The organism is Cytobacillus spartinae (genome assembly GCF_042865285.1).
Taxonomy (GTDB): Bacteria; Bacillota; Bacilli; order Bacillales; family Cytobacillaceae; genus Robertmurraya_A; species Robertmurraya_A spartinae.
Map to the genome: position 1 here is coordinate 57,672 of NZ_JBIACK010000004.1, position 56,573 is coordinate 114,244.

The following is a 56,573-nucleotide window of genomic DNA, read 5'->3' on the forward strand; positions in this document are numbered from 1 at the left end:
TTGTTCCTTTGGATTGCGTTTCACTCGTGCCATCACTCTCAGACCAGTTGGATCCTAACGAATGAGAAGCACTCTTCCCTAATGTATGCGTTTCGGATTGACTCTCTGAAACTCCCTGCGAATGGCTCATGCTGACCCCGTCGGTCACAGAAATCCCTTGAGAGGTTCCTTGGGAGTGGCTTAAACCGAGCGATTCCCCAACGGTTAACGAGGTTCCTGCCGTATTCGTGACCCCTTGAGAATGAGTCGTTCCATGAGAAACCCCTTGCGTCTCGGTTAAGGAAGTCGAATCACTGTGGGACTCAGAGATACCTTGGTTATGCCCTTGGCTCCACCCCTCATTGCTTCCAAGGTTGGCCATGTACATCATCGGCATGGATAGACCAAAGTTCATCCCTTTGGAGCCTGACAGCAATCCTTCCCATTTCGTTTGATCTTTGGAGCTGATGTTTAACCACTGCATGAGGACATCTTGTTCAATCGGGCTTGCCATGAGCACCGCTACGTATTCATAGTCGGTCATCCCGGCAATGAATTCTTCGGTTTGCTCTTCCATTTCAGCATTTCCGGCTCCACCCATCCCGCTTGAGTTGTTCATGTCTCCTGCGGCTTTACGAGGTTTCGGAAGACCACGAACAACTTGTAAGTGTTTCATGCTGTGCATTTTGCTGCGAAGCCATTCCATTTCCTCATACGTAGGAAGTTTCATTTCCATCGTACGGAAGGTTCCGCCAAATACACGAGAAAGAGCGGCAAAGTCTTCATCGGCATGTCGTTTCGCTGATTCCATGCTTTCGGTCGATACGGCTTGTACTCCGTAGAGGAACATGAGACCAATCGGCTTTGGTTTGATGACGTTGGCGATGATTTGCACAAAGTTCATTTGAGAGTTGTACATCCCGGAAATGACTTCCGCTTGCATGTCCATGAACGATTTTAATGCTTTGGCATTTTTCGGAACACGAATCAAGCGATGGAATTTTAAGGCTTTATAGAGAAATACGGGTTCGCCGTCTCCATTTTTCGTTTCCATTTCAAAGAGAAGGTAATTGAGGCTCCCTTTGGATTCGTGGTACTCCACGTACGAACGTTTGACTTCTAAATCCCCAAAATCTTGGTACGTGTCTTTTTGCAAGAGTTCGAGTACACTCACAGGCATTCCCTCCTTTTTCTCAAATTCGGCGATCAAATTCGCCATAAATCTTGCACCATAATCGATGCAAGATGAAAGATGTCGTCTTGCCCAGACGAGGGCAAGAGACTTAGCGCAAGTTCTTGTATTTGACAAAGGCTTCGTCTTTTTTCTTTCCGCCTTGATGAACCTTGAACTTCTGAGCCACCCAAATACAGAACCCTACAGGAGTTAAAATGGAAATGATCATGAGCATGTTTTGGATGAATCCCAAAGCGGATGTGGCACTGGACACCGGCACATTCACGCCTAGTGCTACCCCGACTTCATCGGGAGAAAACTGAGAAAACTTCACGATGACCACTCGGTAGATGAGCAAGAACAACAAGTATCCAGCCACCGCCCATTTCGTTTCCTTAATGGTCTGCTCTCGGTCTTCTGGAACGCCCCATACCGCTACCGCTCCGGCAATCCACATGATGCCAACGGCAAACTTAATCCACCCTTGCCCAAAGGCCGCATACATATGAACCAACCATAGCCACAAGACGATGAGCGCGACATAGGTGAGAAGAATCTTCCCGACGAGATACAGTTTGGCTTTCGAGTGGGAATGCACCAAATAGCCTTGATCCATGACAATCCCTCCTTTCTCGTCGCCGGATGGGTTACATCAAGCGACGCTTATCTTGTACAAAGTGCTGCTCGTTCACGCTGACTTCTTTGGTAATCAAGTACCCAATGACTCCTAAGACGAGAAACATCGTCACGTTGTTCATCAAAAAGGAACCGATGGTAATGAATCCGTTGGCATGAACCGAGACAATGGAATTCCAGGCGTTTGAGAAAAATTCCATGTTGGATTCCTCCTTTTCTAGGATGGGTAGTGATTGCCCCAATCCTTATCGGCCAGTTTTTTGGTGGTGGTAATGAACACATCAAAGTTTTTCACTGGCGTTCCTGACTTGATTTTTTCTAACTTCCACTGACTGAATTGCTGGATGATGATTTCCATTTGCTTTTTGCCTGTGGTAACAAATCGAATGTCTTTTGTGACTTGTCTCGCTTTATCCATTTTCGTGTTGAATTCTTCTTGGGTATGGTGAGCGAGTTCCACTTCCACATACAATTTCTTCTTTGCAAGCGAGTCATACGCCGTAATGTCTGGAATCCAGACTTTTCCGTTGGATAGAGTGATCTCGTTGTCTTTTCGCTTGTACGTGATGTTCATGAGACCCATCTGTTCCATGAGAGTCGCCGTATCTTTAATCGCATAGCCATGATCCCATGTCGCATTTTCTTTCTTCAACACATGCTTCTCACACAAAATCGCAGGCTTTTTAAACTTCCGTTGGTACAATTGAAGCCCAAGGTCGCTTAAGTTGTAAGCAAAGAACCAGCGATACCCCGTGTTCACCTTGTCCATGTCTAAAATCGTAGAGGTTTTTAGAGAGTTAATCGCATTCGTGAATTGCGTATTGTTCACGTCGCTAATGAGTTCACCAATACGGGTTTCAATTTCTTTGGCTTCACTCAAGCCTTCTGTTCCAATGACTTCGACAATCTTCCACTGAACCTCGGTCAGTTCCTTTTCAAACTTCTCGAGCATCACGAGATGTGTTTTTGGGGGTTCTACTTTTGAAGAAGAAGGAGTGGCTTGAGGTTGAGGCTTTGGTTTTGCAGGGGGTGGTGTTTGCGTTTGAGATTGAACCACGGAGAGAATATCGTCTTCTTGAGAAGGTTGTGAAGGAGAAGGAGCGGGAGTGGAAGGAAGGATTTCACCGGTTTCTGGGTCGACCTTTCGACCGTCATCGGTTTGGAATACCGGGATGTTGGAATGGTGCTCATAGGCATCTTCTTGTTGTTTTAAGAGAACCCGACTTAACTGGTCTTCTAAGTCTTTCACCGCTCCGTCCCGTTTTTTCAATTCTTTTTGAAGGTTCGTGACGAGCGTAATGGCTTCTTGTTGTTGCTTTTTCCAGTTATCAATGATGAAGTTGGCGAGTTCAAAGGCGGAAAGAGCGAGAATCCGGTTCTTTCCTCCTAATTGTTCTTTGGCATACTCGTTATCACAAATGGTTTGAGCGACTCGTTGCAGCTCTCCCATGTTTTTTCTAGCATCGCCTCGGTAGCCTTCCACGAGACGTTCGAGTTGAAGATTTTGTTCCTCTAGTTTCATGAGGCTAAGTTCCATTGTTTTGACCTGACCTTCTAAGAACAAGTGACTTGCTTGTTCTGGTGAGGGAGTATGTCTTTTGGGGAAAAATCCGACCATTACCAGGTCACCTCCTGCTTCTGTTGATTGCGTTTTAATCGCTCTCGAATGTCATCCATTTGGACTTGGGCGTTTTGAATCGTTTGCACAATTCCTACTTGCAGTTCTTGTAGTCGAGGAATTCGTTCTTGGTTTTGATCTTGATAGTACGCAGTTAATTCGGTGAGATAGGCCATCTCCAAATCGGCGAGCTGAACCAAGTACCCTTGATAGGCTCGGTAGGCATCCGGCACATCTTTTCGCCCTTTTTCTTTTTGCGTCATAGTGCGAATCGTATCACTGAGTTGGGTGAGTTGGTACTGCACTTCAATCTTGTTCTCTACACTCCCTTCTAAGTGAACAATCGCATCTGGTGTGCGAAGCAAGACTTCATAGTAAGAGTTGAGGGATTCGATATAGGCTCGCTCCTGCCTTAGTTCAGAGGAAACAATGTAGCCTCGACCGTTATGAAAGTCCGTGGTAAAAATCCCGAGCAACAAGACAAATCCATAGAGAAGAGCAGCACTCATGAGAATGAGAGCGCGAAGGGTAAACGGAGAAGTCGGTTCTACTTGGAATCCTTCTTCGATTTCTTCCCAGGAGTACGCTTGCTGGGTGTTCCACGTGTCCCAGTTTTCGTAGTCTTCATATTCTTCTTTGGAACGGGTTTTAAAATACCGCAACATGGTACCTCTCCTTTCTTATCGAACAATTCAAGTTGAGCATAGAACTTTTGTGCATAGGCAATGCCTATGGCGATCGAATCGGTCAAATGATCCATTCCCTTCTCCACGAGCTCAGGAGCCGGAAGTGGGAGGTGAATCCCCATTTCCTCAAGGGCTTCTGCGATATGCAGTTTCGAAGTCATTTGTTTTCCCGTTACGGCATACTTCACATCAAAGGGACTAACTAACTCAATCGTCTCAATCTCTTGGGTGACAGCTGCGACTTTTAGGACTCCAAGGGCCTCTCGAACCGCAATGGCACTATAGCCTCGATTGCCACTCGCAAAAGTTTGCTCGCTTACGACAACATCCACCTCTTCTTTTTTGAACAGATGGAGAAAATAGCCGTATAACGCATGCAATCGTTTTTCAATGGGATGATGAGCCTTTGCTTGAAAAATGTCGGTTTGGAGAATGGTGAACCGCCCTCTACGTTCGGTGACAGGTTCTAGGAGGAATGTGGTGATTCCAAGAGAGGTTGTGCCTGGGTCAATGGCAATCCCCCGAACTGGAAGTTGAGCGGGAGTCGTTCTTTTCTTTGGGCTGGGTTTCGGTGCTTTCTTTTGGGTCATGATGGATCACCTCTTTTCTATTCTATCACGATATTCATATTAAATTCCATTGTTTCATAGAGAAATAGGAAAAAAACATAAGGAATCCCCCTCACGGAGAGGGGGATGAGACGGATATTCGTTCAGATGGTTGAGAGGGGTTAGGCTGAGGCAGTTTCGGAGTCTTTTTCAGGGAAGTGGCAGTTGTTCAAGTATTCCACATTGTCTGCAACGACCTCGGTTGCGACACTTGGTTTTTCCCATTCATGGGAGCAACTTGGACACGTGAGTGGTTGCATGAATTCACGCGTTTGAATGCGACCTCGCACCAAACATTGGCTCGATTTGCGAAGGTGCGCCACATCGGATTCGGCTTGTTTGCCAAATGAACACACCCATGGGTAATCTGTCCCTTTGTTTTTGTCACGATTGATCGCCATTTGATACTTGGCGTAACTTACGCCTGATTTTGGCAGGATGCGAAAATCCACATCGCTACACAAACTTCCTAACAAGAATACATGATTGGCTTTTGCCATGTACAATTCCTCCTTTGTTTTCGAAACGATTTTTATTGTTCAAACAGGACATCCACACGGTACACTTTCCACTTGCCATCCACTTCATACAAATCAAGCATGAGTTGACGGTCATCTGTGACACTTCCGAATTCTTGAATGCTCATGTCACGAACGACGTGAACAATCGCATGGGCCTTTTTTCCATCTACTTCTGTTTCAATGACTTCGTTTAAGCGAAGGTCAGCCGTAAATTTCGTTTGAGCCAGTTGTTCGCTTAAGAGCAACATCACACCCAATTGTTCTCCAGCCGACTCTCCGGCTGCCGTTTCCCAATCTCCTGTCATGATGGCTTCTGTATAGCGTAATGCGGTCTTCTCGACTCCACTTTTGTCTTCTGAGCAACCTGATAGCAGCCCCACAACAAAAAGCGCAGACAAAAGAACCAAAAAGGGTTTCTTCCATCGTGCGCTTTCCTGGAAAATGATTCCCTTCACGTTCAACACCTCTCCTTATCATCTTAAAAATCGTGAAGTCTCCCAACAAAATGAACACCTCACATAATAAGAAAAAGAAAAACATAAAGGGAATTCGTATAAGAGATTCTTTTTTTCTAAAGGAAAAAAAGATTTTAACCTTGGTATTTCAATCGTTGTGGCTTACGACCTGTACTTGCTTTCGTTTGAGCCTCGTAATTGCGTTGGATGCAAGCATGGAAATCTTCTTTTGACATCTTGTAGGTTGCCCCTAGTTTGTAATAATCATAGAATCCTGCATTGCAATTGCGAATAAAGGTGCGGTGGTCCACGCCAATTTCTTTGGCGAATACTTCCGCAGCATAAAGAGTTGGAATCTCTGTAATCGGTTCTAACTCGACCGCTTCATAAACCGGTTTCATGACGCCTCTTTCATCCGGTGCTTCCATCACGGCGACTTCTTTCGTGTCAGGATCCGTAATCGTCTTATAGAGTGGCTTTCCTTTTTCATCTAATTTTGAACCGGCTACACGAGAACGGTTTAGGTAATCCAGAAATGAGTGTTTCTCTACCACGAGTTTGTTGTACATGTTGAGCATTTCAAACTCACCCGCATCGGCCAAGTTGTACATAAAACGCAGCGTGATGTCTAATTTCGCTGCAACATAATGGGCATTCATGAAATTCGTTTCCCCAATTAAGGCATCCTCGTCACGTAAACTGCGGAGTTCTTCGAGTTCTCGTTTCTTGGCTTGTACTTCTTCTGCTTTCTTAATTGCGCGGCGAATCGTTTCTTTTGCGCCAAACTGTTTCTTCTCTTTGCCTTCTTCGTCTGTTACGATAACCTCATCTTCTTCGTCTGGCACGAGCTCCGTCAACTTCGTAAGCAAGTGATGAAGTTTTTTCGGCTCTACCTCCGAGAACGAAATTGGCTTTAGCATCTTAACTTGTTCTGGATGCAAAGCGAATAATAACTCATCTGGAAATTCTGCTACGTCTTTTGCACGAATGTATTGAAAGTGTTTTGGATCCACTTGATGTAATTCACCTGGGGTCATTTTGAGCATTTTGTTAAAGGATACTCCCCAACTTCTTGCCATCATGAATCTCCTCCCTACTATTGATTTTCTCTTAGTTTCATCTCTTTCTGAATATCAGAAACCTCCTAAACGGATGGTCTCTACATCTTACCCGTTTTAGGTATTATTTTATTCACTTATTCACATTATAGTGCTTTTATTCTTTGATTTCAACTGTTTTACGTTGTTAAATTCCGTTTTGCGTCCAAAACACCTTCAAAACATCAAAAAATATTCCTAAAGGAATGTTTTTAAGAAAGAGGAACGCTTCAAAACTCCGGCATAAGAACCTCAAAGAAACCTTTGAGGTTACAAGACTTCAAACAAAATGTGAGGACATTCGTTCATGAGGGTTTCTCTCTCATGTTCGTTTAAGGAGAAATACTTCAGTTCATCTGGGGTGATATACCCTCTTTCAAGCAGCGTGTCCAAAAAGACGGCACGACCGATTTCTTCAACAGAAATGCCGAGATTTCCACTGTATTCAACCACATCTACTTCGTCGCAAGTAAGTTTTAGCATACGATTGTGAAGGGAGCCGACACATACTTCTCGGATGAGAAGTTCGCTTGGCTTCATGCTGTAAAGAGCGGTTCCACAAGTGGGGCTAGAGAGAATTTGTAACACGGTTCTCCCTTTTGACTCTTCTTTCATGACATGTTTTAAAAACAACACCTCTCCATCGACGGATGCTGACACCCATCCTAATTCAATGAGTGTTTTTACGGTAGGAGTTGCCTTTCGTCGCTTACGTGTTTTCACTTGGGGGTTCGTTGTTTTAGTAGAATGAAGGGGAAGAGCTACTGCTGCATTCATTGAAACGCCTCCTATTATCGTATATGTAAAGATGTGTCTATTCTTATTTTATACCGATATTCTCAAAATATGCAATCATAAACTTTCTCCTTTTAGGCAAAAGGAGAAAGGACATTTTGTGACGAATCTACGAGATGGGGTTAAGAAGCGTGTTACGGTTTCGAATAGTGAGCAGCCGTTAGTTCAGCAAGAGCCGCAATGTATTGCTTTTCTTCTTCCGCATACGACTCCCCTGATTTGAATTTCTCTCGCAAGAACATGAGAGCCGATTTGTAGTTCACTAGCGCATTGAACGTTTGAAGCGTTTCGTCTTGTAACGAATCAGGTTGACGGTAGTTCTCGAGTTTCAGGATGGCTTCTTGGGTTCGGTCCATCTCGGAGGTTAAGAGCCCATCGAGTTTGGTCCGGTTAAACGTATTGGCATCTGAGGTAAAGAGCAAGGCTTGAATGGCGTTTCCGTTTTTCACAATGTCTGCTACAATGGCGTCATTTTGACGAGACGCATCTAAGACATTTTGCGAGTTGATCTGCTCCCCGTACCGGAGAGCATCTTCACATCCCCCTAAGAGAAGGGAGGCAGCAAAGAGTCCTGCTGCCGTTCCTAACATTCTTGTTTTCATGCGTTTCCTCCTTTCTATCATTTCCTTAAAGCATCTTCACCACATCTTTCACCAATGGCGATCGCTCGATGTTTTGAATATGCAAATGAGCAGTCTGTTGACTCATTTTCATTCGGTCTACCACGTATACCAAGCCATTCGTCGTTGGAGTGAGGTACTTGTTGTCAATTTGGTTGTTGGTTGGGTCTCCCGCTAGAATCATCTTGCTTCCCGTTCCCACGCGAGACGTTAAGGCTTTTGCTTGATGAGGCGTTAAGTTTTGGGCTTCATCGACAATGATGAGCGTATCTTCCCACGTACGACCACGTACGTAACAGAGGGCTTCCATCTCCACTGAAATCTCAGACATGAACCGTTCTAGCAAATCATCGGGAGAGGCAAATTGACCCGGTTCTAAGTAGATAGGTCGTAGGTTATCGACAAATGGAGCCATCCACGGTCGAAGTTTTTCATTCTTTTCACCAGGTAAAGCACCAAGCCCCTCTCCAACAATCGGGCGAAGAAGAATCATATGCTTGTAAATCCCTGCTTGAACCGCCCATTTTCCAATCGACATGGCGAGCAACGTTTTCCCTGTTCCCGGATCTCCGGTGATGGTCACAAGTGGAATCGAGTTATCAGCGAACATGCTCATCGCCATTTGCTGTTCACGGCTTCGAGGTTTAATTTTCATCGGAGGGATCTCATGAAGCGGGAGGAAAACCCCATTTTGGAGGGTCGCAAGAGCCGTATGCTTCTCGTTGCATTCATTCGTGAATTGGATGAATTGGTGAGGATACAGTTCTTTTGGGGCAAAATCACCTAAACACTCCAGAGGAAGGGATTTTTGTTTGTAGAAGATGTTGATGAGGTCTTGGGAAACCAAGATTTCTTGATAGCCTTTATAGAGATTCAACACGCGGTCTTTCTTGTAATCTTCTACATGATCTTGAAGACCAATTCGCATCAAGTTGACACGTAAGGATTTGTCTTTAGAAACGAGAATGCCTTTGGATTGTTTGATTTCATGTAAGAGGTACTCATCAGCGTAAGCCAGTCGTTCTTGGGGATGGTAGTGAAGAAGAAGACGTCCATGTTCCGGTAGCGTGATGATGGTCCATATATGCCCCCCTTCTCGCTCTTCAATGGAAACAGGCTGGGTTTGTAAGAGATGTTCTAAGAGGGTGAACACTTCTTGACAGGCATAGGCAACCGGTCCTTTATCACTCTTTTTTCGTTCTAATTCTTCATAGACTGGTGCGACAATGACCACATCATGTTCTTCAAACGCTAGGGGGCTTTCAGGGTCGTGGATGAGTACATTCGTATCGAGGTAATACGTTTTCGTCTGTTTGACCAAAACCATCATCCCTTTCGGAGGTTTCCGCTTGGCGGTTATCTCTATTATATTCCTTTATTCATTTATATTCAATCTATTCAGACTGAAACATAACCCCCTTTTCATACCAACAAAGGGGTTTCATCCGAAATCTGTTCAGAATTCGGATACCTTACACAGGAATTACGAATTGATGAGTTGACCGACGGTGGCAGGAGATAGGGCAGACAATGGCACTTCAATGACAATCGTTCCAAAGACAAAACGTACCCAAGTCGTTCCATCTGGACCTGTAAAACAGCGAGAACATGTATTTTCGGGAATGGGCGTGAAATTCGAGTCGTCACTTAGGATTTGTTTCACTTGTTTCAGTGGGCTTACACGAATCTCCCCGGTATCTTGGTTCACGATGAAGGGAGTGTGTGCAAAACTTCCTGACGCTTGAAGGCGACGTTCTTCATCTTTAATGTGGAAGGTTCCGTCTGCGGTTTTACCCTCAAGTGTTCCTTTCACCTCCACCACGTACTCTCTTCCTTTAAAGGTGAGAGTTTCTTTCCCGGTAAACGAGTTTCCATTGATGTGATAGGTGGCTTCTTTTTTCTCTTTTTCTGCTACATACGTTTCACCGGATTCTGGCTGGTTCGGGTGGTTGGATGGGGCAGCAAAGACGTGAGTAGTGCCAAAGAGAAGGGCCACACATAGCAATGGGGCAAGGGTTTTCAAGGCAATCACCTCCTTTCCCTCAGTATAGGAGGTCAAAACCATTTTATCAAGATATTCATTCAAGGAGTTGATATTCATATTCAGTTTGAAGTATGATAGAAAGCAAATGTGAAAAAAAAGAGAGTCTAAAGGACTCTCTTACAGGTTAAAAGGCATTCGGATGTCCAATAGGGAAACCCGCTCGAAACCCTAAGATGGAATCTTTCATCATGGGGCGAAACTGCGTCATAAACTCGACGATCTCATAAAGAACATAATCAGGATTGAGATGATGAAAAACACCAATCGCTGTTTCGAGTTTCGAGTCTTGTTGAATCCGAATGTTTCTTGGCGTTTCAAATATCACTCCCTCAAACTCATTCAAAAGAGTGATCTTCTGTTTCTTTTTCTTCTGGTAATCACTCTCTTCTAGCATCTTCTTCAGATACAAGATGTCCTCTTCCGAAAACAATAATTCTTCATTCTTGGTAAAACCAAGCGGGTCTTTTAAACTTTTTCCTTCTGGATCCACTTCTATTCGATTATGAATCTGATACGTCCCTATTCCCCATTTCTCATAAATCTCTTTTAATACCAAACTCTCTCGTTCGGTAAAATACACCGAGTTTAATCGAGATTCGGGGTAGTGGTCGTAAAATGGAATCACTTTGATGCTCATGGTTGGCTCTCCTCTTCTTTATTAAACTTTCTCTTTCACAACTTCATACGAAGAAGGTTGGGAATCCCTTCTTCTTTGTGCCTTGGTTAACTCTTTTTGCTTTTTATAAAAGACGTTAACCCGGTTAACAAGGTTTTTCCTAGTGGTTCTGGAGAACACTTTAAAAACAGTCTCGACGGAGGATGCTGCCCACCGAACATGGCGATGGTAGGTATGCTCCCCATACGAATAGGTGACTATTCAAAGGCCGATGGAGTCGAGGTGGTCGCTCGTTATAGGAGCATGTGGACCTTTCAGAGGCAAATGGAAATTAGCCCCTTCCTTTTGCTACATGCCCGTCCCTGTCGGTTTCTGAATTTCGTTCGAATTTCAGATATACCGAGGCAGACGGGATGGCGGTGAGAAACCGGTTGGCAACGCAGGTTCCTGAACAATTCTTTTGTTTTTTCTTCTTAAACAAAAGACCATCCCGAAGCGAGACGACGTGACCTCCCATCCAGCGAGGAAAGTTGTGCCGTGTCTTGTCCTATTACTCTTGAAATCTCTGTTTTCAAGCATGCAGGGCAGGGCTCACTCTGTTCTCAGCCCTCCGCTCGGAAAGGTGGCCAGAGGCGGATAGGGCGAAACGCTTCAAAGAGCCCGAGAGAGTGAACCAAGAACGAAAGGTTTCCTTTCTCGTGTAAACCGTCGATACCCGTAAAACCAAAACGTCAAAACCCGAATACCCACTTCTTCGACAACCCCTTCGCAAGAGAAAATAAAAACGAAGGTTCTTTCTTCTCTCCTCCTTGAAGGAGGCAATCCGCTTGTTTTTCGACTCGATTTCCGGTAAACAAGAGAAGCCCTGCTTCCCCTTTTTTTTCGATATGCGTTCTTCTCTCATTGCTCCACCTTACTCCCTCTCCATCTCGAAGGAAAAAGTAAAAGGTATCGCAGTACGGGAGATAGCCTTCCCATTTCTGATCACGGTCAAAGTCGACTTTCGTGTGTTTGACTTCAATAAAGACAATTTCTCCTTCTTCATTAATCCCAGCCACATCCACTCGCCTTCCATTTGGGAGAGTGACTTCCTCCATCACCACATATCCTTCATGCAGCAAATACCTCATCGCTTGTTGCTGTAAAAAGGCATGAGAGGCTTGGTCTTTTTGGCTAAACGTGTTTCGCACCGTGACTTGCTCTAAGTACGTAAGAGCGGGTGTATTCTTTAAAGCGTTTAATTCACTTTCAAGAGAGGTCATCTCCACTTGAATCCTCCGTTTTTCTTCTTGTAACTCTCGTTCTTTCTCTTTTATATCACTCGCAAGTGGTGTGATGCGGGGGTTGTCATACGTCGGGTCTTCTGGGACATACACCTCGACATACGGATTATCCTCCCGTTTTTGTTCTTTTTCGTAATTCCATGCGGTATCCCAGCCTCGCTTCCAACGACGAGGAAGGTCTTCAGCAAGAGAGTTTAGGTCGTTCACGCGAAACACATAACTGTTTTCTTTTTCTTCAGGAGAGGCTTGATGCTCCCACTCCCACTTTCCACTAAATATCTTTTTTCCTGTAGGGAAATAAGACTCAAACCCATCTTTCGGGGGACCGATCCACTCCAGTACCCTTTTTTCAATTAATCGTTTCTGCCACCGATAGTCGAGACGTTTCGCTAAACAAAGCGTTCCATTTGGAGTTGTGCCGAGATGCTGAAGAAGAAAATCCTGTACCTCTGGTTCGTATCCTTTTAAGGCTTTCACTTGTTTTCTCATGTCTTTTCGTTGTTCTTTGAGGAGATGCTCCGTTTTTTGCACCATTTCTTCGTTTTTCTTCAAGTTTTCGAAACGAGTATGTACCTTTTCTTGAAACACCAGGATACGATTCCTTTTTTCCTCCACGGCTTCAAGGAGCAAAGCGACATCCCTTCGTTTGATCTCTGGGGGAAGATTCGTGAGGATGTCTTCTAAGGCAAATCCATCTCGCCGTTCAAATAATGGATGCAGCACGAGTGCGTGCATCCCAAGTTCCTGTAATCCGCATAAGGCTCTAGGGGATAGAAACCCTTTTCCCTCTTCTAGCAATCTCGCATAACGAGAAAGTCGCTTGGCTTGATCAAGGGAAAGATCGTATCGCTCCGGCAATTCTTTCACCCGAAGTCCATTCTTTAAATCTTCCATGGCTTGTAGACTAACTTCATCCGTTCCTGTAATCCGAGGCATGTTCTCCCTCCTACGCCTATGGTGTGCGGCACACCATTTATTTCTCTAATTCTAGCACGGTGCCTCGATGAATGGAAAGAATAAGCATCCCTAGAATCGTATCTTCCTTACAGTCAATCTACTCAAGAACAAAAGAAAATCCGAGGAAAATCCCTGAAACCAGCAGGAAACTCTATGAAATTCGCCCCTCATTCCCGCTCTTCCCTTCTCTTTCCCTCTTATCCAGATTTCTTTAGAACCGTTTAGCGCGATTGTCCCTTGATGGGAGCCCGTAGCGAGGGATTGTCCCTTGTTTTCTCCCCTTTTCTTCCCCTTTTGGTCCGTTTTTCTCTTGATTTTGTAGGTTAGGTCTAAGAGGAACAGACGATTTTGACTTCATGTTACATTCCTTTATTCAGTTATAATCCTTGTATTCCTCCTATAATTCTTGTAAAATGAGGGTAGAGGTTCTTTTTTTATCGCTCTTCGTCTACGAAACGTATACGTGTTCCGCTAAAACGTACACCTCATGTAGACGTAGGGTACTTTTTTCATTCATAAGGAGGATGAACATGTCTCATCAAAACATTCGATTGTTTTCGGCTGACATTGGAAACGACGCCATGAAAGGGTATGCAGGAGAACATCACTACTACATCCCGAATGTCGTGGCAGAAATCGGGGATACCCGTGACTACGTGGAGCTGGAGCGAAACTTGCTTGATGGTCTTCATGTCGAGATTGAATCTCGTGCTTTGTCTAAAGGATCAACGACGTGTGCCGTTGGAAACTTAGCCATGCAGTATCAAAACAACCACGAATTAACCCAAGATAGCGACAAATCTTCTCACGACCAACCTCTCGTGCTTTTACTCACCACTTTAGCGGTCGATGCGTTAAAACATTTCCCCAATCAAAACGGAGAAGTGAAAGCCAAATACTACCTATCAACCGGTCTTCCTCTCCAAGAAGCGACTCAAAAAGGAAAGAAAAAGGCCTTTAAAGAGAAAATCGCAGGATTTACCCATGTGGTGACGTTTAAAGATACACCAGAAGCAAGCGGAGTTCGAGTCATCCTCTCATTTGAAGATGTGTTGGTCAATACAGAAGGTCATGCTGCCGTCTTTGAACTCACACTCGATGACCACGGAAAGGTCAAAAACGAGAATTTAACGGGTGTGACCCTGTTGATTGATGACATTGGAGGGCTTTCTACGGATGCCGCCATCATTCATGCCAATGGCTCGGTTGATAACGTGAACTCAGAAGGCATGCGAGAAGGCGTTTCCCCATCACTCGATGAGATCATGAAGCGAGTGGAAAAAGAATATCGCTACATGTTCAAGAGCCGCCGAGAAGTGGTGGAGGTCTTAACGAATCCGCTTGCGTCTGAAAAGGGCTACATCTACGTAAAGGGCAAGAAAACGAGCATTCAGCACATTGCCGATGAAATCTTGATGCGTTTAGCGAAGCGAGAGTATCACTTGCTGCAACAAATCTGGGCAAAAGAAGGTCGCATTCGCTTTGCGTTCTTGATTGGCGGAGGAAGTGCGATTTTACGCCCGTACTTAGAGCAGTTGAACCGTGAGGGAGACGACTTCCCGCTTCGCTTTGTCGAGGCTGAAGATAGCATCTGGATGGTATCAAAAGCCTACTTCAAGATTCTTCGTCTCTACTTGAATCAGAAAAAACGAGGATAGAGAGGGATTCCCATGAAAAAGGACTTGCAATCGGGAGGACTCGTTTCATTCCGTCTTCCCGTCTCTCTCTCCCCCACAATTCTTTCGTGGCTGAATGACAAACATCATGAAGGGTTGCTTTCGGTCGTGTTAGTCAAAGGGCTACAAGCCTTACACAGGGAAGAATGTGAACAAACCGTGATCACCATCCCTCTTCCACGAACGCTCACGAAAGAAGAGGAAATGTGGTTTGCGGATCCAATGACTCAACAGATGCTCGGCTCCTATTTGCTGGGATTGACTGGATTCCAAAGCCCTCCATCTGGGGAACTCACCCTTCCTGTTGAAGAAGAGTCAGAAGGATTTGATCAAGCGTCTGATTACCACCAAAACTTGCTAACGGGCATGCTCTCGTTTGATGATGAGTAATACACTTCTTAGGAGGATTCGGTCCTCCTTCTTTTATGTTTAAGAATATCGGAATGGTTATAGAATAAACCGTGTGTTATACTAAAAGTATGACCACCCGATATACGATGTATTTCCGTTTTTCGTCTTCGAAATTCGGAATGGAAGGAGGAATTCATATGGATTGGTTTTCGTTTTTACATGATGATGAAAAAACCACTCTCATTACCCGGCTTCAAAGTTTCTTGAAGTGGGTGGCGAATGAAAATCCGGATTACCAAGAAGCCTTAACGAGTGAAGAGCTCGCCACGTGCTACTTGCAGGATTTCAAACATCCACCTGAAATCGAACTTCTGTTAAACGGAGCAAAAGGCTTTCAAGTCATAAGTCATCTTCACGAGTATGTGAACACGTACTTTGACCAAGCCGCTCGCTGCGAATTAACGGAAGCCCCGGTCTTAAAGACAAATCCCAAAACGCCAACAGTCTACATCCCTTCATCTGGAGGCATTACCGAGCCACAATTTAAGTATCTTCAACGACTATTAAAAACACACAAGCAAGAATGCCCGAACATCCTTCAACTATCCAAAAAAGAAGCCAGTCAGATGATTGACGAGCTGCTAAAGAAAAAACCATCATAATTCTGACATTTTCGTACGAAAATGCAGATGTCTGAAATCTTCTTCAAAGAATTCAGATTTAAGGAGGCGTTCGCTTGAAATTCTCAAAAATGCACGTGTTGAAACCACTCGAACTCATTACCGGGCAAAAAGAAGACCCATGTGTGTCGTTGTACCCTTTAGATGATGCTCAGATTCGGATGGTTGTGACGGCACCTCATCTTACCTTACGATTGATTGTACCGGTTTTGGAACCTCTCTCTTCTCCTCTTCATCTCTCGCTGAGTAGTCTCAAAAAAGCGTTAGGGAAAACCAAGGCGAAAGACCCTGTTCTCTTTAAGGGAGTGTCTCTTTCCCAAGAAGCCTTTGAGATGGAAGTCGAGAAAAAAGAGCCGTATCCGGTACTCTCAGGAACGCTCACCCAAGAGGAAATCAACGGAAAAAAATGGGGCTCCTTGCTAAAACCTCTTCCGATGTTCGGTAAGAAAGACCTCATGATGCCGTGGGTGAATCAGATCATGGTCAAGACTTCTTCTGAAGGGGTCACCTTGTCTGCGTGTAACGGGGTTCATCTCGTACAACATGCCCTCTACCAACCTAGTCGTGAGAGTTCGTTCTTTCTGGAGAAACCCGTCTTAGATGTGTTTCAAAAAGGACTTTCCCTCTTTACAGAAGGATGGAGACTGGAAGTGGAGCATGGGCTTGGATTCATGAAGAGCCCTGAAGAGAGTTTAGTGGTGTCAGGTGTTCCTGCTGCCTTCCCGAACTTTTCCGTTCCCGATCCGCTCGAACTCTTTGCCCTGCACGTGAATCCCATTCCAAATGGAAAGAGTGCGATTCCGTGGGAAAAGAAGTTCTTGGATCATTTACGGGAGATTCGAGATGGTGCGGAATGTGAGTATCAGGATCTTGCCCTTCGCTTTGAGGTGAAGCCTGGAGACCCGAATCTGGTGAAGCCCGTCGTCATCCTGTCAGATGGAAAGGAAGTAGATTCCGTGGAAACGACTTCTCCTTTTGTCATGGGGGTCGCTCCTTCGATCCTTCTTCCTGCCTATGAAGTAGGAAAAGCCATGGGCTTGATGGAAACCATCGACCAGTGGCATATGACCGACCGTGGACTTCTTCTCGCCTCGATTCAGATGGATGGCATTCTGATGGAAACGAAAATCTTTCTACATGGAAAACACGAAAAAAACGCCTAGAATCTTCTAGGCGTTTTGCTGTTTCAAGAAGGTTGCAAAACTGGTTTGGTTCATTGGTTTTCCGAGATAGTATCCTTGGGCTTGATGACATCCTTGCGTTTTGAGAAAGATGAGCTGGTCTTCTTCTTCTACCCCTTCCGCTACCATCGTTAAGTTTAGCCGTTTGGCCATTTGCACCACGGATTCGGCAAGCGTGGTGGCTTTTGTCTCATCTAGGTTTTGAAGAAACGATTTATCGAGTTTGAGGGTGTGAAAGGGCAGTACTTTTAAGGCGAACAGAGATGCATGTCCCGTGCCAAAATCATCTAACGCCACTTGCACCCCTAAGTCATCCAAGGCTTGAATGGTTCGATAGGCTTCATGAATCGAGGTGAGTTTCGAGTGTTCCGTCATCTCAATTTCAAGCCACTGTCCGTCTAACTCACTTTCCTCTAAGGCGGATTTCACGAGATCCGACCAATTCGGGTGTTCAAATCGTTCCGTGTAGGCATTGACCCCAATCTTAATCGGAGGGAGTCCTGCTTGTTGCCATTGTTTGTTCTGCTTACAGGCTTCTTTTAACACCCATGCGTCTAACCCTTCATCCAGGTGTAGGTATTCAAGAAGCGGGAGAAAGGCTTGAGGAGATAGCGTGCCAAAAAGTGGGTGATTCCAGCGAATGAGGGTTTCTGCTCCTGTCACATGGAGGGTGCTAACGTCAAACTGCGGTTGAAAGTAGAGCTCAAACTCTCTCCGTTTTAACGCATGAGGCAAATCATTCAGAAGTCGAATCTCAAAAAGTGGGGGTTTCTTCAAGAGGAACTTCCTCCTTTCTAGGGTTCTTTTTTGATTCATAAAAGATTCGCATAAAAAAAGAACCTCCTAAAAAGGAGGTGTGCCATCTGAATTCCTATGGAATTTCAGAATTAGGCTTGCTGTAGAGCGGGTTTTGGTCCATATTGAATCCGATTGGCGACGATGTCCGTTACATAGACTCTCTTGCCTTCACTGTTTTCGTAGCTACGAGGTTTTACTTTCGCATCCACCACAACGAAGCGGCCTTTCAGCAAATGGTTTCCAGCGTTTTCTGCTTCTTTGCGCCAAGCAATGACATCAATGAAGTCTGTTTTGTACTCGCCTGTGTCTCCGTCTTTTTCATCGGAGTCCACAGCTAAACGGATGATGCATTTCGCATGGCCATTCGGCGTATACGTTAACTCTGGGTCTTTCGCTAGGTAACCGGCTAATACTAATTGATTCATATGGATGATCCCTTCCTTTTCCTGAAAAAATAGTGAATACTCTTGTATTTTATCACGATATTCTTTATTTATCAATATATTCATGTATTAACACAAAAGAAATCCCTCTCCTAAGAGAGGGGAAAGGATTATACTTTAACACTATCTTTCAAATTCTTGCCAGGTTTGAAGGCTGGAATTTTGCTTGCAGCGATGTCAATTTCTTCACCCGTTTGTGGGTTACGGCCTTTACGAGCCGCACGTTCACGTACTTCAAACGCTCCAAATCCTAATAAAGATACATTGTCCCCTGATTTTAGTGCATTTAAAATCGTATCAAATGTCGCGTCTACTGCTTTACCAGCATCTTTCTTTGATAATTCACTTGCTTCCGCCACCGCGTTGATTAGGTCTGTTTTATTCATTATGTATTCCTCCCGCTTTCTTGTCTATCCGATAAAATCACGGAACAAATGTTCCAACTCCTTTGTATCACAGAGGTAGAGGGTTTGGCAAGGATTTCCTGTACAAATGGGGCATAAGGGGGGAGACAAATAGAAGTCTCCTATCCTAAATCATCGCGAATTAAGCCGCAACGTTTTTTTGGATATTGTGAATCGCACGATCCACAGCCTCACCAATAGAGTATCGGACCGAAGTGCGGATACCAAGATCATACACCAATGCGTAAAACATCATACGACCGCTCTCCGTTTCAATACTCATGATGTCAAAAGTAACCCCTTCAAACGTACCTTCCATAACCTTTTTAGCAGTTTCTCTTTTGAATTCCATTACAAACATCTCCTTAAAAGTGGTTTTAGCGATGGGTGAGATCGCCATAAGACTCATCTCCGAAATCTTGGTAGAGACTTCGTGGAAGAGTCATCTGAATTCCTACAAAGAAATTCAAAAAGGAGATGTGTATGAAATGTAGAGGAGCCAAAAGGCGGAAGCCGTTTCTGGGGATCCAAAAAGGTTGCATAAAAGAGAGGAGGAACAGCCATAACGTTCCTCTTTACCCGGAAGTCGTGCGAAGAGGTTTCTGAATTACTTCGAATTCAGATTGATTCTTCATTCATTCTGAATGAAGATTGTCCATAGAAGAAAGAGCACCCTGTCGATACTCCTCCTTCCAGGCTTGAAGTTGTCTCCACGCTTCTTCATCACATCTCTCTTCGATTTGAACAGATGAAAAATCCGTCACATCAAGCGGTCGAACTCCTACCATAGCACCCATTACGACGCCACCCCCACTTTTTGAAAGTACACTTCCCGTTCTTTCACATAGCCTTCTAGCCACAACGAGTAGAACCGATCGTACGATTTCTTTGAAGATTCTCGAATCGGTCCTTCAGGGCTAGTCGCCATGAGGTTTTGCCAGACCATGATACGTTCCCGAAGTTTTCCTTTTAAAAGGAAAAAGTACGATTCCGGATCCTCATCAAACAAGGTCATCATGTCATTCGGGCGTAACCCTAAGTCACGAAAATCTTGTCGTTTGAGACGAGGATAGGTGCTCTTTAGAATTGGTTTGGATTCTAACCCAAACTCTTCTTCTAACGCACGTACGGCTTCTGGAAAGGTTAGTTCGTTTCTCTTGGCATAGAGGTCGATGGCACTTCCATAGACCCCACACCCGAAACATTTGAACGTTCCCTTATGTGGCCAGACGTAGAACGAAGGTGATTTTTCGGAGTGAAATGGACAGCACCCTTTGTAGGCACGACCCGATTTCCGAAGAAGGGTAAGACTTGTCGCAAGGTCAAGGATGTTCATTCGCTCTTTTAGGAGAGCGATGTTGGAAGGTGAAGATGTTCCTGATTGTGTTAGGCACATTGCAAAGCCCCCTTTTGCCAATGTAAGAATCTGTTGGTGAGACAGATTCATAAAGACGAAAAAGCAAAAGGAGATAGGTAAAATTTGAGCAAGTTGCCTCTGAAATCTCTCCTGAGAATTCAGACTGTGCGGTTCCACGGAATGCGACCCCAACCTTCTGTCGCATACTTCGAATCCTGTAACTCGTCCAGTGGTGCCGAAATTCTAAAAAGAAATTCACAACCTCCGTGGACAATCAGGTATAACCATTATTCTTATATCATAACCTTATCATATGTTAATTCCGATATTCAACTATAAAACAGAGAAAGAGCCCATCTCTAAGATGAAAGGCTCTTTGTTTATTCTTAAGATCCTTTGAACTTATAAAATCAGAAAAAAGCCCCTCGGATTCCGAAGGGTCTATCATTCTATGATTCTTTAGCAATGTCTTCATAAAGGGGGAGGCTTGAATTTTTTGTGGAGGAGGTTTTGAGTTTTTGAAGTTCTGTGCTTTGACGGAGGTTCAAATACTCAGGTTCCACTAGCCTTTACCATATATGTCGCATGTGAACGTCGCGTTTGCATGATCGAAAAAGACTTAACAAAAAGAAAGTCTATACGAGTTTCGTCATGAGATTTTGATCGTATATGAAGAGAGCACCTGTAAAAACGTCTCGATAAAACATAGGGAAAAAAGATGAATGGCACGCAATTCCGGCTTCAACAAGACAGCACCACCTGTTTCTTGCGAGGTTCCCTCAGTAACCAACTGTCCACCAGCATTGCAAAGCCACATTTGTGATTCGGTTCTCCACCTTCAACAAGAGGTCGTTTCCGACTTCCTGCCTCCTTCGGAGAGTAACCAACTGTCCGGCAGGTCCGAATGTGAAACAAGAAGGAATTGGCCAAATTCCATTTGCCATTGGAAGCCCCGTTTGGCGACGGTGAATCCAGTGGACTGATACTCTGATTGTACAAAAGGTTTCCCTTTTTGTCAATGAATATCGGTATATTTTAAGAATATCTTGTATTTTAGGAAGAGAACCCTTTACAATAGAAACAAGACATTACGTATTCTGATTTTCTTTAGAAATTCAGATCTATTCTGATTTTCTTAATAGAAATTCAGAACTATTCGATAGAAAGGGGTTTTTTCGATGACTCAGGTTTGGAAAATCACGAAAAAGGCGAGTTTAGTGTTCTGTATTCTTTCATTGCTTCTTACGGTTTGGCTATGGAAAGAGATGAACCCTCTCTTTTGGTATGCCGTTCCCATGTCGTTTTTCTTCTTTGTCGTGGCGATGGGGGTACGTTGGATTGTGACCACGCTTCTTTGGTTTGGCGTATTTTGGATGGTGAAACTCACCATTGGCTCTTCCCTTGCAGCGTTCTTGGTCGCAAGTGTTGTCAGTCGTCTCATCCGCCCACTCTTTAGACAAACGAAGAGAATACAAGAGCAGCAAGATTTTGGAGACATTGCTCTGCTTTCTGCCATTCAGAAACGAAGAGCCTCCACCCGCCCTGAATAAGGGTGGTTTATCTTTTTGAAAAAAGGTGCAAATTACGAACCTATAATCCTTTCATTGAATAACGGAATGTTATATACTAGATTTATAGAAAGATTTATCTGAATTTCTAGTAATAGAATTTCAGAACCTTGGATGGAAGAGATTTTAGACAGTCTGATTTCTGTACCGGAATCAGATAGAAAGGATGCTCCCTTCTGAAACTCCCTTCCACTCGCTCCCTTCCTCAAAAACCCATCATCATTCACAATGATTTAGATGGGTTGCTTTCCTGGTTGTTTCTTCACTCAAAAGGGTATCGGTTAGGCGGTCTTTACGACTTAGAGGCTGTTTATCTTACTCAGAAAAAGTCCCTATCCTCCTTCTTCGGAGTCGATGTAGACTTTTCTCAACCCGATATTCCTTCCCTTGGTCATCACTTTACGGTGTTTCGTCACCCGGATGACTGGAACCTCAATCGGATGTTTGGCATTGACGACTATTTCTCGAAATGCCCACTTCCCACGATTCTTCTTTTACACTGGTTAACCCGAACTCCCTTGCCAACCAACCGTAAAACAAGAGCCTTGCTTCTCTACACGGATGGTTTGCACGTAAACGCCAAAACCTACCAAAAAAATGTACGAGCCTGGATGACGCTCTTAGGTTATGACACTCTCCTAGATGAACTAGAGGGTGGTCTCTACGAAGAAGACCTTCAAGAGCTGGTCACGGTGTTTCGTCGGTACGGATTTCACCCCACGAAGAAGAATCCCTATTCGCAATGCTCCTTTAAAATCCAAGTCTTTCCCTATTTGCTTCCGTTTGTAGAAGAGTTGAGTACACGCTTAGGTGTATCCTCTCCTACCTACATGCCTTACCTAACACCTTCTATCCAAGGACATCGGTACATGTTTCCCTATGAACCTCACATTCTTTCTCTTTTGGAAAAGAAGTTCAAAGAAAACGAGATTCTCTCCCACAGTCGACACAACCTTAAAATCCTTCTCGTTACCTTCTTTTCACCGCTTTCAAAAAGCCGAGACGCCACGCTAGTCAAAGAAGCCATTCCCACGTCTACGGTCACCTATTCATTCTCCGCTTAACGCTTTTTCGGAATCTGAAATCCTCTTCAGATCTCCGTTATCGTGACAATTCTCATGGTCACGTTTTTGAATTCCTATCTGAATTTCTTAAATTCAGACCTATCCCAATATCCCCAAGGAGGCAACCCAATGAGTTTCATTATTAAAAACCACTTGTACAAAGAATCTCAATGGAACGACGAACAATCCCTCATCAAAGCCCACATCCAAACAGGAAAACGAGTGATTTTCACGAAACATTTTCGTGATTCCCTTGAAGACCGAGCTCTTTCAGTAGGCGAAGTGTACAGCATCTTCAAAAACGGAAGTGCAGAAATCATCCAAGGTCATGCACCAGGTACATACGCCATTGGAGGTGGTTCGTTAAACAGCGACGAAGTTCGGGTGTTTTACGGAAAAACCAAGTCTGGCAAGACCATTCATATCGTGTTTGCAATTACCTCAGACGGCAAATACAAGTTTGTCACTGTGTACTACCCTTCTCTTGAATTCTTCGAAAACGACTACAAAACCCTTCGCTCGGCTTTCTGCTTCACGCCGGTCAAATCCTAACATCCCACTCTTCTAAAACAGCCCCCGTGAAAAGGGGCTTTTTATGTGCTTCCCATTCTTTCTCCCTCCTCTCGCCTTTTATTCCGAAATCCATTCTGGAATTCGGATTGGGTCCGATTTCTCTAGTCCGAAATCTGTTGAACAGAATTCGGATACGAGAATTCGGATTATAGCGAGACTTACCAGCTCGCTCATTTTAAGGAGGGATAATCATGATTCAAAAAAATCATTTATACAACGAAGCAAATTGGGGAGTTTTACTGCAAGACGTTTGTGCTGTTGTTCAAGATCCATCGCAAGAGATTGCCTTCACTAAGCATTTCCGCCATGAGAGTTTGAAAAACAGAAAACTTCGTCTTCAAGAAGTTTGGTCGATTTTCAGAAATGGCTCGGCTCAAATCATCCAAGGTCATGCTCGTGGTCACTACGCCATTCGCAAAGGTTGTCTTAATGAAGACGAACTCTATGTGTTTTTCGGCAAGATGACTTCTGATAAGGCTTGGAAACGCAACAAGCCGGTTCATGTGGTATTGGCGAAAACTTCTGATGGGAAATACAAATTTGTTAGTGTGTATTTTCCGTCTCTTACTTACTTTGAGGCTGATTACAAAACTCTTCGCCCTGAGTTTGTAGGAAAATCGTTTGTCATGGAATAACTCGACGTGTAGGAAGAGGCGTTTATTCTGCCTCCCCGTTATTTTTTTACAAAAACCACTTGACAATGTTAGAATATGGGTTTATTTTAAGAATAAAGGTATATTCTCATCCCTATTCGGATATACTAGAGTATCTTCAATTTCGCGCCCCGTGCTTCAGTTATTCTTATCGTTTGCTTCATCCTTTGGAAGAGCGAACCCAAACCTGAATAATAGAAAGGGGTATCATACATGACATGTTCATGCCAAACCAAAAACCGTCAAATCATCAATACCACGGTCACGCGCGAAGGAATTGAAATCTTTTTAATGGGGACTCCAGCAGACATCTGTGAATGCGGAAAGATCACATTTCCATCTGAAGTCGAAGAACTCATCGATACATATGTAAAGATTAAAAAAGAACAATTTCCTGATACGGAACCAGTTCTTACGCTGCACGTTCCGGAATTGCTATAAGGTTATCCCGCTCATCTCCTTTAGATGGGCGTTTTTGTTTTCTAAGGGCTATGGTCGGGTCTTTTTCCATATTACACCAAAATATTTGTCATAATATGGGTTATCGTTACTATTAAAGAATAACGGTATTTATGATATAATGAAGAAGTATTCATTTTTTTCGCACGATCATGGAGGTGTTTTTTTGTGAGTGAGCAACAATCTACTATACGTTCTGTCTATTTGAAAACCATGCAAAATCTTAACGTAAAGCACACACGAGTCCGATGCACGTTCATTTTTCTGAACGAACTTGGTAGACAGTATGATTGGAACCCAAGTGACCAAGAAGTGGTTGATTTCCCTTACACCACCCTGCCCAACCTTGAATTCACCCAAAGGCAAGCCCTGCGTCTTCAAGACGCACTGTACCCGGTTGTAGCCCTAGAAAAAAAGATGGCTAGATGGGTAGTTGGGTTTCAGGAACTTCTTCCAACTCTATCTCTTCCAGAGCAACACCTTCTTCAAAGACGGTTGACTGTCATCTTCTGGTTCGACTATCCTTCCATCTCGCTCCACTTTGACCGCCCACTTTCACATGTATCCTAATTTGGCGGGCTTTTTCCCTGTAAAAATCAACTTGAATATGGTTGTTTATGTGCGCTAATCTGTTCGTAGATTTAGCAGTAGTTTAGTTCGACGCTTCTGAATAGAAGAAATGGAGGAATGTGTATGAATGGTATGTTTTTTCCGGGGGATCCACGTCAAAAGATTGCGTGTCAATCCGTGTGTAGAGAACGAAGAAATGCTTCGATGAAGAAAGATGATGCGAATCGAATTCGGATGGCATTAGAGCGAATGGGTTTTACTCGTTCAACTCCATTTCCTCATTTTCACACACATGTTTCTTGCCATATGGTTCCCGGTTGCCCAAATATGAACGCTCTCCAGCAAGAATTGAATCAAGCAGAGCAACTTCTCTCCTGCTATATTGGCGGAGCCATTGCTTTGTTAAAGCAAATGGAGGAAAAGGAACGACGCCCAAAAAAGCATCAGGTATTGCAATTGGTACGTGGCCACTACCCAGACGTTTACCGGTTCATCGAACGTCACATTCCATAAGAAACATCCACCCCTGTTTGGGGTGGACATGTTATTCTAGCAAATCCGGAAGCAATTGCTTGGCCAACTTTTTCACGTTATCATCAAACGCTTGATTGACAAAGACATCGAGGACACGAGCGGCAAGCAATTCGGGGGTTACCTTGAAGTCATCCTCCACATGTTCGTTTAAGTCATCGCAAATGAGCTGCAGTTTGTAGTGGCTGCTTCGTGACATTTTGACGAGGATGGTCTTGTGCTTTCTCCGGTACTCCATAAAATCAGCAACATCTTCAAATAGTTCTTTTATGACACTCATCGGTTCTTCCTCATTTCACAATGTTCCATGGGTTGGATTTATCGGTAGAAAACGACTTCACCTTTGCTTTTAATAAAGGCGGTACTCTCATCTCGGTGGCATTGAAACCTGGAGCCACTCGCTCAATGATGTCGTCTTCATACAAGGCATATTTCAGCAACGCATGGGTCGCATGAGCGAGAAACGAGGTGCCTAACGCAAGTTGAAAGTCTTCTATTTTCATAACCGTCGGTTGCGTAAATTTCATTTTATAGCGATCCCTTTCTCCCTTCACCACCAAATACGACTCAATCTCTTTTCGGTTTGGTTTTGGAAATAACGTGAGATTCCCATATTGATATGGGCGTTTATAGTAATCTTGAAAATGTTCCAAACAAGAGGCATGTCCAAGTGCCGTTTCTACTAAAGAAACGCCTACCTCCCCTTCTGGTGATTGTAGGTATCTGGCGATTCGGTGGATCCACATACGGTGGACACTCGCAAGATAGGGGCGGATTTCCTTCTTCTTATCGCTACGTATTTTTCGGGTTCGTTCCTGCATGTACCCTCTCCCCTTTCGGTTAAAAGTCAGGGACCCTGTGACCGAGTCCCTAACGTAATGTATGAAAAAGGGAGGTTTAAAAGAACCAAAAAGTGGACACAATGGGGAAAAACGTGATAACGGAAAGGTTGAGGGTGTCTCTCATGGGAAAACGAACGAACCTAACGAAAAAAGAAATGGACAAGTTGATTAAAGGGACGAAAGAAACGGCTAAGAAGTTAGGAATCTCCTCTAAGAAGAAAACATCCTAGTCTTATCCTACAGACAAGAAGAATCACCCAAGTTCAAAAGAAAATGGACTTGGTTTTTTATTGTCCATTCTTATGAATATCGGAATAGTTATGGTATAATAGAATTATTGACGCATGTTCAGTCTCGACGACAATCATTCTTTTTATTCCGAATAAAGGAGGAACTAACGATGGAATTAGTTCATTTGCGTTTACGTACGTGCTTTAGTCTTCAAGATTCAACGGTGAAGGTAAAAGAAGTGGTCAAAAAAGCCAAATCGTTTGGCATGACACACCTTGCGATTACGGATCATCACAACATGTATGGAGCCTTTCAGTTTGAGATGGCGTGTAATGATGAAGGCATCACCCCGATTTTTGGTGCCGAACTCTTGGTCGACGGCTATCCGCTGCTTCTTTTAGCCGAAACTCAAATTGGCTATCAAAATCTGGTGAAACTCGTGACTTACGCGAACTCCAATGGCAAAGTCAAAGAGGTGCCTCAACTAAAGAAAGAGAACCTTTCTGGATTCACCCAAGGGCTCATTGCTCTATCTGGTGGTCTTCCGGGTGAAGTGTCTCAAGCCTTGGTGAGTGGCAACATGGCTCAAGCAGAGAGTGTAGCAAACGAGTATCAATCCTTGTTTGGAACAGACTCCTTTTTTCTTGAAATTTGGAGAACCGGGATGCCAAACGAAGAAGAGATGAATCAATCGCTCTTAACCCTATCAGATACTCTTGGTTGTGAACTCGTAGCGACTCATGATATTCACTACTTGGAGAAGAACCATGCCTATGCTCGTGCGATTTTCACCCAACTTTCGGACGGGGAAACTCCTTTCTATGATGCCCACACGCATTTTAACGAGGAATTCTATTTCCTTAGTCCTGACGAAATGGAACAACGTTTCCTTGGGCTTGAATTTGCTTTGGAGCAAACGAATGTCATTGCATCCCGCTGCACGGGCGTTTCTATTCCTCGTGAACGTGCGCTTCCAGACTACAAAGTGCCTCAAGGTGAAACGGTCGAGTCTTACTTTGAAAAGGTGGCTAGAGAAGGATTCCATAAGCGATTTCCCGTTGCCCCAAGTCAAGAGTACGTGGAGCGCCTGGAATTTGAAATCAAGACGATTAAACAAATGGGCTTCCCTGCTTACTTCTTAATCGTTTGGGACTTCATGAAGTATGCCATTAGTAACGGCATTTTAGTGGGTCCTGGTCGTGGTTCGGCTGCTGGAAGTTTAGTGGCGTACTGCATGTGGATTACCGACCGCCTAGACCCGATTCATCATGACCTTCTCTTTGAGCGTTTCTTAAATCCGGAACGTATCAGCATGCCTGATTAAAAGAGTCATAGCGAAAACCAAATGACGATTGCCTCCACAAGGAGGTATACAAATGAAAACCATGTGTAACAAAGTGAATCACCAAGAAATCATTCGACTATACGAAAATGGAGAGTCACTCATATCCATAGCCAACCGATATGAAGGATTACGTCACTATCATGTAGATTACATTCTCCGAAAACACAACATTCCAAAGAGAAGCAACAAAGTAAACTCTAGGAAGTATAGTCTAAACCACCATTTTTTTGATGTAGTAGATTCAGAGGAGAAGGCGTATTGGCTTGGTTTCATTGCTGCTGATGGGTACATCACAACAAAAGAAAACATCATCGGGATTTCTCTTCATCACTCAGATGAAAGTCATCTTGAAAAATTCAAGAAAGCCATTAATGCCACATATCCAGTCCATCAGTATAGAGGTTCCGGATATGGTGGGGAAGTAGAATACGTTCGGATTGCAGTAAGAAGTGATCAAGTTTGGAAGATGCTAAAGGAACATGGAATTTTAGAGAATAAATCTCTCATCCTTACGTTCCCTGAAAGCATACCACCCAACTTCTATCTTCCCTTCATCCGAGGGTATTTTGACGGAGATGGTTCCCTCTCCTACTACAAGAAGAAAGATGCCTACACTGTGAAGATTGCCGGTACTAAAGAAATGTTGGAAGCCATAACTACCATACTTGGCTATCCGAACAGAAAATTGTACAAGCGATATAAAAACAGTACCAAAAACACATACAGTGTTGAAATTGGTGGTAGAAGACAAGTCGTTGATGTGATGAACAAATTGTATCATGGAGCAACCGTCTATTTGGAAAGAAAGCATAATCGCTATTTACAACTCTTACAGTCGTCTTAAACAGGAATGTTTAAGAGTATTACCCCGTTAATTGCTGGAAACCCCTTAGAGCCTCCTTGAGCCAAAGCAGAAGCGGAAACGCTAGATGCGGTGCTTGAAAATCAAGAGGATTGGGCAATCAGCAGCGAAGCCTCTAAAGGAAATTTCCCATGAGGAACGTTCAACGACTATCCGTGGCAGGAGTAGGGTAACCATTGTTACTCGAAAAGCGGGGCATCCAGACCGGATGAAGATATAGTCTAGTCCCACTTCCTAGAGAAGTGTTAAAGTATGCTGAAAAGCAGGGTGTAATCGGTCGATTTGGATTTTGAGCCTGAACGTCGCCATGAAGTCATCCAGTATGTGCAGGAGAAATATGGCCATGACCATGTCGCTCAAATCATTACCTTTGGTACATTAGGGGCGAAATCGGTGTTCCGTGATGTCGGTCGTACCCTTGGACTTTCCTTCTCTGAAACCGACTACCTTTCAAAAGAAATTCCGAAAGATGCGGATAAGTGGTACAAGGTTCTTGATCTACCAGCCATCGCAGAAAAAGCACAAGAAGATGATCGCGTGAAACAACTCTTAGAGATTGGCGAGATTCTCTTTGAACTCCCTCGTCATACCTCTGTTCACGCAGCTGGTGTCGTGATTGGTCGTCAGCCTCTTCAAACCTATGTACCGCTAAAAGAAGAAGATGGGGTCATGATTACGATGTGGGACATGGGGGAATTAGAGACGGCTGGACTATTGAAAATGGATTTCTTAGGTCTCAAAACCCTATCGGTTGAGAAAAAGACCTTTGAGAACATCGAGAAAACCACTGGTATCAAGATGAGTCATGCCGACATCCCTACATTTGACCAAAAAACCTTTGAACTTCTCTCGGAAGCCAAAAGTGGTTCCGTATTCCAAGTGGAATCGGGTGGGATGAAGCGTTACTTAAAAGAAATGAAGCCAAGTTGTTTTGAGGACATTGTGGCTCTTCTCGCCTTGTATCGCCCAGGACCCATGGAAAACATTCCAACCTACATCGAAAACAAACGAAATGGCGATTTCGAGGTCCTTCATCCCCTCATGAAGCCGATTTTACAAAGCACAAATGGCGTGTTAGTGTACCAAGAACAGATTCAAAGACTTGCTCAAGTTCTTTGTGGCTACTCTCTTGGAGAAGCCGATGTGCTTCGTCGTGCAGTAGGAAAAAAGAAGAAGGAAATCATTGCGAAAGAGCGGGATAAGTTTGTGCCACGAGCGGTTGCCAATGGCATCGACCAAAAAGTAGCCGATGATGTGTATGACCTCATTGTTAAGTTTGCAAACTACGGCTTTAATAAATCTCACGCCGCCGCTTACGGGGTCATTACATGGGATACGGCTTACCTGAAAGCCAACTTCTTAGAAGAATTCATGGCAGCGAACTTAACCGTCGCCATTGGAGAAGCAGAAAAGATGAGCATGATTCTTTCTGATTGCAAACGCCTCGGAGTGACGATTCTTCCACCAAGTTTGAAATCGTCAAAAGCCGATTTTTCGGTGGAGTTTTTGCCTACGGGTGAAAAAGCGATTCGATACGGCTTAAACGGGATTCGAAATGTCGGAAAATCTCTCGCGGAAGCGATTGAAGAGGCTCCAGATTTTGCGACTCTGGAAGAATACCTTCTTCACATTCCGACTCACACGTACAACTCGAAACAATGGCAACACCTCATTTGGGCGGGTGCTTGTGACGAGTTAGGCTCCAGAGGAACGCTCCTTGCCTCTTTAGATGGTCTTCTGCTTTTAGCCAAAGAGCGGGAAGAACTAAAGAAAAGAGGACAACTGTCTTTCTTTGATTTAGGAATCATCCCCCCGATGGAGTTGCCTTTTGCGGCAGATCCATCCAAAATGACCATCCTGAAAGAAGAAAAGAGAGTCTTGGAAGTCGCTCTATCGGGTCACCCGTTAGAAGCCTGCCGAGACTTAGTGGAACCTCACGTGCAGTTTAGTATCTCTGAACTCGATGAGAGTGTGAAAGGGCAGTTCCAAACACTTGCGGGTGTTTTTGGAGACATCAAAAAGATTGTGACCAAAAAAGGAAATCCGATGGCGTTCGCTTCCCTTGAAGATGAAACGTCTGATGTGGAAGCCGTCATTTTCCCAAAGGTGTATGAGGAAGCAAAAGCGAACATCAAACCGTTTGTTCCGATTTTGGTAAGAGGAAAAGTGGAATGGGATGAGAAAGAGGAACGTGCCAAATTGTTGGTCGACTCCATTCGTCCGGTGTTAGAAGGTCGCCAAGTGTTGTACATCCAAGTACAAAACAAAAACCACCAGAAAACATTGACGCACACGCTTTCCAGTCAAAACGGCATTACGGAAGTCATGTTTGTGAATCCTGCCACTCGCTCCATTGAAAAAGCCGATGTGTCTGTTCGTATGAACAAAAACACGTTGAATCTATTACAACAAGAAACGTACGAATTCATTTCTCACTAAGAGAAAACGAGCAAGGGAGAGGTTCTCCCTTGCTTTTTATGTTCGGATGGATAAGGAATACGGCTCTAAAAAAGCCATCCTCTCCTCTTCAGAGAGAAGAAGGGTGTATCCACTGGTTCGTGATTTCGGTTCTTCTAACCATCCTTTCTCCACGAGTTCGCGCATGAGTTCCTGCACATCATTCATTCGCATTTTCATCAGTTTTCTCACCTGAGATACGCGCGTTTCCCCTGTTTGAGCGATGATCACTTGCAAAAGTTCGAGCGGAGTCTCTGGAACCCGAAACGAATCCTCCTCTTCTGGTTCTAACCAGTCAAAGGAAACGGGTTTCGAGGTGGATGGTTTAAATGACTGTATCAAGGAATCTGTTTTTTCCTCTGTTTCGGCAATCAACGCTCCTTGAAAACGGGTGAGTCCCATTTGCCCTTCTCGTTTGATAACTCCATCTCCTTTTCCTAGTAAGTCAAAAGGCGGTTTATGATCTAACACCGTGGCATAATCGTGCCTTCCACTACAGGCAAATACGATTCTGGTCGGGATATTCGACTTAATCAATCCTGTGACCACTTTTACTTCGGGTCGCTGCGTGGCGAGAACCAAATGAATTCCGGCTCCTCTTGCCTTTTGGGTAATACGGACAATAGTGGGTTCGAGCACACCTTCCGGGTCTTGCATCATCAAGTCACTGTATTCATCAATCACGGTGACAATATAGGGAAGCGGTTGTTTGGCTTTCCGATTGTACTGAGCAATGTTCCGAACACCTGCTTTACTCATCTGCTGGTACCGCCTTTCCATTTCATCAACCAAGAGTGGTAGCGTGTCTAACGATTCACTTGGATCGGTGACGACTTTCACATTCGGGAATCCCCGGAATACTCCAAATTCCACAAGTTTCGGATCCACAAGCAACAGTTGAACCCCTGCTGCAGGAGGAAACAGTATCATCATCAAGATAAACTGAAGCAACCACATGCTTTTTCCGCTTCCTGTGGCTCCAACCACCAGCATATGTTTTTCTTGAGTGACATCGCCAAATAACGGTTTCCCATCCACCCCAGCTCCAATGATAAAGGGGAGAATTGCCTCTTTTTGAAACGCTTGAAACTCTTTTCTGTCTCCCACGTCACGCACCATCACTGGAATGCGTTCTGCATTCGAGACCGATAGCCAAAACGTATTCGGTTTGTCTCCAGGCTCGAGATGAAGATCATGCAACCCTAAAGCGGTTTTTACATCCTCTAAGGCTTTCGTCAGGGTCGAAACCCGAAACCCTTTCGGTAACTCACATTCAAACCGGGAGATGGTGGGTCCTTGTTTCACTTGATGAAAGGAGAACGTCTCTCCTTTGGTCACACCTAAAAGGTCAAGAGCGGTATTCCATTTGTCCCTCCAGACATCCATCAGAATGGGCTTTGCTCTCTCCTTTCCTCGTGGAAACACGGCAAACTCTTTTAATATCGTTTCTCTTCTAGTCTCTTGAGGTTTCACTTCCATGATTTCTTGTTTGGTTACTACGGGTAGAGAAAATCCGTTCAAAAAAGAGAGAAGTTCGTGGGTACCCCACCATTGGTATCGCCCAAAAAGAAGAGGAAACCGAGCAAACTGAACCAACTCCTTTTGAGAGTCTTTTCCGTACGGAGGCGCAAGCAAGGTCCAATTATTCCCCTTCGTTCCAAACCGAAAGGCTCGGTAGAGAGTATCGGCAAGAGCAGAGCGAGAAGCATCGTCTCCTCCTGTGACCAGAAAACGAAGAGACACTTTAAATCCCTCTCCTTCTCTCTTTTCTTCCCAATGAGGCAATCGTTTCCGATGGGGTTTCCAGTCCTCCCTTCCCCATTCACTAAGCCAATCTTGTATTTGCTTGATGCCTAGAGCAAGGCTGGGTCGGTCAATGCCTTTTTCGTAACGGTCATAGAGTTCATCTCCCACTTCCCGCCACTTGCTATTGGGCGTTTTCTCAAGTAAGAGTTGAATCCAGACCCCGTGATGTCCCCGTTTAGTCTGAAGAAGGTCTTGCAGACGTCTCCAAAAGCCGTCAGTCCAAGAAAACACAAAAAGAGAGGGTTGCTCAAACAATAAATGAAACACATCGGTTTCGTTCGGTAGAACTCTCCATGTGAGTTCAGACGCAGAAAGAGGAGAAGACTCAAGTCCCTCCTGCCACCAAGACGCATCAACTTCCTCTTTCCATCTCCAGTTGAAGGCGGCTCGTTTTCCTTCTTCGAGCTCTTCTAATTGCTGGAGAATAAACGATTCTTCCGGCCGAAAAGGAATGACGCCCATATCCGGAATGCGAAATATCCCTTTATCGGGAAAGACTTGCACTTTTTCCTCTCGTTTCTTGCGGAAATTCCATACGTGAAGGTTAACGTTTCCCATACCATCCCTCTTTCATTCCCCAGACATGTACCCATAAAAGTGTAGTCATGTTGATCATGAGCATCGTCGTATTGATCAGAAGCACGGTTTCAAACAAGCCAATCCCTCCTTATCGTTTTAAAATCGCCATTCTTCCTGCTGCCTTTAAGGCATCCATCACTTTGCGGTCCGTCTTCGTTTCCTTTTCTAACATGTTTTTCACAAAAGACGGCGGAAACGCAAGAGAATACAACCCGCCAAGTGTTACTAAGCATTTGGCAAACATCCCTGAAGGCGTCATCGGAAACGGCATGCCAAACATGATGAGCGATAAAAGAGTGACAAACACCCCGTAAACCAGTTGCACGACATACAAGTCTCGCATCGAGGTCCACCATTTCTGTTGAAATCCTCGTAGCGAATCAAAGACAAACCCAAGCATGGCAAAGGGAGTGAGGATTCCGAGACTAAGGAGTTGAAACCATCGCCTTCCGTGGTTTAACAGAAACGGAACGAGCAACAACACAAATAAGCCATTAAAGATGAGAAAGGTTCCACTGTCCAAACCATCGAGTGCCCAAGAACCAGAGGTACTGCTTGCATCCTGTAACATGCCATTTCCCATGAGGAAGATAAACCGCGTTGCCGCATTTAAGCCTTCAATCGCTTTCACAAATAGAAATGGCGCAAATCCGCACACCGCCATCATGAGCGGAAAACGCCCAAGAATTTCCTTGATCCCACTTCCCTTAAATCCTAAAATCCGCTTGAGCCCTTCTCCCATGGCCAGTAACCCGACCATTCCTCCGGCTAAGGCACTGAATTTCAACAACATCCCTTTAAAGAACACATTGTCAAAGAGAAAGGCAGGCGTATAAATCACTTTGGAGATGATGGAAAACACCCAAATCATGAGGCGTTTCGTATCACTTTTCGGGTTGGCAAGTTCTTCTTTTGCTTTCTCATTCATTTGGATAAACCAGTTTGTGACTTGATCGGCTTCTTGTAAATCAGGAGCCAGTTTCATTTTCGCTAGTTCATTGAGGTGGCGATACCCCTCTTTCATTCCCTCGACCCAATGAAGCCAATCTCCTTTTAGAGATTCTACAACGTTTTTTGCTCCTTCCATGAATCCTGCGGCTTCGGTGGGATCTGCTCCTAGTAAAAAGACAGGCGTAGCTAGCACCAAAACCGGCAACACCTTTCCTCTGTTTAACCAAGCATGTTTTAAAAAGGTTGATAGCCAGGTAATGGACTCAAAATCCCTCGAAGAATCGTGACGACGAGCCAAATCAGAACAGGAGCGGAGATGACTTGAATCAACCCTTTTAAGATGTCTTTGCTCCACGAATTTCCCTTTTCTTTCAGTCCGATAATCTTCATCCCTCCCGCTAGCATCATGCAAATCGTACTCACCCCTGCGACTAGCCCTAGACAAATCGCTTGAATCAAGGCGAGAGTCTTCTCGACATCGGGTGGAAGCACGCTCCCTACGGTCATGAGACTGGAGGATGCGGCAAAAGTGGGTGTAGTCGTCATGACGAGAATGCTGATGGCGATGGATGCCGTTTTGATGAGCATGCGTTTGGATGCGAATTGTTGTTTGGGTGGGAGTGTCCACACCTCCTTCCTCACTTCTTCGAGCAAAAAATCTACTTTCTCAAGCGTCTTTAATACAGACGGTTCTTCTTTATTTAGAAATGTCGGAATGGAATAACGAATCTCTTTTCGGAACATGAGGATTCCTCCCTTCTTTCATCAATCGAAATCCAGCGGTCATGGAGGAGACAGTAGCCATCAACACCGAAATGCCTTGAAGCACCAAAAAGCCTTTGATCAACATGATGATTTCCTCCCTTTGTTCTAAAAGTTGAGTGGTGCTATCACCTTATGAACCGTAAAAGCCGTCCTATTCCTTCCGGCGCAAATTTTTTTCTTTGTGTGTAGCGAAGAAATGGGCATGAGCCCACACCCTTCCTCACTTTTGGGCATAAAAAAAGAACCGAATGGTTCTCAGGAAAAACCTTAAAGGTTCTCTCGATATAAGCAATCGCCTACAGGAGGACAATCGAGGGCAATCCAAATACGTAGAAAATAATCGAGGCTCATATTTTGATTTTTGTTGTTGAGCACTTGCGAAAGGTTGCTCTCACTAATATCCGTCATGCGGTGCAGATCCACGGCTTTTAATCCTTTTTTCTTCATTAAGGCTTTAAAGCGGTTTTTGATCATGTACGGCTGTAACGTTTTCGGATGAAAGAGAAGGCTTTTAAGGGTCGTCACTTCATCACTCTTTATCGGCGTCATCACATCCAGGTAATCCACCAAGGCTCCTTTAATCACGGTTTCAACAGTGGTTTCTTCGGAATCACGAAATGATAAATACGTGGCCACTTCTTGTAAACGCTGGATGGTTTGCGGGCGTAACTGAATGGTTATCGGTACAAAATTGTCATCTGTTTCTTTTTTTATGACCATGTATAATCCTCCTTTTCCTCGGACAAACTATCTTTAAATCGTACGCTGTTTCTATTATCCTTATGTGAGGTGATTCAAATGATGCTGCAGAAAAAAGACCGCGGAGATCACGCCAAAGAATCGACAGATCGTGGAAAAGGCTTATAATCCCCTTTGGGTCACAAGGTACAAACGTTTTAGGTGTTCAAGAGTCGGGTAAGAAGATGGGTAACAAGACGGGTAAGAAGAAGTCTTTCATCTGAATTCCTTTAAGGATTTCAGAACAAAGGCTTCTTTTTTATTTGTGTTCTACCTTTTGTCCTTTTTTCAATAAAAAAGAGCCTGCTATACGCAGACTCCCTACTCGTCATCATCATCCATTAACACATTTTTTAGCACCGAAGCACCATGTTCGCTTTTGGGTGTGAATGTGACGATTTGCTCTTCCTTCTTTCCTACAGGCATAACAGATGAAGGGGTAGAACCAGCAAAGGCCTGAGCTGGATCCAGTGCAATATGCTCCACCCATGCTTCTAATAGGTGCAAGGTTTGCTCTGACTTTAACCAATCTTTCGCTTTAGGGCTTAAGCGTGGCGAAAGCGGAAGTACCAGCACATCTCTGGATTTGGATTGTTCCACCCCTTGTAAGAAGGTGCCGGCTGCCCATTTCGAGAATCCCTTTCCAAGTTGTTCTTTTTTCTCATTGATCGTTAAGAGTTGCTCTTCGGTGACATCTGGAGGCAAACGAAACGAAACCGTCGATTTGGCTTCATAATGCATGGCTCGTCACTCCTATGCTTCTACGGCTTCAAGTGTAATGCCTTTTTCTCCTAACACCGCATGCAAAACTTTGTGGTAGGCTCTTGCAATCATCCAAACCGAATCTTCCCCTTCAATAAAACGAAGTGGGTATTGATGGCTTTTATCGTTGATTTCCTCTAATTGAGAGCGTAATACAAGCGACCCTCCACCAATGCAGTATGCAAGTTGTATGCTAGGTACTTCATTCCACATACGGTCAATGAGTTTGTATTCATCTTTTGCAAGACGACCTAAGATTGGCTTGATGATGTCATCGCCAATCGGGGTGCGATTACCTTTGATATAGATGTGGTTGCGGTCCTCCCCTTTGTCTGTGATGACTTTCACCACTTCTCTGCGACTCTTGAAGTACTTAACGTTGTGTTTTTTCTCCACTTGTTCGATAATCTCATCCAGATAAGGAGAAACTCCTTCTTTCATTCCTTCAGAGGCTTCGTTGTCGATTTGACCATCGCCGTAGATGATAGCAGCATCCGTTGATAATCCGCCAATATCATGAATCAGAATCGTTTTCCCTTCCAATTCTTCGTTACGAGGAGAGCCATCTTCTGCCATTGTTAAGTCAACCAATGCTGAATAACTTTCCGTATTCACTTTAACCGTTTCAAAACGAATACGCACCGTCACTCCTTCTAGCTGAGGCGTTTGAAGGAACGTTACCTCATGTGTATGTTTCTTCAACTTTTCACGGAAGGCAGCACGCTTCCCTTTTTTAATCTCAGCCAGTGGCAATCCCGTCGATAAATGATACGTCACATCAATGATGCCGTCTTCATCCGGTTGTGTGTTCGTTGCTGTATCATAAGCAAGTGTGGTAAGGAGCATGATCACGGGTTGATCGCTCTCTGACTTTTCACTGTTGGAAGTAAGTTCATCATTCGACTTATACTTGGTTGCTAACACCCCTACTGCATACGAACCTTTACCATTCTTTAAGGCTCCAGAATTGATTTGCACGTGAAGTCCTTGAAGCACTTCCTTTTCATAATCGACAATGTCTCGTGATTCTACTTCCGAAATGACGTTTGGAAGTAGTACTCTTGCGTTGTACCCCACTCCTAAGAATGCCTTAATGCTATCATTTCCAATATCTACCGATGCCGCTCTTGTATTCATATTTCTCCTCCTCTATGTTCTCTTTGCATACGATTTGTATGCATGTTTTTGGTTTATGTATGCACATTGTATGCATTTCCCCTTATTCCTTAGAACCCATTAGACTCTACAAGGGTTGTCCTATTTGTTTATTCTGTATGCATTTAGCATACAAACGAAGTTTCTTCGCAGACGTTTTGCATACAACTCATAAAAGGAATGGATTTCCTTTATTTCCATCCTATTTTATCATGCTGCCTACCGCTTGCATACAAAAGAATTCTCCTTTTGATTGAAAAGTCCTCTTTTTTAGAAACAAAAACCTCTCCATCACAGAGAGGTTTATTTGTTAAAGAGTCTTGCAAAGATGCCCTTCTTCTCTTGCTCACTCTTTTGTCGGAACATTTGAGTGATGGAGTCCTGAGAAGCACGCGTCTCTTCCAATAAATCTAGCAATCTCTCATTTGTTTCTTGTTGTTGGACCGTAGACTCCTTCAAGGTCTTCAATTCCTCTTGCAGACCCTTGAATTCTGGGCTTTCCAACAATTTCGGTTGTGACTCGCTGCCCATGGATTCTAGTTTTTCTTTCATCTCTTGAACCAACGGCTCTAAAGTAGCCACGGCTTCTTGGAACCCTCTCCTAGAGGCCTCTTCAATCAACGTTTGAACCCCCGGCATGTCCATCAATTGTTTGAGCTGTTCTTCGGTGGCGATTTCATTCATGGTCCCAGTCATTGAACCAAGCGTTGCATTGCCCCCGACCCGTGCATAAAACTCCGGATCCTCTTTCCATTCTTCTAAAAACATTCGAATTTGAGCAATTCCTAACCCTTTTGAGCGATACTTATCAATGAGTTGAAAATAGCGAATGTCTTCATCCGTATAAAGCCTCGTTCCATTTTTATCACGCTGGATTTGGTGTAAGTCTTCAAACTCCTTCTCCCAATTTCGGATCGTGTTTTGACTCACTTCTAAGGTTTCCGATACGCTGCTAATCGTGTAAAATGTCTTATTGGTCACTTGCAGCCCTCCCTTCAATTCACCTGGAGTCTCCAAGACTATTGAAGATTCCTCTCCATCTCAACTTGCAGGACTCTACATATTTCTTGTTCTTCCATCATTTTACCGCAGAATCTTCCATTTGAACATGAAGAACTCGCCAAATGTATTTGAATACCTATTCAAACAACCCTCCAACTCTCCTTCAAGTTGTTATGAAGTTGCATACCCCTCAACTTTATACATTTACACAGTGAAGTGAAGATGTGTTCGTATGAAGTTAGAGAGATGTCTGCAAAAGTCTTGGAGGGTATTGAAATCAACATTTGAAGAGTAGGCTACAAAGATTCTGAAGGGGTTCTGAAGTATTTGCAGGGGTGTCTGCAAAAGAGTTGGAGGGTAGAAACCTCATAAAACAGGGGTGCAAATCATTTGAAGGCTGCAAATCTATTAAAGGTTCGAAGGACTAGCGAATAACGGAATGAAATGATATAATAGTAAGATAGAAAAGGAGACATTCCCACCTAATACAAGATGGACCACATGGAAAAACCCTTCGTCAAGAAACGTCTTATAGCAATCTTCTAATCTGAAGTTTGTTATCCGAAGTCTGTTTAGAATTCGGACTTTAGACGAAAGGGGTCATGTGATTGACAACCAAACCCAAAATCACTTCCTTTTTTGCTGGAATCGGGGGCATTGACCTTGGTTTCATGCAAGCGGGCGCTGTTGTTGCTAGAGCCTATGAATGGGACAAGTACGCCGTACAGACCTATCTTGCCAATGTAGGGGGTGATGCCGTTCAAGCCGATGTGTCGAAACTCACGCACGAAGATTTGCCTGTTAGTGACGTGTGGACCTTTGGCTTTCCGTAGCCGTGTCAAGATCTATCCGTCGCAGGGGAGCAGAAGGGGATGAAACTCACCTGTACTTCCTGTGAGGCGACGATTGACTACAAGGAATATGTAGAAGCCAATCGGAGCTGTTCTTTGTGTGGAAGTGTGGCGTTAACGAGTGCAAGTCGGAGCGGATTGTTCTTTGAAGTCATGCGACTTCTCGATGAATGCCGTGAATTTGCCCCTGAAAAACTCCCTAAAGTTCTCCTCGCTGAAAACGTAAAACCCCTCAAGCATTACCTCCATGTATTAAAAGAAGAGTTTGCGGTAAGAGGATTTGACCTGAGTGCAAATCTCTTCAACTCAAAATGGTGGTTTGTGCCGCAAAATCGTGAGCGCTACTATGCGGTTGGCTTCCATGAATCGGTTGCACGCCGAGATGAGTTCGAATTCCCGGAAGAGCAGCATGAGTTTGTTCCGAAACTCTCCAGCATCCTAGAAGCAAAAGTCGACGAGAAATACTACATCTCCGATGAAAAAGCCCAAAAAGTCATTGAAGAAGCCCTCAAAAAAATCCCTCAGTTAGAAGAAGTCCACGCCGTTCTTTCTCCCGAGCGAATCAAATTCCGTCAAAATGGCCGTCGTGCCAAAACCAATGAAGAACCTTCTTTTACGTTGACTGCCATGGATCGTCACGGAGTCATTGTGAAAGAAAGCACCGAAGGAATCCTCACGTTACATCCTCTAACCTCAGAAGAAATCCAATCTCTCAAGGAAGACCTCCAGCAAGTCTTTACCACCAAAGAAGGAGCAGCCTATTGTGTCGATGCCAGTTACGCGAAAGGCATTACGCCATCCTGCGTGGGGAAAAGCAAGCGAACCCATGTGGTGGAGGACCACCCCGTCATCATGAAAGTTGCCAATACGAATCCAAGTGGAAATGGCATGAATGGGAACGTCTTCTATATGGAAGGACTTTGCCCAACCTTAACCACGAATAAGGGAGAGGGCATCAAAATCCTTACAAAAGAAGAAGCAAATGCTATTCTGGTTCAGAAGGGAAGGGGGTTTAACAAAGGGGGCGTGAAAGACATCGCTCCGCCTTTAACCTCTCACTCCTATGAACAAAATCATCACTTAGTTGAGCAGAGTATCATCCTTGCGGGTAAACTCGACATGAAAGGGCATGACCAAATCAAACGAGTGTACGATCCAGAAGGAATTGCTCCAACCTTGACGACCATGCAGGGTGGACATCGCCAACCCAAGGTGCTCATCCAAGACGCCGAGGGGTGTTCTGGTGAACTCATTTTTGTTGGTGGGATTGAAAACAAGTGGTTAAAAGAAGACGGGAAGGAGTTTTCCCGTAACTTTAAGCAAGGATACCGAGTCTATTCTAGTGAAGGAATCGGAGCCAGTCTAACGAGTAGGGGAGGAGGCTTAGGTGGTCCAAGTGGTCTTTACCTTGTACCAGAAGAAACCTTAGCCGCCATCCTTGAAGACGAAGATGTCATGGTCTATGTTCCGATTGTCACTCGTTTCCGTGTTCGCAAACTCACGCCCTCCGAATGTGGTCGTCTTCAGGGCTTTCCGATGGAATCATGGAAACAAGTCGTGAGTGATTCTCAAGCCTACAAGCAATTTGGCAATAGTGTCACCGTTCCGCTTGTGAAAGCCATCGCCGAAAAGATTCTCCCGTTGTTGAAATAGATTTTCCCTACAAGGAGAGTGTTAAATTGAATTCTCCTTGTTTATCAAAATATCATTTGAATATCGTTACATAATTTGCTACAATCCAAAGTAGATTAATGCGTTTTTTGTAACGATAATGAAGGGAGTGTGTTTAGTATGAAAAAAATACTTAATCCAAAATCCATTGGAATTTGGAAAACCGCTATTTCCGTATTCTTCATCCTGGTGTTAACAGGCTGTCAAGAACAAGCCTCTCCAACTCCAAAAGAAACACCGCCTACAACTGAGACATCTACTCCAACTGAGACGAAAACTCCAACGACTCCAACAAGCAACTCATCAAAAGAAGAGGACAAGTCCGTTGTGGACAAAGCCTTAGCGAATGCTGACAAGAACATCGAAGCCATCAAAACTGCCATTTCCAACGACAAAGATATGAGCGACGAACAAAAAGCGATTGAGATTGCAAGGCTTTTTGCGACTGAAAACTTTACGATGAAGGACCGTATCAACAAAGAGCATGTTGGCGGCTTAGAGTATGTTCACCCGAGCATTCGTGAAAAGATGAGAACTCAACTGGTTCAAGGGTTTCACTATTCATGGTACGATGCCATGATCAAAGAATTCGGCGGGAAAGACAAACTTCCAGAAGTCATTGACACGAAAGTGGAAAGTGTTCAACCAGAGACGTTACAAGTATATGGTGAAACGGTTCCTGCTTACAAAATGACAGTATTGGTACGTTACGGTGAAAACTATATGGAGTACAATATGGTTCATGTAACAGTTGGAAAACATCAAAATGTAGTGCAAATTTTAGCCTATGCGTTCCCTGAGACGCATAAGGGAGAGGAAGGATACCGAGTATGGTGGTAATCTAATCAAACAAAACCTTATCCCCGGGTCAAAAGGGGATTATGCTCCTTTTTATCTCCTCTTTTTTTAAGAAAGAGGATTTTAGTGTTAGAAAGGAGGAATGCTCATGAAGAACCGATTGACCAAGGTGGTAAGCCTTTTTCTCATCCTCATGTTGCTCATTCCAATGTCTGCTCTTGGAGCAGGATTTGGGGGTGTAACCTCTGGATCGGGTAGTGGTTCCACTCCGCCAACGAGTTCTCTTGGAGGAAGCACGAACTACACCGGAAATCAGGGGTCCTTTGGAGCGATTGGGGTCATCAACGTCGGGAATGAGGTAAACAACAACGGCGGAGGCGCCTATGCGATTGACAACAACGGGATGTTTGACTTGTACGTAAGCAATCCCACTCTCTCTGGTCCATCGACTCCCGTTTACGTTCCAGAAGTTACCGTGGAATGGAAATACTTTGTTCACTATACGGGTGAAAAAGTCAATGCCTCTCAAATCTGTTCGATTGGGGGAGCGAGTGCCCCGTGGAGTGACCCTCAGTATCAATTGGTCACGACGCTCTCCACAGGTCCAGCCTTTGGAACGAGTCATTCGTTCGGAAGTGGTGGAGTGTACTTCGTCAAAGCCGTGCCAATCTCGAACTATGGTCGTTGGAACTGGAACGGAGAAGCGAAGCAGTTCTGGATTTCCGTGACGAACGATACAGTCGGAAAGTCGATGAAACTGCCTGTGAGTTCTTGTATGCAAAACGCCAAGCCAAGTCTCTCTGGTGGGGGAATGGTTCAAGACAACTTTGAACACAAAGACGTGAAAGTCAACAAGCAACGTGGCATGTTCACGAACCGCCAAGTGAAATACCGTGACTTCTTAAAGAACTACGGGAAGTCTGGAAACTTCGGAACCATCTCAGACGAACAATAAAGCAGCAATCCGTTCAAGCAAAGGGGTTCTCCCTTTGTTATTCTATCCGAATTCCTTTTGGTTTTCGGAGATTTAGAAAGGAGTTTTTACATGATCCCTCACAAACCACGTATCATCCTCATCCTCGGAATCCTTTTTCTCCTCTGTTTCCCAGTATCGGGATTCGCTGCAGAACAAACATCCACCAAATTCTTACCAGCCAACATTGACCCTTCTGTCCGAATTGGCAATCAAGAGGCTCTATTCTCCACCTTGTTCGTCCTATTCCCTCCAGAAGTGTTTGAGCATGCTCAATTTACGAGTCAATCTTACATCGAGAATCCGAACATCCCTTACCAAAACTGGTTTGACCATCACCAACAAAACCTCTATTACCGAGTGACGTTTCCACTTGAAGCGAATATTCAAAAAGCCCTGATTCATGAATCTATGGCACTCGGAGTGCCTCATCCGTACTTTAGTGATGAAGCGTTTCAAGCCTTGTCGGTCGACAAACAAGGAGTTTTTACGTACCTATGGTTGCATAGCACGAGCCACATTCGAGCTCCTTTCCTTCGATAAGAGGGAAGGGTTATAAAAAAGTTCTAACTTTTTTCGGTATATCTATTGAATAAAGGAATGTAATAGTTTATAATGAGTGGTAGTTGACATTTCGGGTGACGTTATCCCTACATCTTAGGGTCATTAATCTGAGTGGTTGAATAGAAACCACCGGATATAACAAGGAGGTTCACCCATGTCCAAATTCGAAATGAAAGTATCGAAAAAAGAGAAAACCCACCCTAAGCAGATTGCAGGAGCGATTTTTAAAGCGCTACAAGAGCATGATGCCGTTGAGCTGCAATGCATTGGAGATGCTTCCATTGGCAATGCGACCAAAGCCATGATCATCGCCAAGAAATTCTTCAAACAGAAAGGACAAGTCCTTGCTTTTGACCCCGACTTCGATAAAGCGGTCACCCCGGATAAGGGCGAAGTGGTTTCCGTTACGTGGAACATTACGGTTGCGAAATAAAAAGAGGGAGTTTGCCCCCTCTTTTTTATGTTGCTTTTCATCTGAGAAGCCTTCCTTATTACCTTTTGAAAGGAGGAATTTTCCCATGAAAACCAAGAACAAATGGATCCAAAAAGGAACTGCATTTGCCTTCATCGGGATGTTAACGCTTGGGGCGATTTCACCAGCTCAAGCATCAGAAATCGTTGCAGGGTCAAACGGGGGTCAAACCGTTTACCAAGACACCAATACCGGTCAATACTACAAGTATCAAACGCAGTATCAATATCAAACCCTCTACCGTGATGTAACCAAAACCATTCCGGTGACCAAAACTCGTACGGTGCCAAAAACGGTAACTGAAACCAACTATCGTACCGAGACTCGTACCAACTACACAACGGAATACTACAATGTATCTGTACCAGTATACGACACTCGTACTCGTGCTGTTCAAAAAACTCGTACAGAAACGGATTGGGTACAAGAAGCGCGTCAAATTTTGGAACCCTATACCGTAACCGAACAGGTACCAGTGACACAGTATAAATCGGTACAAAAGCAAGAAACGTATACCGACTACGTAACTTCGACCAAATCGGTTCCCGTGTATAGCACAAAACAAGTGTGTGATCCACCACCAAAGCAAACGTACACGCCACCAAAACAAACGTCTAACCCAAAACCTGGTGCCTCTTCCAACTACCGCTCCTACCGTGCCGCAGCGAAAAGTGTGATTGACTACGGCATCTCTCGTGAAGCAGGAGCCGAGTATGGCGTTGCAGAGATGGCTTGTCGTACCGAATCGTATCAATCTGGTACAAAAACGGAAACGGTAAGAACGCCAGTGACGAAGACTCGTACCGTAACCGTTCAACAACCTTACACTGTCATGGAATCTCGAACCATTACGAAGACTCGTCCTAAAACTGTCTATGTGAATGTGCCAAAAACTCGTACGGTAACGTATACAGACTATGAAGACTACACAGTTCAAGTAGGAACTCGTACGGAAACTCGCTCACACCAGGTAGCAACTGGAACGTATACGGTTCAAGTGCCATACACAACTACGAACACCGTCTATGTCACGGAAAACTACACTGTGATGGAAACACAAACGGTGAAAGAGCCATATACGGTTGCCACACCTGTCACCACGAAGGTTGCGTACACGCCAACGATGACCGTGACACCATCTGAGATCTCGCTTGCTGAAAAACCGAAGAATGAACAACAGTTCTCTGTTGACGTGAAGGCTAAGACTCAACGCCAAAAATACAACGAAAAGGTTCTTGAGCAACTTCATTCCGAAAAAGCATCAGGAAAAGTGAAGTTAGACACTGAGAACAAGTACAACTCTTGGGTAAACGGCATGCTAGATGCTGTAGAACAAGCAAAACGAGCTGCTCAAAACAAGAAGTAACCCCCACCTCCTCTTGACCGAGGAGGTTTTCTTATTATATCGTTATTATTCTTGAATAAAGGTATTTATTTTGTTATACTTTTGTTATGAATTTGCAGTTTTACTCATAAAAGGAGGAATATCATTTGAACAAAAATGGAATCATTGTCATTCTTGCAGCCTTACTCTTAGCAGGAGGAGCGGGCTATTGGTTTTTCTTTAAAGAAGAGCCGAAAGAAAACAACCCAAAAACCGAAGAAGTTGTAGATGAAACCGAATCGAATAAAGAAGTCGATCAACCGGTTGCCGATACCTCTAGCCAAGACAGCAAGTTGTTAGAACCTTTCTATCAAGCGTGGTCCATCCAAAACCTTGATGAAGCAGAAAACATCATTAACACCCTTGTCAAAGAACACCCACAAAATGTACGTTTCCACTTAGAAGCCGCGAATCTTTACTTCTCAAAAGATGGATCCCCTGATCGAAGCATTCAATTGCTCGAAGCCTTCACGAAAAACTCCAAAGATGTACAATCCTGGAATGAGTTAGGGTACTACTACATCCTGATGTACAAGGCAGAGTTCTATCCAAAAGCCGTTGATACGTTAAAAACTGCTCTTAACCTTGCTGCAGAACAAAAATTACAAGATGTCGCATTCATCCAAGCCAACTACGCTCAAGCCTTAACTTTAAATGGACAAGCAAAAGAAGCGATTGCGATTTACGAACAAGAAGTATTCAAGGCTCCAGAAGATACCTTCAAACACCTTCAGCACCGCCTCAACTATGCTATTGCCCTTCAGGTTGATGGACAATCTGCAAAAGCCATCCAAGTGTTGCAAGACATCTTAGCGATTGATGAAAACAGCATTCAAGATGAGAGAGTCAAACAAGAGCTCCCATACACGAAAGATGCAGCCTCAGAGGTTCTTCAACAATTCCAAGGATAACCCTCTTCCCTCTTCATTCGAAGGGGGTTATAACCCCTAAAGGAGGTTCTTTGTTGTCATGATTGAAACCCTAAAAAACATAGAAGAACGATTGCTAGACTTGTACCAAGAACGACGTTGGTTGTTTGTCGTAGGGTGCTTGGGTACGCTCCTCATCAGTGGATTAGTGCTGGTGGCTTTAATCTCAACCAAACCGGCTTCCAGTCCACCAGAGGTTCAAATGGAACTAGCGGAGTCTTCTTTAGAAGATTACCAGTTGTCTTCTCCGATTCATCTCAACACGCCTCTTCAAGAAGCAGAAGAAACAGGGTTAAATGAATTCTATGCTCTCTGGAAAAACGGCAAAAAAGAAGAGGCAAAAGCCAAGATGGAGGAGATGTTACAACTTTTCCCCAAGAGTGAGCGAATGGCATTAGAAGCCGCATACTACTATTACGCCGGTACGCAAAAACCATCCCGCTCCATTGAAATCCTAGAGACTTTTTTAACCCAAACGAAGAGCCCTTACGTGAAGACTCACTTGAGCAAGTTTTACACCTACACCTACAAAACAGACTCCTTTAAAAAAGCCCTCACTTTGTCTAAGCAAGCATTAGACGAAGCGATTTCGTTACAACTCCCAGAACTACCGATGTTCTATGCTCATTACGCATGGGCTTTGTCCCTAAATAACAACACAAAAGATGCCATCCATTTCTACCAAAAGAAAGTTTTTTCAGATGAAGCAAGTATTTTAACGCAACTGGAAGCACGTTTGAATTACGGGTTTACCTTAGAAAAAGCAGGGCAATACGAGAATGCTCTGAAAGTCTATGATGGCATCCTAACCCTTGATCCCAACCAAGTGAACCATCCACTGGTTCAACAAGAACTGCCGACAGCTCAAAAAGTCGCTCAAACCTCCAAGAAACAAGTAGAGAAATTGCTTCAAACGAAAAAGAAGAAATAGTACCGAAAGATTCGGCGAGAAGGGCATGGTTTCTTGGATTTCTTTAGGAAGTTCAGACAGCTCTTCTGTTTATGTTCCATTGATCTGAATTTCCTATGGAATTTCAGACCATCTGAATGTAAGTTTTTCACATTCAGAAACATTTCGCGAAAAGGAAGGGATCCTATGAAAAATCAAAAGAAAAAAAGCACGATTGGTGAAATGAGCAATTCTCGATTGATGTGGGCGATTAACCCAACGAACCGCATCAAGCCTTCCAAAAAAGGAAAAGGCTCCTATAATCGAAAAGACGCCAAACGTGTTGCGTTCTAATCTGGATTCTTATATGAATTCAGATGTTATTCCGAATCCATTGGTTTCGGATTATTCCGAATATCATTTAGACGTTCGGTTCTTTGTAAGATCTATAGAATCATGGAGGTGAATCAATCCTTGAGTTTTGCATCTGAGTTTGCATGGGTTTGCTCTTCTTGTGGGATCAAAAGCAATCCCGAACGACCTTTACCCCTTTTTCAGGTAGGTCCTCGTGTACTGTGTAGTCGTTGCATGGAATTAGATAAAATCTGCCTTACCACGACCACAGACTGTTTAGGCGCTCCTCCTGATACGATTGTAGGACCTTTGTTCTTAGAACATGTCATGGCGGTACCTACTCAGAGCATCCTTCAATTTCCAAACTTCTTAGAAACGGTAAAGACTCAGCTCATGCTTCGAGCCAAAGACCGTACCTACCATCAAAGTGGCAACGCCCTCGTGCAGATGAATCTTCAACTGACCCCTTTAGAATCTCCTCATTACCTCGTTTCGCTATCGGGAACCATGGTATGGAGTCATAAGTGGCATGTACATGTTAGTCAACTTGAACCTCCTCGTGAACTGGTGGCAACCATGCCAACCCCATCTTCTACTCCGTCTGAAAAAGAGCCAGAAGAAAAAACTTCAAAAGACAGTGTGGTAGGGAAGTACCCCGATGTCGGGGGAGATTCCCAAATGAATCGTTTCCGCAAATTAACGGCTACGTTAAACTCGTAGTGTTCATTCGATTTTCTGAAATCCCTTGGGGAATTTAGAGACACGGATATTAGAAAGGAGAACTCACATGAATCCAAAGGTAAAATGGTCTCTACTAGCAGTAGGGGTCATCGCTAGTCTTTTAACCATCATCATGTACGTAGGCAACCTTGGACCCTTTGAGAAAGAAGTAACCATCGTGACAGAAGAACCAACTGATTCGAAAGAGCCCACAACGGCTCCAAAAGACGCGAAGGCTGAACTCGAACAGTGGGTAACCGATTTAAAAGAAGAGTATGCGGTAGAGGAAAAACAAAAGAGCGAAGTCGACTATGACTATCATAATATCGACCTCATTCGCACTTACATGGAGCAAGGCAATCTGGTTGCGGCAAAGGAGCAGACAGAAGCCTGGTATCAAGAATACCCGAATTCCATGTATCTCCTTTTTACCCTCTCTGACCTTGAGTTGCAGATGACCGGAAAGCCTGATACCTCGATTGCCTTGTTAGAAGAATTTTTGGACCGTCATCCCCGTATGCCGGATGTTCACTTCAAACTCGCTGACTTGTATCTGGCTCACGAAGATGTTTCAAAAGCACAAGCAGAAGCCAGAACCGGTACAGGAATTGCGCTGGCTGACAACTATCCAGATCCTGAATACTTCTTAGATAAGTATGCATGGATTCTCTATTGGACAGAGGAAAAAGAAAAGGCAAAGGAATTGTATGAACATGAAATCATGAAGAGCGACATCCAAGATTTGATTGCTCGTGCGGCTCTTGCCGTCTACCACTATGCCAATATTCTGGAGATAGAAGGCAAGGCTTCAGAAGCGGTTCCGTTGTATCAAGCGATGGTGGATTTCAAAGAAACAGAGGTTTCTAGCCCAAATTGGGAAGACTTCGTATTTGCAAGACAACAATCTCAAGAAGCCCTGACTCATCTTCAACCCTCTTCCTAAGAGGGTTTTTATTTCTTCCCTTGAATTTATATTATGAATAACGGTATAATATATGTATATCAATATGTTTTTTGCACGACAAATGAAGGCTTCTGGAACTTCTTGTTCCAGATAATCGAAAGGGGAAAATCATATGTCAGCGATTAAAATTGGAAGACTACACGAGATTACTAAGGAAAGCGAAGAACTAAAAGCAAAGTTAGAAGCCCTCATGAAGCCTCTCAAAGAGCAGTTAGATGCTCTAACAGAAGAGGAAAAATCCATTCGTGAGGAGCTCGCCGAGGATGCGAAACAACACGGCGAATCGAAAAAGAGCAAGAGTGGCGATTGCAAATCACTATCGTATCCAGGTCTTGGAACGGTTAGTGTCACGGTCAAAGAGGATTGGGAGTTAGTCGATACCACCGCCGCCAAAGAGTTGGTCGAGACGAATCCAATATTCTTTGCGGCTCAAAAAGTCGATGTGAACAAAAAGGAATTCATCAAGATTGCGACAGAAGTGTTTAAAGAAACTGGCGAGTTAGTGCCTTGTGTACAGAAGGTTTCAAAAGAAACCACACGCATCACGCTTGCTAAAATCGAGGATGAATAATCCTCTTGCACTCCATCGTTGGATGGAGTGTTTTTCTTTATGACAAGTTTTTTTATGCTTTTCACCTCAAAACACTTGACACAATATTTAGTAGCAGCGTAAACTGAAGACAACAAGATATGGACAGACATCCTGAAGTTTCCAACTTTCTTAAAAAAGGGAGGAACGCCCAGAGTCTTCTAAATCGAATCATAAAGGAGTTGAGACCCATGTTCCCTGTATTACCAGCCAAAATGGATCCACAATTAAAAGAGTTAGTTGAATTAGAAAGAAAGCGTGTGTTAAGCATCAAAAAGTGCAAGCCCCGTATGTTCTGGGGAGCTGTGTTCTTCTTCGTTTTAGCATTCGGATTTTTGAAGTCATTTGAAATGGGGTATGGAGTTGCTTCCATTCTATCTGGTGCCGTGAGTATCCAGGCGTGGATGCAATGGATAAAACTTCAGAAAACATCTTATACGTTTCAAGGAGGGAGTGTAACGGTCTATGGCGTTGTCAATCACCAAGACTGAGATGCAGCAAGAAGAAGCCTATTGGGTAGAGGGGTTTCATACCTATTACCAGCAGCATTCCTTAGAACTACCCATTTCCATTCCTGAATTCCGTGAACTCCTCTCCACGTTCCTTTGTCATCCAGATGAGGCGAATTCCAAAGAAACGCTTTATAAACAATGGATCGAAGAAGGAAAGGAGGGGAGAAGGGAAGCGAATCATCTCTTAGAGGCATTTCTATCGGAATGGCTGCATCAGGAAGAGACGGTGAACCAAGCGGTTAGACGATTTCTCACCCTAATCTTCAGCTCTCCTGGTCACCCGGAGCCACTGGTTCCCGCTTCCTTCTGGAATCGACCACTAGGCATCCTCATGAAAGCCCACCAAACCTCCTTTCCCATGATTCTTCTCACCTCTGGAGATGCGGCGTGGTTACTTGGCGTCAGTCGCCAGTATATCCATGAAGAGTGGACAAAAGGAAAACTACCTTCCCAAAAGGTAGGAAAATACCATGTATTCTTGCTATCCGACCTGTTAGCCTATGCTCATCAAAAAAAGAATCAATCTTAATTCCTTAGAGGAATTAAGATTCGGGCGAAATTCGTGACGAATTCTCGCCTTATGCCCTGTCAAACAAGATTATTTGACAAGGCTTTTCGTGTCTAGTATGTTGAATATAGGTATATAATACGAATATAGACACGATAAAGAAGGAGGGACGTCACATGAAGGCAACACTCAATTGGAAGCCTCTTGAGCCGATTACATTTCCTCAAGAAAGACTTCTGCAACAACAACTCAAACGAAGTGGATACCCAACACTTCATCCTCACCTCATCACGCATCTCGCCGTTCGCGGGTTTCATCAAGTGAAAGATGTCATGGCTCATCTGTTTCCAACAAAAGAGCAATGCCACGATCCTTTCTTGATGAAAGGCATGAAAGAGACGGTAGAGGCTTTAGAGATGGCGATTATCTCTGGAGAACACATCACGGTTGTCGGCGACTATGACGTGGATGGGATTTCGGCTACCGCCATTGCGGTTCAAACGCTGAAAAAATTGGGGGCGAACGTAGACTACTACATTCCTCACCGCAAACGTGAAGGCTACGGGATCAAAGCATCCGTCGTAGAGAACCTCAAGAAACGAGGCACAAAAATCATCTTAACGGTTGATAACGGGATTAGTGCGCATGAAGCAATTCGTCTTGCAAAATCCTACGGCATGACGGTGCTGTTAACGGATCATCACCATCCGGGTGAAACATTACCTGAAGCGGATGTCGTCATCAATCCTCACCAAGAGGGATGTCCGTATCCGTTTAAGAGCATCTGCGGAGGACTCATCGCCTTTAAACTGGCTCAAGCCTTGTTTGACTACATGGGGATGAGTGGGGAAGAAGATGCGTTCATTGAAGCAACCGCTCTTTGTACGGTAGCAGACGTCATGCCACTCGTCGATGAGAACCGCTACTTTGTCGTAGAAGGCTTAAAGCGCATGAAATCAAAGCCTTCGGTTCCGATTCAAGCGTTGATGAAAGCCCTTGGCATGGATCCAAAAGGATTAAATGAAACTTCGATTGGTTTCTACATGGGTCCAGCTCTTAACGCACCAGGTCGTTTGGATTCGGCTGAAGAGTCGCTTAAACTTCTCCTCTCTCAGACGAAGTTAGAAGCACTCATTTTTGCGAATGTTTGCGGCGAATGGAACAAAAAACGTCAAGTGTTAGCAGAAGCAGCGAAAAAAGAAGCGGAAACCTTGCTGACAGACCATCCGGTACAAGTCTTGCTCATGCCGAGTGTCGATGAGGGGCTTGCGGGGATTCTCGCTGGTCAATTAGTTGAAATGACCGGAAAACCAGCCATCGTGCTAACAAAAGGGAAAACCGATACGGGGAAAGAGGTCTATAAAGGCTCTGCTCGTACATTTTCTGGTTTTTCATTGTACGATGCGTTTGCCGCCGTCGAGAAAAAACACCCTCACGTATTTGTGAATTGGGGTGGTCACGCAGAAGCCGCTGGTCTTTCTTTAGACCCTGCCCATTTTGATTTGTTCCACGCTGCGATTCAGGAAGTATATGAAGCAACCGAACTTGGCGTATCGGTGAACGAGTATCTTGCTACCATTTTTGAACAAGACATGTTTACCCTGTGCGATCACATGGAATGTTTGGCACCATTTGGTCACGGGTTCCCACGTCCAGTGTTCCGAGTGGAATGTGTAGTAGGCGAAGTATCCATCTTTGGACCGAAACAAAACCACCTTCGCTTCTTCTCCGTGAATGGCTCTGAATTCACGCTATTCCGTGGAGCGGATGCCAACATTCAAGTGGGTCAGAAACTAGCCGTCTATGTGACGGTCGGTAAAAGTTACTTTGCGGGTCGTGACAAGTATGACATCCTGGTTTCGGACTATGAAGTGTTGTAATCTGTGACAAAATACGAAGAACGCTCTCCGAGAGGGCGTTTTTTTATTGGAATACCCTTTGAAAAGGTGTATTTTTAATGAATAACGTGATAAAATAAAAGGAGCGTATCTTAGATTTCACTCGAAAAGGAAGGAAAAAAGGATAAGAAAAGGGGAAATGAACCATGGAATTACTTGGCGGAATCATGATTGCTGTTGGAATTGTCGGCTTTTTGACCACTTCCGTAAAAAAAGAAAAAGCGCCTAAGAATTCAACCATCCTTGATGATGATTTACTCCTGCTTTTGGCCACGAGAAAATCGTCTGCACCTCCTGTTAACCGTATAAAAACATCTTCTTACGAACCAAGGAAAGACACTTCTTTCCCGAAGAAAGACACTTCTTTCTCAAGGAAAGACACTTCTTTCTCGCCGAAACCTTCCATGGCAACAGCGAGAGATTGGGATACTTTTCGAGAAGACATGGCTAGTGTCTCAAGAGAATTCCAAGATCAATCCATTCGCATAATGGATGTGGACAAAGAACTAAACAAACAGTTACGTGTGGCTCAACCCAAAAATCATTTCGGCAGTGCCTATGATGCGTTTCAAGCCTTTGAACAACCATTTCGCATGTAAGGGGGAGTAAAAAAATGGGACCAATCGTTCAAAAACTATTAGAACAGGAACGAAAGAATCTTTCCGCAGAAAAGGAGAGATTGCTTAAGCAACTGGCTCAAATAGAGAACAGAATGAAGGTAGTGGAAAACGCTCTTTCTGATTTGAGTGAGGTGAAGGCATCTTGATGAAATGTCCTCAATGCCAAACCGGAACACTCCGTGCTCTTCGGGGTGTTCTCTCCTGTACTCGCTTTCCGGTCTGTCGCCACAAGGAAACCTATCATTTCCAAGTCGCTACTTCTTCTTCCTCTAAGTCGTACATCGTATTTGACTATGAGACAAGTGGAAGAAGCCATCGTCATGACAAGATCATTGAAATTGGAGCCGTCAAGGTTCGCAATGGTCAAGTCGTCGATGAGTTTGAAGCACTGGTGAATCCAGGCACCTATATTTCTGCTGTGATTACCCAAATCACGGGAATTCGGAATTCCGATCTCATCGGAAAGCCTACCGAAGAAGAAATCTTGCCTGCATTCATCAAATGGATTGGAGATGTCGACTTCATGGTCGCACATAACCTATCGTTTGATGCCCGATTCCTAAAGGCTGCTTGTATCCGTCTAGGACTTCCACTCTTTAGTGGAGAAGGGGTTTGCACCCTTCAAACGGCTCGTACGCTTAATATTCCAAGTGCCAATAACAAACTTGGGACATTGTGTGATTACTTCGGGATTTCGCTGGTCAATGCCCACCGAGCGATAGAAGACGTAAGAAGTACTCAACAACTTTTTGAGCGGTTAAAAGAAAGAGGAGACGTACCGTACAAGGCGTTCTCTGAGTTCTGTAAATCCTAGAACAGAGCATGTCTCTGTTCGTTATGATTCATTCATCTTTTTTCCCGATTCTTACAAAAACAAAAATATAGGGAAATAAGAATATTAAGGAGGTATTTCATGAATAAACCCGCTCTACTCTTTGCTCTTTCCGCTCTCCTTTTAACCTCAACCACTATTTTCTCCTCCACTCAACACATTCGCTCCCTCGAAAATGATCTACAAGAGGTTACTCATGACCTCGGACAAGCCACTCATCAACTCGAAGCCCTTGAGCAAAAGGAAGAGACGGTTAAAAAAGCGGTACAATCCGTCAGTTTTTCTGTTGGAGCGATCCTGACCTACGACAAAGATGGAAATAAAAATGGATCCGGTTCTGGTTTCCTCATTGACGCAAAAGAAGGGTACATCGTCACCAACGCTCACGTGGTCAAAGAGGTTGATAAAATGGAACTGCTGACCCCAAAAGGCGAAAAGATTCCAGTTAGTCTGGTTGGGAAAGATGTATTTAGCGACTTGGCCGTCCTAAAGGGAAATCCGGACCAATTGAGCAAACAAGACATGAAGCCACTTGCTATAAAAGAAGAGTCAAGCGTGGAAGTAGGAGACACCGTATTTGTGGTAGGGTCTCCACTCGATGAAAACTTTGCTTCGACGATTACAAAAGGCATGGTTTCCGCTATCAATCGAATTCTTCCGATGGAAGATTGGCACGGAATCAAGTATTGGGAACAATCCCTCATCCAAACTGACGCTCCGATTAATCCTGGAAACTCAGGAGGAGTTCTCGTCAATGAACAAGGAGTGCTTGTGGGTGTTCCAAGTTCTAAAATTGATAACCCGATTGTCGAAGGAATGGGATTTGCGATTCCCATGAACGAAACCGTGAAGATTGTATCAGGCATCATCGAACAAAAGGGAGACTTCGTTCGCCCTTCCCTTGGAATTGGGGTCATCCCCATCTCGCAGTTTGAGGGAGAAACCCCGTTTGAACTGTCAGAAGGACTGTATGTAGAAAATGTAGAATCTCGAAGCAAAGCATCCCTACAAAAAGGCGATGTCATCTTGAAATTTGACGGAAAAGAAGTCAATAACCTCTTAGATCTTCGAAAGGTCTTGTTTGAGAAAGAAGTCGGAAATGCTGTGGAACTGACCGTAATTCGAGAAGGCAAACCGAAAAAGATGAAGGCGACTCTCGTTCCTTTACAAACCTCTCCTGAATAAGGGGAGTTATGTTCTGAATTCCCTTTCTGGATTTCAGACTTGTCTCTCTTTTGAGAGCAATCACTTTTGAAAGGATGATTGTTTTGACCAAACAAAAACGCAAACCATTGTTAACTGGAATCCTTGCTTTTGCCCTCGTGGCAGGATTCGCCGGAGCTACCTCCGCCGCTCAAACCGTTACCTATTCTGTAGAGATTCAAGAACCTTCTCTGGATCTGGTTGTAACCGGAAATACGGCTTTACAGACTTACCAAAAAATTGACGGGGTCATTGTCGCTGATACCGTGGTGAATATTAAAAACAACGGAAGTGTGGATGGTCGACTCTATGCCCAAGTGGGAGATGTGTCTGCAAGTGGATTGACCTATTCGACTACGATTCCAGATGCAGCAAGTGAAGTGCTTACTTCAGTGTCCGATGCGGTAGCCACTACGCTGTTAGACCAAACCCTAAAGAACACGAACTTTGAGGTCCTTGCTGGTGGCAATGAAAACTTCGACCTTGAGATTTTGTTTGGGGCGAACACCCCAACAGGAACCTACAACATCCCGGTCACATGGACATTGCTTGCAAAATAAGGGAGATTTTTTCTCCCTTATCTGAATTCCGAGAAAGGAGTTCAGATTATCCAACCCATCTAAAGGAGGAAATGTCATGAATATGAACAATGATTCTACTAATCTTTTTTCCCTATTCTTTTTTCCTGTAAGGAAAAAAGATTGTAGGGAAATAAGACTACAATCCACAACCCCATGGTTCTTGCGAATGTTGCTTGCTTTGATTCTTTCAGTCGTTTTGACGACTTCATTTGTGACTCAAGGTTCAGCCAATACAGGGTTAAATGTAGCACCAGCCAAGATGAAAATTGAAGAGGCCATTCCTCAAGGAAAACGAGTTCCTTTGAAGGATGTGGTCGTGAAAAACTCTGGCGATCAGGAACAAACCTTTACAGTAGAGTCCAAAGGCTA

66 protein-coding genes and 2 pseudogenes (2 of these 68 cut by a window edge) are annotated in these 56,573 nt (G+C 44.1%); 37 read left to right on the forward strand and 31 right to left on the reverse strand.

Annotation, left to right across the window (positions count from 1 at the left end; translation table 11 throughout):
• The 15 genes from ACFYKX_RS10090 to ACFYKX_RS10160 form a co-directional block, all read right to left on the reverse strand.
• Positions 1-1,198: the 5' end (the start) of a serine-rich protein gene (locus ACFYKX_RS10090; protein WP_389360670.1), read on the reverse strand. It extends 2,315 nt beyond the left edge of the window; only the first 1,198 of its 3,513 coding nucleotides appear in the window; the start codon lies at positions 1,196-1,198; its stop codon lies beyond the left edge, outside the window.
• Between the two features lie 64 nt (positions 1,199-1,262).
• A complete protein-coding gene (locus ACFYKX_RS10095) occupies positions 1,263-1,769 on the reverse strand; it encodes a hypothetical protein (RefSeq protein WP_389360672.1) in 507 nt (168 codons plus the stop codon).
• Between the two features lie 31 nt (positions 1,770-1,800).
• Positions 1,801-1,989 (reverse strand): hypothetical protein, encoded by a 189-nt coding sequence (locus ACFYKX_RS10100; RefSeq protein ID WP_389360674.1) that lies wholly within the window; start codon positions 1,987-1,989, stop codon positions 1,801-1,803.
• 17 nt (positions 1,990-2,006) lie between these two features.
• On the reverse strand, positions 2,007-3,407 hold the full coding sequence (locus ACFYKX_RS10105; RefSeq protein ID WP_389360676.1) for a hypothetical protein: 1,401 nt from the start codon (positions 3,405-3,407) through the stop codon (positions 2,007-2,009).
• Entirely contained in the window at positions 3,407-4,072 is a 666-nt protein-coding gene (locus tag ACFYKX_RS10110) for a hypothetical protein (RefSeq protein WP_389361200.1), read from the reverse strand. Before ACFYKX_RS10110 ends, ACFYKX_RS10105 begins: the two co-directional genes overlap by 1 nt.
• Positions 3,955-4,683, reverse strand: a complete 729-nt coding sequence (locus tag ACFYKX_RS10115; protein ID WP_389360678.1) for a crossover junction endodeoxyribonuclease RuvC — start codon at positions 4,681-4,683, stop codon at positions 3,955-3,957. The genes ACFYKX_RS10110 and ACFYKX_RS10115 overlap by 118 nt, the downstream gene beginning before the upstream one ends.
• Positions 4,684-4,823: 140 nt before the next feature.
• Positions 4,824-5,201: a single-stranded DNA-binding protein gene (locus ACFYKX_RS10120; RefSeq protein WP_389360680.1), complete on the reverse strand. Its 378-nt coding sequence runs from the start codon at positions 5,199-5,201 to the stop codon at positions 4,824-4,826.
• 32 nt (positions 5,202-5,233) lie between these two features.
• Positions 5,234-5,677, reverse strand: coding sequence for a hypothetical protein (locus ACFYKX_RS10125; RefSeq protein WP_389360682.1), 444 nt, complete (start codon positions 5,675-5,677; stop codon positions 5,234-5,236).
• Positions 5,678-5,811: 134 nt separating this feature from the next.
• Positions 5,812-6,759, reverse strand: a complete 948-nt coding sequence (locus ACFYKX_RS10130; RefSeq protein ID WP_389360684.1) for a hypothetical protein — start codon at positions 6,757-6,759, stop codon at positions 5,812-5,814.
• Between the two features lie 285 nt (positions 6,760-7,044).
• Positions 7,045-7,551, reverse strand: coding sequence for a hypothetical protein (locus ACFYKX_RS10135; protein ID WP_389360686.1), 507 nt, complete (start codon positions 7,549-7,551; stop codon positions 7,045-7,047).
• A 152-nt stretch (positions 7,552-7,703) separates the two neighbouring features.
• A complete protein-coding gene (locus tag ACFYKX_RS10140; protein ID WP_389360688.1) occupies positions 7,704-8,192 on the reverse strand; it encodes a hypothetical protein in 489 nt (162 codons plus the stop codon).
• Positions 8,193-8,196: 4 nt separating this feature from the next.
• On the reverse strand, positions 8,197-9,510 hold the full coding sequence (locus ACFYKX_RS10145; RefSeq protein ID WP_389360690.1) for a PhoH family protein: 1,314 nt from the start codon (positions 9,508-9,510) through the stop codon (positions 8,197-8,199).
• A 162-nt stretch (positions 9,511-9,672) separates the two neighbouring features.
• Complete coding sequence (locus tag ACFYKX_RS10150) at positions 9,673-10,212, reverse strand: hypothetical protein (RefSeq protein ID WP_389360692.1); 540 nt, start codon at positions 10,210-10,212, stop codon at positions 9,673-9,675.
• A gap of 145 nt (positions 10,213-10,357) precedes the next feature.
• The gene (locus ACFYKX_RS10155; RefSeq protein WP_389360694.1) at positions 10,358-10,870 is read right to left on the reverse strand and encodes a hypothetical protein; all 513 of its coding nucleotides are present in this window, start codon (positions 10,868-10,870) and stop codon (positions 10,358-10,360) included.
• 710 nt (positions 10,871-11,580) lie between these two features.
• Entirely contained in the window at positions 11,581-13,068 is a 1,488-nt protein-coding gene (locus ACFYKX_RS10160; protein ID WP_389360696.1) for an MmcB family DNA repair protein, read from the reverse strand.
• 551 nt (positions 13,069-13,619) lie between these two features.
• Here ACFYKX_RS10160 and ACFYKX_RS10165 point away from each other — a divergent pair.
• The 4 genes from ACFYKX_RS10165 to ACFYKX_RS10180 all read left to right on the forward strand — a co-directional run bounded on the left by ACFYKX_RS10165 (position 13,620) and on the right by ACFYKX_RS10180 (position 16,959).
• Complete coding sequence (locus tag ACFYKX_RS10165; protein ID WP_389360698.1) at positions 13,620-14,747, forward strand: Alp7A family actin-like protein; 1,128 nt, start codon at positions 13,620-13,622, stop codon at positions 14,745-14,747.
• Positions 14,748-14,873: 126 nt separating this feature from the next.
• Positions 14,874-15,155, forward strand: a complete 282-nt coding sequence (locus ACFYKX_RS10170; protein ID WP_389360700.1) for a hypothetical protein — start codon at positions 14,874-14,876, stop codon at positions 15,153-15,155.
• Between the two features lie 158 nt (positions 15,156-15,313).
• Positions 15,314-15,778, forward strand: coding sequence for a hypothetical protein (locus ACFYKX_RS10175; protein ID WP_389360702.1), 465 nt, complete (start codon positions 15,314-15,316; stop codon positions 15,776-15,778).
• Positions 15,779-15,852: 74 nt separating this feature from the next.
• Positions 15,853-16,959, forward strand: a complete 1,107-nt coding sequence (locus ACFYKX_RS10180; protein ID WP_389360704.1) for a hypothetical protein — start codon at positions 15,853-15,855, stop codon at positions 16,957-16,959.
• A gap of 6 nt (positions 16,960-16,965) precedes the next feature.
• On the opposite strand, the gene ACFYKX_RS10185 is transcribed toward ACFYKX_RS10180, so the two are convergent.
• From ACFYKX_RS10185 to ACFYKX_RS10215, 7 genes are all read right to left on the reverse strand, one after another.
• Positions 16,966-17,754 (reverse strand): putative bifunctional diguanylate cyclase/phosphodiesterase, encoded by a 789-nt coding sequence (locus ACFYKX_RS10185; protein WP_389360706.1) that lies wholly within the window; start codon positions 17,752-17,754, stop codon positions 16,966-16,968.
• A 110-nt stretch (positions 17,755-17,864) separates the two neighbouring features.
• Positions 17,865-18,284, reverse strand: a complete 420-nt coding sequence (locus ACFYKX_RS10190; RefSeq protein ID WP_389360708.1) for a single-stranded DNA-binding protein — start codon at positions 18,282-18,284, stop codon at positions 17,865-17,867.
• A gap of 44 nt (positions 18,285-18,328) precedes the next feature.
• Entirely contained in the window at positions 18,329-18,604 is a 276-nt protein-coding gene (locus ACFYKX_RS10195; protein WP_389360710.1) for an HU family DNA-binding protein, read from the reverse strand.
• 160 nt (positions 18,605-18,764) lie between these two features.
• Positions 18,765-19,022 (reverse strand): hypothetical protein, encoded by a 258-nt coding sequence (locus tag ACFYKX_RS10200; RefSeq protein WP_389360712.1) that lies wholly within the window; start codon positions 19,020-19,022, stop codon positions 18,765-18,767.
• 235 nt (positions 19,023-19,257) lie between these two features.
• Positions 19,258-19,419 (reverse strand): hypothetical protein, encoded by a 162-nt coding sequence (locus tag ACFYKX_RS10205; RefSeq protein ID WP_389360714.1) that lies wholly within the window; start codon positions 19,417-19,419, stop codon positions 19,258-19,260.
• Positions 19,419-20,018, reverse strand: a complete 600-nt coding sequence (locus tag ACFYKX_RS10210; RefSeq protein WP_389360716.1) for a CHC2 zinc finger domain-containing protein — start codon at positions 20,016-20,018, stop codon at positions 19,419-19,421. Before ACFYKX_RS10210 ends, ACFYKX_RS10205 begins: the two co-directional genes overlap by 1 nt.
• 740 nt (positions 20,019-20,758) lie before the next feature.
• Entirely contained in the window at positions 20,759-20,923 is a 165-nt protein-coding gene (locus tag ACFYKX_RS10215; RefSeq protein ID WP_389360718.1) for a hypothetical protein, read from the reverse strand.
• A gap of 234 nt (positions 20,924-21,157) precedes the next feature.
• Between ACFYKX_RS10215 and ACFYKX_RS10220 the strand changes: the two genes are divergently transcribed.
• The 7 genes from ACFYKX_RS10220 to ACFYKX_RS10250 all read left to right on the forward strand — a co-directional run bounded on the left by ACFYKX_RS10220 (position 21,158) and on the right by ACFYKX_RS10250 (position 25,379).
• Complete coding sequence (locus ACFYKX_RS10220; protein ID WP_389360720.1) at positions 21,158-21,529, forward strand: hypothetical protein; 372 nt, start codon at positions 21,158-21,160, stop codon at positions 21,527-21,529.
• 272 nt (positions 21,530-21,801) lie between these two features.
• A complete protein-coding gene (locus tag ACFYKX_RS10225) occupies positions 21,802-22,611 on the forward strand; it encodes a hypothetical protein (protein ID WP_389360722.1) in 810 nt (269 codons plus the stop codon).
• 129 nt (positions 22,612-22,740) lie between these two features.
• Positions 22,741-23,163 (forward strand): DUF4258 domain-containing protein, encoded by a 423-nt coding sequence (locus ACFYKX_RS10230; protein WP_389360724.1) that lies wholly within the window; start codon positions 22,741-22,743, stop codon positions 23,161-23,163.
• 212 nt (positions 23,164-23,375) lie between these two features.
• Positions 23,376-23,819 (forward strand): hypothetical protein, encoded by a 444-nt coding sequence (locus tag ACFYKX_RS10235; RefSeq protein ID WP_389360726.1) that lies wholly within the window; start codon positions 23,376-23,378, stop codon positions 23,817-23,819.
• 231 nt (positions 23,820-24,050) lie between these two features.
• Positions 24,051-24,278, forward strand: coding sequence for a hypothetical protein (locus ACFYKX_RS10240; protein WP_389360728.1), 228 nt, complete (start codon positions 24,051-24,053; stop codon positions 24,276-24,278).
• Positions 24,279-24,464: 186 nt separating this feature from the next.
• Positions 24,465-24,866, forward strand: a complete 402-nt coding sequence (locus ACFYKX_RS10245; protein WP_389360730.1) for a hypothetical protein — start codon at positions 24,465-24,467, stop codon at positions 24,864-24,866.
• 123 nt (positions 24,867-24,989) lie between these two features.
• The gene (locus ACFYKX_RS10250; protein WP_389360732.1) at positions 24,990-25,379 is read left to right on the forward strand and encodes a hypothetical protein; all 390 of its coding nucleotides are present in this window, start codon (positions 24,990-24,992) and stop codon (positions 25,377-25,379) included.
• A 31-nt stretch (positions 25,380-25,410) separates the two neighbouring features.
• On the opposite strand, the gene ACFYKX_RS10255 is transcribed toward ACFYKX_RS10250, so the two are convergent.
• Together ACFYKX_RS10255 and ACFYKX_RS10260 are read right to left on the reverse strand one after the other, a co-directional pair.
• Positions 25,411-25,677 carry a hypothetical protein gene (locus tag ACFYKX_RS10255; RefSeq protein ID WP_389360734.1) on the reverse strand — a complete coding sequence of 89 codons (267 nt, stop codon included), beginning with the start codon at positions 25,675-25,677 and terminating at the stop codon, positions 25,411-25,413.
• A 10-nt stretch (positions 25,678-25,687) separates the two neighbouring features.
• The gene (locus ACFYKX_RS10260) at positions 25,688-26,218 is read right to left on the reverse strand and encodes a hypothetical protein (RefSeq protein WP_389360736.1); all 531 of its coding nucleotides are present in this window, start codon (positions 26,216-26,218) and stop codon (positions 25,688-25,690) included.
• Positions 26,219-26,576: 358 nt separating this feature from the next.
• On the opposite strand from ACFYKX_RS10260, the gene ACFYKX_RS10265 reads away from it, so the two are divergent.
• The 3 genes from ACFYKX_RS10265 (at position 26,577) to dnaE (ending at position 31,116) form a co-directional block, all read left to right on the forward strand.
• Positions 26,577-27,794 carry a PHP domain-containing protein gene (locus ACFYKX_RS10265; RefSeq protein ID WP_389360738.1) on the forward strand — a complete coding sequence of 406 codons (1,218 nt, stop codon included), beginning with the start codon at positions 26,577-26,579 and terminating at the stop codon, positions 27,792-27,794.
• 52 nt (positions 27,795-27,846) lie between these two features.
• Positions 27,847-28,659, forward strand: a complete 813-nt coding sequence (locus ACFYKX_RS10270) for an LAGLIDADG family homing endonuclease (protein WP_389360740.1) — start codon at positions 27,847-27,849, stop codon at positions 28,657-28,659.
• A gap of 300 nt (positions 28,660-28,959) precedes the next feature.
• On the forward strand, positions 28,960-31,116 hold the full coding sequence (gene dnaE / locus ACFYKX_RS10275) for a DNA polymerase III subunit alpha (RefSeq protein WP_389360742.1): 2,157 nt from the start codon (positions 28,960-28,962) through the stop codon (positions 31,114-31,116).
• 36 nt (positions 31,117-31,152) lie between these two features.
• Here the strand turns inward: dnaE and ACFYKX_RS10280 are convergent, their stop codons facing one another.
• The 7 genes from ACFYKX_RS10280 to ACFYKX_RS10310 all read right to left on the reverse strand — a co-directional run bounded on the left by ACFYKX_RS10280 (position 31,153) and on the right by ACFYKX_RS10310 (position 38,871).
• The gene (locus ACFYKX_RS10280; protein ID WP_389360744.1) at positions 31,153-33,498 is read right to left on the reverse strand and encodes an FtsK/SpoIIIE domain-containing protein; all 2,346 of its coding nucleotides are present in this window, start codon (positions 33,496-33,498) and stop codon (positions 31,153-31,155) included.
• A gap of 109 nt (positions 33,499-33,607) precedes the next feature.
• The gene (locus ACFYKX_RS10285; protein ID WP_389360745.1) at positions 33,608-34,666 is read right to left on the reverse strand and encodes a hypothetical protein; all 1,059 of its coding nucleotides are present in this window, start codon (positions 34,664-34,666) and stop codon (positions 33,608-33,610) included.
• Between the two features lie 38 nt (positions 34,667-34,704).
• Complete coding sequence (locus tag ACFYKX_RS10290) at positions 34,705-35,214, reverse strand: hypothetical protein (RefSeq protein ID WP_389360747.1); 510 nt, start codon at positions 35,212-35,214, stop codon at positions 34,705-34,707.
• Positions 35,215-35,502: 288 nt separating this feature from the next.
• On the reverse strand, positions 35,503-35,955 hold the full coding sequence (locus tag ACFYKX_RS10295) for a helix-turn-helix domain-containing protein (protein WP_389360749.1): 453 nt from the start codon (positions 35,953-35,955) through the stop codon (positions 35,503-35,505).
• A gap of 339 nt (positions 35,956-36,294) precedes the next feature.
• The gene (locus ACFYKX_RS10300; protein ID WP_389360751.1) at positions 36,295-36,714 is read right to left on the reverse strand and encodes a hypothetical protein; all 420 of its coding nucleotides are present in this window, start codon (positions 36,712-36,714) and stop codon (positions 36,295-36,297) included.
• A 12-nt stretch (positions 36,715-36,726) separates the two neighbouring features.
• Entirely contained in the window at positions 36,727-37,872 is a 1,146-nt protein-coding gene (locus ACFYKX_RS10305; protein WP_389360753.1) for an Alp7A family actin-like protein, read from the reverse strand.
• 321 nt (positions 37,873-38,193) lie between these two features.
• The gene (locus tag ACFYKX_RS10310) at positions 38,194-38,871 is read right to left on the reverse strand and encodes a MerR family transcriptional regulator (RefSeq protein WP_389360755.1); all 678 of its coding nucleotides are present in this window, start codon (positions 38,869-38,871) and stop codon (positions 38,194-38,196) included.
• 629 nt (positions 38,872-39,500) lie between these two features.
• Between ACFYKX_RS10310 and ACFYKX_RS10315 the strand changes: the two are divergent.
• From ACFYKX_RS10315 to ACFYKX_RS10420, 23 genes and pseudogenes are all read left to right on the forward strand, one after another.
• A pseudogene (locus ACFYKX_RS10315) lies at positions 39,501-40,388 on the forward strand (DNA cytosine methyltransferase); the annotation flags it as partial.
• A gap of 468 nt (positions 40,389-40,856) precedes the next feature.
• A pseudogene (locus ACFYKX_RS27235) lies at positions 40,857-40,956 on the forward strand (hypothetical protein); the annotation flags it as partial.
• Positions 40,929-41,396 carry a DNA cytosine methyltransferase gene (locus ACFYKX_RS27240; protein ID WP_449257604.1) on the forward strand — a complete coding sequence of 156 codons (468 nt, stop codon included), beginning with the start codon at positions 40,929-40,931 and terminating at the stop codon, positions 41,394-41,396. The pseudogene ACFYKX_RS27235 and the gene ACFYKX_RS27240, both read left to right, overlap by 28 nt.
• Before the next feature lie 138 nt (positions 41,397-41,534).
• Positions 41,535-42,254, forward strand: coding sequence for a hypothetical protein (locus tag ACFYKX_RS10325; protein ID WP_389360757.1), 720 nt, complete (start codon positions 41,535-41,537; stop codon positions 42,252-42,254).
• 106 nt (positions 42,255-42,360) lie between these two features.
• Entirely contained in the window at positions 42,361-43,167 is an 807-nt protein-coding gene (locus ACFYKX_RS10330) for a hypothetical protein (RefSeq protein ID WP_389360759.1), read from the forward strand.
• A gap of 90 nt (positions 43,168-43,257) precedes the next feature.
• A complete protein-coding gene (locus tag ACFYKX_RS10335) occupies positions 43,258-43,728 on the forward strand; it encodes a hypothetical protein (RefSeq protein WP_389360761.1) in 471 nt (156 codons plus the stop codon).
• A 175-nt stretch (positions 43,729-43,903) separates the two neighbouring features.
• Positions 43,904-44,182 carry a stage V sporulation protein S gene (locus ACFYKX_RS10340; protein ID WP_389360763.1) on the forward strand — a complete coding sequence of 93 codons (279 nt, stop codon included), beginning with the start codon at positions 43,904-43,906 and terminating at the stop codon, positions 44,180-44,182.
• 85 nt (positions 44,183-44,267) lie between these two features.
• Positions 44,268-45,587: a hypothetical protein gene (locus ACFYKX_RS10345; RefSeq protein WP_389360765.1), complete on the forward strand. Its 1,320-nt coding sequence runs from the start codon at positions 44,268-44,270 to the stop codon at positions 45,585-45,587.
• 125 nt (positions 45,588-45,712) lie between these two features.
• Positions 45,713-46,516 (forward strand): tetratricopeptide repeat protein, encoded by an 804-nt coding sequence (locus ACFYKX_RS10350; protein ID WP_389360767.1) that lies wholly within the window; start codon positions 45,713-45,715, stop codon positions 46,514-46,516.
• A 58-nt stretch (positions 46,517-46,574) separates the two neighbouring features.
• Positions 46,575-47,465 carry a tetratricopeptide repeat protein gene (locus ACFYKX_RS10355; RefSeq protein ID WP_389360769.1) on the forward strand — a complete coding sequence of 297 codons (891 nt, stop codon included), beginning with the start codon at positions 46,575-46,577 and terminating at the stop codon, positions 47,463-47,465.
• A gap of 165 nt (positions 47,466-47,630) precedes the next feature.
• Positions 47,631-47,777 (forward strand): hypothetical protein, encoded by a 147-nt coding sequence (locus ACFYKX_RS10360; RefSeq protein WP_389360770.1) that lies wholly within the window; start codon positions 47,631-47,633, stop codon positions 47,775-47,777.
• 120 nt (positions 47,778-47,897) lie between these two features.
• Complete coding sequence (locus ACFYKX_RS10365; RefSeq protein ID WP_389360772.1) at positions 47,898-48,497, forward strand: hypothetical protein; 600 nt, start codon at positions 47,898-47,900, stop codon at positions 48,495-48,497.
• A 67-nt stretch (positions 48,498-48,564) separates the two neighbouring features.
• Complete coding sequence (locus ACFYKX_RS10370) at positions 48,565-49,440, forward strand: tetratricopeptide repeat protein (protein WP_389360774.1); 876 nt, start codon at positions 48,565-48,567, stop codon at positions 49,438-49,440.
• A 133-nt stretch (positions 49,441-49,573) separates the two neighbouring features.
• Positions 49,574-50,032: a hypothetical protein gene (locus ACFYKX_RS10375; RefSeq protein ID WP_389360776.1), complete on the forward strand. Its 459-nt coding sequence runs from the start codon at positions 49,574-49,576 to the stop codon at positions 50,030-50,032.
• Between the two features lie 209 nt (positions 50,033-50,241).
• Positions 50,242-50,541 carry a hypothetical protein gene (locus ACFYKX_RS10380; RefSeq protein WP_389360778.1) on the forward strand — a complete coding sequence of 100 codons (300 nt, stop codon included), beginning with the start codon at positions 50,242-50,244 and terminating at the stop codon, positions 50,539-50,541.
• Positions 50,516-51,091 (forward strand): helix-turn-helix domain-containing protein, encoded by a 576-nt coding sequence (locus tag ACFYKX_RS10385; RefSeq protein WP_389360780.1) that lies wholly within the window; start codon positions 50,516-50,518, stop codon positions 51,089-51,091. Before ACFYKX_RS10380 ends, ACFYKX_RS10385 begins: the two co-directional genes overlap by 26 nt.
• Before the next feature lie 155 nt (positions 51,092-51,246).
• Positions 51,247-52,950: a single-stranded-DNA-specific exonuclease RecJ gene (gene recJ, locus ACFYKX_RS10390; RefSeq protein ID WP_389360782.1), complete on the forward strand. Its 1,704-nt coding sequence runs from the start codon at positions 51,247-51,249 to the stop codon at positions 52,948-52,950.
• A 164-nt stretch (positions 52,951-53,114) separates the two neighbouring features.
• A complete protein-coding gene (locus ACFYKX_RS10395) occupies positions 53,115-53,567 on the forward strand; it encodes a hypothetical protein (RefSeq protein ID WP_389360784.1) in 453 nt (150 codons plus the stop codon).
• Between the two features lie 14 nt (positions 53,568-53,581).
• Entirely contained in the window at positions 53,582-53,734 is a 153-nt protein-coding gene (locus ACFYKX_RS10400; protein ID WP_389360786.1) for a hypothetical protein, read from the forward strand.
• The gene (locus ACFYKX_RS10405; RefSeq protein WP_389361194.1) at positions 53,734-54,402 is read left to right on the forward strand and encodes a 3'-5' exonuclease; all 669 of its coding nucleotides are present in this window, start codon (positions 53,734-53,736) and stop codon (positions 54,400-54,402) included. The genes ACFYKX_RS10400 and ACFYKX_RS10405 overlap by 1 nt, the downstream gene beginning before the upstream one ends.
• Positions 54,403-54,501: 99 nt before the next feature.
• The gene (locus tag ACFYKX_RS10410) at positions 54,502-55,605 is read left to right on the forward strand and encodes a S1C family serine protease (RefSeq protein ID WP_389360788.1); all 1,104 of its coding nucleotides are present in this window, start codon (positions 54,502-54,504) and stop codon (positions 55,603-55,605) included.
• Positions 55,606-55,742: 137 nt separating this feature from the next.
• Positions 55,743-56,183, forward strand: coding sequence for a hypothetical protein (locus ACFYKX_RS10415; protein ID WP_389360790.1), 441 nt, complete (start codon positions 55,743-55,745; stop codon positions 56,181-56,183).
• 76 nt (positions 56,184-56,259) lie between these two features.
• Positions 56,260-56,573: the start of a hypothetical protein gene (locus tag ACFYKX_RS10420; protein WP_389360792.1), read on the forward strand. Its footprint extends 643 nt past the window's final position; the window shows 314 of its 957 coding nt (coding positions 1-314); its start codon is at positions 56,260-56,262; its stop codon lies beyond the right edge, outside the window.

Bases quoted from the DNA above. Each gene is read 5' to 3' on its own strand.
- ACFYKX_RS10295 (WP_389360749.1), bottom strand. From the start codon at position 35,955: ATGGTCATAAAAAAAGAAACAGATGACAATTTTGTACCGATAACCATT.
- ACFYKX_RS10260 (WP_389360736.1), bottom strand. From the start codon at position 26,218: ATGCAGGAACGAACCCGAAAAATACGTAGCGATAAGAAGAAGGAAATC.
- ACFYKX_RS10335 (WP_389360761.1), top strand. From the start codon at position 43,258: ATGATCCCTCACAAACCACGTATCATCCTCATCCTCGGAATCCTTTTT.
- ACFYKX_RS10135 (WP_389360686.1), bottom strand. From the start codon at position 7,551: ATGAATGCAGCAGTAGCTCTTCCCCTTCATTCTACTAAAACAACGAAC.
- ACFYKX_RS10360 (WP_389360770.1), top strand. From the start codon at position 47,631: ATGAAAAATCAAAAGAAAAAAAGCACGATTGGTGAAATGAGCAATTCT.
- ACFYKX_RS10345 (WP_389360765.1), top strand. From the start codon at position 44,268: ATGAAAACCAAGAACAAATGGATCCAAAAAGGAACTGCATTTGCCTTC.
- ACFYKX_RS10120 (WP_389360680.1), bottom strand. From the start codon at position 5,201: ATGGCAAAAGCCAATCATGTATTCTTGTTAGGAAGTTTGTGTAGCGAT.
- ACFYKX_RS10280 (WP_389360744.1), bottom strand. From the start codon at position 33,498: ATGGGAAACGTTAACCTTCACGTATGGAATTTCCGCAAGAAACGAGAG.
- ACFYKX_RS10405 (WP_389361194.1), top strand. From the start codon at position 53,734: ATGAAATGTCCTCAATGCCAAACCGGAACACTCCGTGCTCTTCGGGGT.
- ACFYKX_RS10410 (WP_389360788.1), top strand. From the start codon at position 54,502: ATGAATAAACCCGCTCTACTCTTTGCTCTTTCCGCTCTCCTTTTAACC.
- ACFYKX_RS10130 (WP_389360684.1), bottom strand. From the start codon at position 6,759: ATGATGGCAAGAAGTTGGGGAGTATCCTTTAACAAAATGCTCAAAATG.
- ACFYKX_RS10375 (WP_389360776.1), top strand. From the start codon at position 49,574: ATGTCAGCGATTAAAATTGGAAGACTACACGAGATTACTAAGGAAAGC.
- ACFYKX_RS27240 (WP_449257604.1), top strand. From the start codon at position 40,929: ATGCAGGGTGGACATCGCCAACCCAAGGTGCTCATCCAAGACGCCGAG.
- ACFYKX_RS10355 (WP_389360769.1), top strand. From the start codon at position 46,575: ATGATTGAAACCCTAAAAAACATAGAAGAACGATTGCTAGACTTGTAC.
- ACFYKX_RS10175 (WP_389360702.1), top strand. From the start codon at position 15,314: ATGGATTGGTTTTCGTTTTTACATGATGATGAAAAAACCACTCTCATT.
- ACFYKX_RS10300 (WP_389360751.1), bottom strand. From the start codon at position 36,714: ATGCATTATGAAGCCAAATCGACGGTTTCGTTTCGTTTGCCTCCAGAT.
- ACFYKX_RS10095 (WP_389360672.1), bottom strand. From the start codon at position 1,769: ATGGATCAAGGCTATTTGGTGCATTCCCACTCGAAAGCCAAACTGTAT.
- ACFYKX_RS10110 (WP_389361200.1), bottom strand. From the start codon at position 4,072: ATGTTGCGGTATTTTAAAACCCGTTCCAAAGAAGAATATGAAGACTAC.
- recJ (WP_389360782.1), top strand. From the start codon at position 51,247: ATGAAGGCAACACTCAATTGGAAGCCTCTTGAGCCGATTACATTTCCT.
- ACFYKX_RS10100 (WP_389360674.1), bottom strand. From the start codon at position 1,989: ATGGAATTTTTCTCAAACGCCTGGAATTCCATTGTCTCGGTTCATGCC.
- ACFYKX_RS10140 (WP_389360688.1), bottom strand. From the start codon at position 8,192: ATGATAGAAAGGAGGAAACGCATGAAAACAAGAATGTTAGGAACGGCA.
- ACFYKX_RS10220 (WP_389360720.1), top strand. From the start codon at position 21,158: ATGACTCAGGTTTGGAAAATCACGAAAAAGGCGAGTTTAGTGTTCTGT.
- ACFYKX_RS10195 (WP_389360710.1), bottom strand. From the start codon at position 18,604: ATGAATAAAACAGACCTAATCAACGCGGTGGCGGAAGCAAGTGAATTA.
- ACFYKX_RS10400 (WP_389360786.1), top strand. From the start codon at position 53,582: ATGGGACCAATCGTTCAAAAACTATTAGAACAGGAACGAAAGAATCTT.
- ACFYKX_RS10395 (WP_389360784.1), top strand. From the start codon at position 53,115: ATGGAATTACTTGGCGGAATCATGATTGCTGTTGGAATTGTCGGCTTT.
- ACFYKX_RS10210 (WP_389360716.1), bottom strand. From the start codon at position 20,018: ATGTGCCTAACACAATCAGGAACATCTTCACCTTCCAACATCGCTCTC.
- ACFYKX_RS10290 (WP_389360747.1), bottom strand. From the start codon at position 35,214: ATGTTCCGAAAAGAGATTCGTTATTCCATTCCGACATTTCTAAATAAA.
- ACFYKX_RS10255 (WP_389360734.1), bottom strand. From the start codon at position 25,677: ATGAGTGTCATAAAAGAACTATTTGAAGATGTTGCTGATTTTATGGAG.
- ACFYKX_RS10240 (WP_389360728.1), top strand. From the start codon at position 24,051: ATGACATGTTCATGCCAAACCAAAAACCGTCAAATCATCAATACCACG.
- ACFYKX_RS10105 (WP_389360676.1), bottom strand. From the start codon at position 3,407: ATGGTCGGATTTTTCCCCAAAAGACATACTCCCTCACCAGAACAAGCA.
- ACFYKX_RS10215 (WP_389360718.1), bottom strand. From the start codon at position 20,923: ATGGCAAATGGAATTTGGCCAATTCCTTCTTGTTTCACATTCGGACCT.
- ACFYKX_RS10115 (WP_389360678.1), bottom strand. From the start codon at position 4,683: ATGACCCAAAAGAAAGCACCGAAACCCAGCCCAAAGAAAAGAACGACT.
- ACFYKX_RS10200 (WP_389360712.1), bottom strand. From the start codon at position 19,022: ATGGCGATCTCACCCATCGCTAAAACCACTTTTAAGGAGATGTTTGTA.
- ACFYKX_RS10160 (WP_389360696.1), bottom strand. From the start codon at position 13,068: ATGCCTCGGATTACAGGAACGGATGAAGTTAGTCTACAAGCCATGGAA.
- ACFYKX_RS10205 (WP_389360714.1), bottom strand. From the start codon at position 19,419: ATGGGTGCTATGGTAGGAGTTCGACCGCTTGATGTGACGGATTTTTCA.
- ACFYKX_RS10165 (WP_389360698.1), top strand. From the start codon at position 13,620: ATGTCTCATCAAAACATTCGATTGTTTTCGGCTGACATTGGAAACGAC.
- ACFYKX_RS10230 (WP_389360724.1), top strand. From the start codon at position 22,741: ATGAGTTTCATTATTAAAAACCACTTGTACAAAGAATCTCAATGGAAC.
- ACFYKX_RS10270 (WP_389360740.1), top strand. From the start codon at position 27,847: ATGAAAACCATGTGTAACAAAGTGAATCACCAAGAAATCATTCGACTA.
- ACFYKX_RS10385 (WP_389360780.1), top strand. From the start codon at position 50,516: ATGGCGTTGTCAATCACCAAGACTGAGATGCAGCAAGAAGAAGCCTAT.
- ACFYKX_RS10250 (WP_389360732.1), top strand. From the start codon at position 24,990: ATGAATGGTATGTTTTTTCCGGGGGATCCACGTCAAAAGATTGCGTGT.
- ACFYKX_RS10370 (WP_389360774.1), top strand. From the start codon at position 48,565: ATGAATCCAAAGGTAAAATGGTCTCTACTAGCAGTAGGGGTCATCGCT.
- ACFYKX_RS10380 (WP_389360778.1), top strand. From the start codon at position 50,242: ATGTTCCCTGTATTACCAGCCAAAATGGATCCACAATTAAAAGAGTTA.
- ACFYKX_RS10330 (WP_389360759.1), top strand. From the start codon at position 42,361: ATGAAGAACCGATTGACCAAGGTGGTAAGCCTTTTTCTCATCCTCATG.
- ACFYKX_RS10340 (WP_389360763.1), top strand. From the start codon at position 43,904: ATGTCCAAATTCGAAATGAAAGTATCGAAAAAAGAGAAAACCCACCCT.
- ACFYKX_RS10235 (WP_389360726.1), top strand. From the start codon at position 23,376: ATGATTCAAAAAAATCATTTATACAACGAAGCAAATTGGGGAGTTTTA.
- ACFYKX_RS10190 (WP_389360708.1), bottom strand. From the start codon at position 18,284: ATGAATATATTGATAAATAAAGAATATCGTGATAAAATACAAGAGTAT.
- ACFYKX_RS10325 (WP_389360757.1), top strand. From the start codon at position 41,535: ATGAAAAAAATACTTAATCCAAAATCCATTGGAATTTGGAAAACCGCT.
- ACFYKX_RS10305 (WP_389360753.1), bottom strand. From the start codon at position 37,872: ATGAATACAAGAGCGGCATCGGTAGATATTGGAAATGATAGCATTAAG.
- ACFYKX_RS10155 (WP_389360694.1), bottom strand. From the start codon at position 10,870: ATGAGCATCAAAGTGATTCCATTTTACGACCACTACCCCGAATCTCGA.